At 34.5% G+C, this 57,671-nt stretch carries 44 protein-coding genes, 2 tRNA genes and 7 pseudogenes (2 of these 53 cut by a window edge); 24 read left to right on the top strand and 29 right to left on the bottom strand.

What is annotated here, in order from left to right:
- Positions 1-60 carry the 3' portion of an MlaD family protein gene (locus CHV_RS01835; protein WP_034576726.1) on the top strand. Its footprint begins 837 nt before the window's first position, so only the last 60 of its 897 coding nucleotides appear in the window; its start codon lies off the left edge, out of view; its stop codon occupies positions 58-60.
- A gap of 91 nt (positions 61-151) precedes the next feature.
- On the top strand, positions 152-760 hold the full coding sequence (locus CHV_RS01830; protein WP_051602152.1) for a phospholipase D-like domain-containing protein: 609 nt from the start codon (positions 152-154) through the stop codon (positions 758-760).
- Positions 761-799: 39 nt separating this feature from the next.
- On the opposite strand, the gene CHV_RS01825 is transcribed toward CHV_RS01830, so the two are convergent.
- The 4 genes and pseudogenes from CHV_RS01825 to CHV_RS05205 all read right to left on the bottom strand — a co-directional run bounded on the left by CHV_RS01825 (position 800) and on the right by CHV_RS05205 (position 4,778).
- Positions 800-2,566, bottom strand: coding sequence for a hypothetical protein (locus tag CHV_RS01825; RefSeq protein ID WP_034576723.1), 1,767 nt, complete (start codon positions 2,564-2,566; stop codon positions 800-802).
- A gap of 98 nt (positions 2,567-2,664) precedes the next feature.
- A tRNA-Ser gene (locus CHV_RS01820) sits at positions 2,665-2,751 on the bottom strand.
- A 101-nt stretch (positions 2,752-2,852) separates the two neighbouring features.
- Positions 2,853-3,464: a DUF502 domain-containing protein gene (locus CHV_RS01815; RefSeq protein ID WP_034576721.1), complete on the bottom strand. Its 612-nt coding sequence runs from the start codon at positions 3,462-3,464 to the stop codon at positions 2,853-2,855.
- A 437-nt stretch (positions 3,465-3,901) separates the two neighbouring features.
- A pseudogene (locus tag CHV_RS05205) lies at positions 3,902-4,778 on the bottom strand (IS982 family transposase).
- Positions 4,779-5,058: 280 nt separating this feature from the next.
- Between CHV_RS05205 and CHV_RS01805 the strand changes: the two are divergent.
- The 7 genes from CHV_RS01805 to lon all read left to right on the top strand — a co-directional run bounded on the left by CHV_RS01805 (position 5,059) and on the right by lon (position 14,175).
- Positions 5,059-5,718: a metal-dependent transcriptional regulator gene (locus CHV_RS01805; RefSeq protein ID WP_034576719.1), complete on the top strand. Its 660-nt coding sequence runs from the start codon at positions 5,059-5,061 to the stop codon at positions 5,716-5,718.
- Positions 5,719-5,781: 63 nt separating this feature from the next.
- Positions 5,782-6,669 (top strand): metal ABC transporter solute-binding protein, Zn/Mn family, encoded by an 888-nt coding sequence (locus CHV_RS01800; protein ID WP_223245663.1) that lies wholly within the window; start codon positions 5,782-5,784, stop codon positions 6,667-6,669.
- 172 nt (positions 6,670-6,841) lie between these two features.
- Entirely contained in the window at positions 6,842-7,798 is a 957-nt protein-coding gene (locus CHV_RS01795; protein WP_223245662.1) for a metal ABC transporter solute-binding protein, Zn/Mn family, read from the top strand.
- 2 nt (positions 7,799-7,800) lie between these two features.
- Positions 7,801-8,565, top strand: coding sequence for a metal ABC transporter ATP-binding protein (locus CHV_RS01790; protein WP_034576711.1), 765 nt, complete (start codon positions 7,801-7,803; stop codon positions 8,563-8,565).
- 193 nt (positions 8,566-8,758) lie between these two features.
- Positions 8,759-10,129, top strand: coding sequence for an ATP-dependent protease ATPase subunit HslU (gene hslU, locus CHV_RS01785; RefSeq protein ID WP_034576710.1), 1,371 nt, complete (start codon positions 8,759-8,761; stop codon positions 10,127-10,129).
- 138 nt (positions 10,130-10,267) lie between these two features.
- Complete coding sequence (rseP, locus tag CHV_RS01780; protein ID WP_034576707.1) at positions 10,268-11,572, top strand: RIP metalloprotease RseP; 1,305 nt, start codon at positions 10,268-10,270, stop codon at positions 11,570-11,572.
- A 110-nt stretch (positions 11,573-11,682) separates the two neighbouring features.
- Positions 11,683-14,175, top strand: a complete 2,493-nt coding sequence (gene lon, locus CHV_RS01775; RefSeq protein ID WP_034576705.1) for an endopeptidase La — start codon at positions 11,683-11,685, stop codon at positions 14,173-14,175.
- Between the two features lie 212 nt (positions 14,176-14,387).
- On the opposite strand, the gene CHV_RS01770 is transcribed toward lon, so the two are convergent.
- Positions 14,388-14,801, bottom strand: a complete 414-nt coding sequence (locus CHV_RS01770) for a hypothetical protein (RefSeq protein WP_034576704.1) — start codon at positions 14,799-14,801, stop codon at positions 14,388-14,390.
- Positions 14,802-14,897: 96 nt separating this feature from the next.
- Between CHV_RS01770 and CHV_RS05200 the strand changes: the two are divergent.
- Positions 14,898-16,305, top strand: a pseudogene (locus CHV_RS05200) (IS5 family transposase).
- Between the two features lie 252 nt (positions 16,306-16,557).
- Here the strand turns inward: CHV_RS05200 and CHV_RS05845 are convergent.
- The 9 genes and pseudogenes from CHV_RS05845 to CHV_RS05185 all read right to left on the bottom strand — a co-directional run.
- Complete coding sequence (locus CHV_RS05845) at positions 16,558-16,794, bottom strand: tetratricopeptide repeat protein (RefSeq protein ID WP_420888357.1); 237 nt, start codon at positions 16,792-16,794, stop codon at positions 16,558-16,560.
- Between the two features lie 30 nt (positions 16,795-16,824).
- Positions 16,825-17,043 (bottom strand): annotated as a pseudogene (locus CHV_RS05840) (tetratricopeptide repeat protein); the annotation flags it as partial.
- Between the two features lie 338 nt (positions 17,044-17,381).
- A complete protein-coding gene (locus CHV_RS01755; protein WP_034576701.1) occupies positions 17,382-19,019 on the bottom strand; it encodes an AAA family ATPase in 1,638 nt (545 codons plus the stop codon).
- A gap of 39 nt (positions 19,020-19,058) precedes the next feature.
- The gene (locus CHV_RS01750; RefSeq protein ID WP_130721317.1) at positions 19,059-19,835 is read right to left on the bottom strand and encodes a hypothetical protein; all 777 of its coding nucleotides are present in this window, start codon (positions 19,833-19,835) and stop codon (positions 19,059-19,061) included.
- Between the two features lie 83 nt (positions 19,836-19,918).
- Positions 19,919-20,684 (bottom strand): IS5 family transposase gene (locus CHV_RS05190; RefSeq protein ID WP_156933588.1). Its coding sequence is split into 2 segments (ribosomal slippage): positions 19,919-20,386 and positions 20,388-20,684, totalling 765 coding nucleotides; the frame shifts between segments, so codons are not numbered across the junction.
- Between the two features lie 62 nt (positions 20,685-20,746).
- The gene (locus tag CHV_RS01735) at positions 20,747-21,562 is read right to left on the bottom strand and encodes an IS982 family transposase (RefSeq protein WP_051602147.1); all 816 of its coding nucleotides are present in this window, start codon (positions 21,560-21,562) and stop codon (positions 20,747-20,749) included.
- A 215-nt stretch (positions 21,563-21,777) separates the two neighbouring features.
- Positions 21,778-22,032, bottom strand: a pseudogene (locus tag CHV_RS05550) (IS982 family transposase); the annotation flags it as partial.
- Positions 22,033-22,213: 181 nt separating this feature from the next.
- Positions 22,214-24,517, bottom strand: a complete 2,304-nt coding sequence (locus tag CHV_RS01730) for a transglycosylase domain-containing protein (protein ID WP_034576695.1) — start codon at positions 24,515-24,517, stop codon at positions 22,214-22,216.
- Between the two features lie 41 nt (positions 24,518-24,558).
- Positions 24,559-25,011 (bottom strand): annotated as a pseudogene (locus CHV_RS05185) (integrase core domain-containing protein); the annotation flags it as partial.
- A 415-nt stretch (positions 25,012-25,426) separates the two neighbouring features.
- On the opposite strand from CHV_RS05185, the gene CHV_RS01720 reads away from it, so the two are divergent.
- Together CHV_RS01720 and gap are read left to right on the top strand one after the other, a co-directional pair.
- Complete coding sequence (locus CHV_RS01720; RefSeq protein ID WP_130721315.1) at positions 25,427-26,395, top strand: hypothetical protein; 969 nt, start codon at positions 25,427-25,429, stop codon at positions 26,393-26,395.
- A 12-nt stretch (positions 26,396-26,407) separates the two neighbouring features.
- Positions 26,408-27,394 carry a type I glyceraldehyde-3-phosphate dehydrogenase gene (gene gap, locus CHV_RS01715; RefSeq protein ID WP_034576692.1) on the top strand — a complete coding sequence of 329 codons (987 nt, stop codon included), beginning with the start codon at positions 26,408-26,410 and terminating at the stop codon, positions 27,392-27,394.
- 323 nt (positions 27,395-27,717) lie between these two features.
- Here the strand turns inward: gap and CHV_RS01710 are convergent, their stop codons facing one another.
- The 4 genes from CHV_RS01710 to CHV_RS01695 form a co-directional block, all read right to left on the bottom strand.
- Positions 27,718-28,845, bottom strand: coding sequence for a DNA polymerase III subunit (locus CHV_RS01710; protein WP_034576691.1), 1,128 nt, complete (start codon positions 28,843-28,845; stop codon positions 27,718-27,720).
- A gap of 257 nt (positions 28,846-29,102) precedes the next feature.
- Positions 29,103-29,360 carry a type B 50S ribosomal protein L31 gene (locus CHV_RS01705; protein WP_034576690.1) on the bottom strand — a complete coding sequence of 86 codons (258 nt, stop codon included), beginning with the start codon at positions 29,358-29,360 and terminating at the stop codon, positions 29,103-29,105.
- A 162-nt stretch (positions 29,361-29,522) separates the two neighbouring features.
- Positions 29,523-30,263 carry a hypothetical protein gene (locus CHV_RS01700; protein WP_034576687.1) on the bottom strand — a complete coding sequence of 247 codons (741 nt, stop codon included), beginning with the start codon at positions 30,261-30,263 and terminating at the stop codon, positions 29,523-29,525.
- Complete coding sequence (locus tag CHV_RS01695; protein ID WP_034576685.1) at positions 30,250-34,020, bottom strand: baseplate J/gp47 family protein; 3,771 nt, start codon at positions 34,018-34,020, stop codon at positions 30,250-30,252. Before CHV_RS01695 ends, CHV_RS01700 begins: the two co-directional genes overlap by 14 nt.
- Before the next feature lie 141 nt (positions 34,021-34,161).
- Between CHV_RS01695 and CHV_RS01690 the strand changes: the two genes are divergently transcribed.
- Complete coding sequence (locus CHV_RS01690; protein WP_034576684.1) at positions 34,162-34,725, top strand: hypothetical protein; 564 nt, start codon at positions 34,162-34,164, stop codon at positions 34,723-34,725.
- A 93-nt stretch (positions 34,726-34,818) separates the two neighbouring features.
- Here CHV_RS01690 and truB read toward each other — a convergent pair whose 3' ends face one another.
- Together truB and CHV_RS01680 are read right to left on the bottom strand one after the other, a co-directional pair.
- Entirely contained in the window at positions 34,819-35,499 is a 681-nt protein-coding gene (gene truB, locus CHV_RS01685) for a tRNA pseudouridine(55) synthase TruB (RefSeq protein ID WP_034576683.1), read from the bottom strand.
- A 60-nt stretch (positions 35,500-35,559) separates the two neighbouring features.
- A complete protein-coding gene (locus CHV_RS01680; RefSeq protein WP_156933586.1) occupies positions 35,560-36,336 on the bottom strand; it encodes a biotin--[acetyl-CoA-carboxylase] ligase in 777 nt (258 codons plus the stop codon).
- A gap of 279 nt (positions 36,337-36,615) precedes the next feature.
- On the opposite strand from CHV_RS01680, the gene CHV_RS01675 reads away from it, so the two are divergent.
- A complete protein-coding gene (locus CHV_RS01675; protein ID WP_034576682.1) occupies positions 36,616-37,491 on the top strand; it encodes an IS982-like element ISCca1 family transposase in 876 nt (291 codons plus the stop codon).
- A 102-nt stretch (positions 37,492-37,593) separates the two neighbouring features.
- Here the strand turns inward: CHV_RS01675 and CHV_RS01670 are convergent, their stop codons facing one another.
- On the bottom strand, positions 37,594-38,541 hold the full coding sequence (locus CHV_RS01670; RefSeq protein WP_034576681.1) for an acetyl-CoA carboxylase carboxyltransferase subunit alpha: 948 nt from the start codon (positions 38,539-38,541) through the stop codon (positions 37,594-37,596).
- Positions 38,542-39,293: 752 nt separating this feature from the next.
- Here CHV_RS01670 and CHV_RS05180 point away from each other — a divergent pair.
- Positions 39,294-40,056 (top strand): annotated as a pseudogene (locus tag CHV_RS05180) (IS5 family transposase).
- Between the two features lie 396 nt (positions 40,057-40,452).
- Here the strand turns inward: CHV_RS05180 and CHV_RS01655 are convergent.
- Positions 40,453-41,352, bottom strand: coding sequence for a DUF3822 family protein (locus tag CHV_RS01655; protein ID WP_034576680.1), 900 nt, complete (start codon positions 41,350-41,352; stop codon positions 40,453-40,455).
- 310 nt (positions 41,353-41,662) lie between these two features.
- On the opposite strand from CHV_RS01655, the gene CHV_RS01645 reads away from it, so the two are divergent.
- The 4 genes from CHV_RS01645 to CHV_RS05540 all read left to right on the top strand — a co-directional run bounded on the left by CHV_RS01645 (position 41,663) and on the right by CHV_RS05540 (position 44,836).
- Positions 41,663-42,016 (top strand): DUF4296 domain-containing protein, encoded by a 354-nt coding sequence (locus CHV_RS01645; protein WP_034576676.1) that lies wholly within the window; start codon positions 41,663-41,665, stop codon positions 42,014-42,016.
- An 18-nt stretch (positions 42,017-42,034) separates the two neighbouring features.
- The gene (locus CHV_RS01640) at positions 42,035-42,490 is read left to right on the top strand and encodes a Smr/MutS family protein (protein ID WP_034576673.1); all 456 of its coding nucleotides are present in this window, start codon (positions 42,035-42,037) and stop codon (positions 42,488-42,490) included.
- Between the two features lie 72 nt (positions 42,491-42,562).
- Entirely contained in the window at positions 42,563-44,512 is a 1,950-nt protein-coding gene (gyrB, locus tag CHV_RS01635; protein WP_034576671.1) for a DNA topoisomerase (ATP-hydrolyzing) subunit B, read from the top strand.
- A 147-nt stretch (positions 44,513-44,659) separates the two neighbouring features.
- On the top strand, positions 44,660-44,836 hold the full coding sequence (locus tag CHV_RS05540; protein ID WP_156933585.1) for a hypothetical protein: 177 nt from the start codon (positions 44,660-44,662) through the stop codon (positions 44,834-44,836).
- Between the two features lie 86 nt (positions 44,837-44,922).
- Here CHV_RS05540 and CHV_RS01630 read toward each other — a convergent pair whose 3' ends face one another.
- From CHV_RS01630 to mgtE, 4 genes are all read right to left on the bottom strand, one after another.
- Complete coding sequence (locus CHV_RS01630; protein WP_034576669.1) at positions 44,923-45,798, bottom strand: IS982 family transposase; 876 nt, start codon at positions 45,796-45,798, stop codon at positions 44,923-44,925.
- A gap of 91 nt (positions 45,799-45,889) precedes the next feature.
- Positions 45,890-46,765, bottom strand: coding sequence for an IS982-like element ISCca4 family transposase (locus tag CHV_RS01625; protein WP_034576665.1), 876 nt, complete (start codon positions 46,763-46,765; stop codon positions 45,890-45,892).
- Positions 46,766-47,437: 672 nt separating this feature from the next.
- Positions 47,438-48,712, bottom strand: coding sequence for a dihydrolipoamide acetyltransferase family protein (locus tag CHV_RS01615; protein ID WP_034576661.1), 1,275 nt, complete (start codon positions 48,710-48,712; stop codon positions 47,438-47,440).
- Between the two features lie 146 nt (positions 48,713-48,858).
- Positions 48,859-50,271: a magnesium transporter gene (mgtE, locus tag CHV_RS01610; protein ID WP_223245661.1), complete on the bottom strand. Its 1,413-nt coding sequence runs from the start codon at positions 50,269-50,271 to the stop codon at positions 48,859-48,861.
- A 314-nt stretch (positions 50,272-50,585) separates the two neighbouring features.
- On the opposite strand from mgtE, the gene yidD reads away from it, so the two are divergent.
- Positions 50,586-50,837 (top strand): membrane protein insertion efficiency factor YidD, encoded by a 252-nt coding sequence (yidD, locus tag CHV_RS01605; RefSeq protein ID WP_034576658.1) that lies wholly within the window; start codon positions 50,586-50,588, stop codon positions 50,835-50,837.
- Here yidD and era read toward each other — a convergent pair.
- Complete coding sequence (era, locus tag CHV_RS01600) at positions 50,829-51,728, bottom strand: GTPase Era (protein ID WP_034576656.1); 900 nt, start codon at positions 51,726-51,728, stop codon at positions 50,829-50,831. The two genes, yidD and era, sit on opposite strands and share 9 nt — an antisense overlap.
- A gap of 109 nt (positions 51,729-51,837) precedes the next feature.
- On the opposite strand from era, the gene CHV_RS01595 reads away from it, so the two are divergent.
- From CHV_RS01595 to dnaG, 3 genes are all read left to right on the top strand, one after another.
- Positions 51,838-51,910 (top strand) — tRNA-Met (locus tag CHV_RS01595).
- 199 nt (positions 51,911-52,109) lie between these two features.
- The gene (rlmB, locus tag CHV_RS01590; protein WP_034576655.1) at positions 52,110-52,877 is read left to right on the top strand and encodes a 23S rRNA (guanosine(2251)-2'-O)-methyltransferase RlmB; all 768 of its coding nucleotides are present in this window, start codon (positions 52,110-52,112) and stop codon (positions 52,875-52,877) included.
- 217 nt (positions 52,878-53,094) lie between these two features.
- A complete protein-coding gene (gene dnaG / locus CHV_RS01585) occupies positions 53,095-55,026 on the top strand; it encodes a DNA primase (RefSeq protein WP_034576653.1) in 1,932 nt (643 codons plus the stop codon).
- Between the two features lie 485 nt (positions 55,027-55,511).
- Here the strand turns inward: dnaG and CHV_RS05785 are convergent.
- Together CHV_RS05785 and CHV_RS05780 are read right to left on the bottom strand one after the other, a co-directional pair.
- Positions 55,512-56,096 (bottom strand): annotated as a pseudogene (locus tag CHV_RS05785) (IS5 family transposase).
- A gap of 55 nt (positions 56,097-56,151) precedes the next feature.
- A complete protein-coding gene (locus CHV_RS05780; RefSeq protein WP_051602142.1) occupies positions 56,152-56,481 on the bottom strand; it encodes an IS5 family transposase in 330 nt (109 codons plus the stop codon).
- 735 nt (positions 56,482-57,216) lie between these two features.
- Between CHV_RS05780 and CHV_RS01570 the strand changes: the two genes are divergently transcribed.
- A protein-coding gene (locus CHV_RS01570; RefSeq protein ID WP_034576651.1) for a putative LPS assembly protein LptD crosses the window boundary here: on the top strand, positions 57,217-57,671 show its start. The gene runs 2,119 nt beyond the window's last position; 455 of the gene's 2,574 nt are visible here — the first part of the coding sequence; the start codon lies at positions 57,217-57,219; its stop codon lies off the right edge, out of view.

Raw genomic sequence — 57,671 nt, 5'->3', positions numbered from 1 at the left:
AGAAAACGGCCTTCGCGTTATGTACACTTTTCTTTGTTCGGTTTAAAAAAGCATAAATAAAAAGTATACTAGACTGCTTTATTAAGACAAATTTTTATCCATTTTATTTCCTTCTTTGTTCTATTTACTAGCCATCTGATTAGAACCCTTTATGAAGCAGTCTACCATTCGAAAGTTGCCACATATCCCCAATATTTGGATTAAATTTTTAGCCACTGCGCTCATTGCTTTTAGCAGTTTATTGGTTAATTATACCGCTTGTAACAGCTCCAATCGGTCTGATGAAGACCTAGCCATACAAGTTTGGTTTACACCACAAGACCCTTGTATGGATCTTATTGTAGCCAAGATCCTATCTGCCAAAGCATTAATCCTTGTGCAGGCCTATGTGATCACCTCTAAAAAGATTGCAAATGCACTGATACAAGCGCATCAACATGGGGTAACCGTTCAGTTATTAATAGATAAAGATGCACAAACTACAAAGGGGAGTAAAGTAAACAGTTTGTTACAACATGGTATTCCTATTATAATTGATAAAACAGTTGGTTATGCACATAATAAAGTAATGATTATTGATGATACATATGTCATTACAGGTTCTTTTAATTGGACAGATGGTGCGCAGGCTAGAAATGCAGAGAACTTAGTCATCATAGCAGGACAAGCCATCAATAAAAAATTTAAAAATAATTGGTATATAAGGGCAGCAAATGGAAAGCGATTAAGATCTATCTATACCTATTCATCTCTAAGATAAAGGAAGTTTGCGCCTGTTCATCCATTTAAAATCTTATTTTTATTTGATAGAGAAGCATAAAAATTTATCTTTTACAAATCGTAATACTGGAATATGCTGATTGGCATGATGCTTTCCATAGGATACACCCTGAAAAATAAGGCCACTGTACTGCATGTTTTCCCATTTTTTTTGAAAATAAGTACCATAATCACCTAGCATCCGACCAAAAAATAGCATCATTTCATAGCCAATGTAGCTTTTTTCATTGGGTTTTGTTGCATTTTTTTCAAAAAATTTTTTCCGAAAAATACTTAACGCAGGCCTACTATAGTCAATATAGTTCGGAGATAAGAATAAAATAGGCAATCTTTCTAGTTGGTAAATATTTAGTATTTCTTTTTTTATCCACTGCTCATGGCCTATAATTTGTGGCTTAATACCAAGTTTTAAACAAAGACTTATTACCTGAGAAACCACCAACTCATCTTGAGAAGGCACATAGATATGGGTTAAATTGGTTAAATCTAATTGCGTTTGCTCCCTATTTTCAAGATTTTTTTCTTCTTCTTGGTTTTCTTCCAAAAAATTTTTAGCAGTTTTATGAGAAAGTTGTACAAATAAATCTATTGACTTACCCAGCTGCTGCTCAATCCTATGTTTATATACGGTCGCTTGTAATATATCCTTGTGTTCCATACCATAAAATACCCCTATATAAGGTTGCACTGTTGGCTTGTCATATATATCATTTAGTGTAAGCGATGCTGCTTTTTGTGCAAAAGTTTCTAAATCGGGCTGAAAAAGAAAAGCGAATGGATTACTATGGGTTATCGTAGAGTTATCAGAAATAGGGTTTACAAGGTTAATTTTATGTTTTTTAGCAAATGCAGCAACCAACGGGATCGTATCGGGATAGAGTGGACCTATGATCAGATCCATATAGGCCATGGCTTCTTGTGCCAGCAATGCTTTGGTAACTTCTACGCTTCTTTTCGTATCAAACGTAAAAAGATTAATCACAATACCATCTTGAGCAAGTTTTTCTATGGCCAACTGTATACCTTGGTATAGCTCAATAACAAATTGGTCTGTACATGCTTCATAGTCCAACTCGTTGACAAACAAAGGAAGCAAAACCGCTACATCATAAGCGGTTTTATGCTTAGACTTTACATGTTTCAAGGGATCGTATGTATAGTCTGCAAAATTATATTTCTGTTTTAACTGATTGATTAATGAAAAGTCTTGCGTAAGATAGGCCGCTCGTGCGACTTTTTTATGTAAAATAGTCTTAATAATAGGGTCATTTGGAAATTTTTCAATCAGCTCTTGTAGATGGGCATGATCCTCTATTTTTTTTAAGAAAAATTTTTTTAGGTGTAGCACTGATCCAGCCATATGCTTATCTTTAATCAAAGCAAGCGCACCCAAAGCCGCTTCAAAAGATCCCTCTTCAAAGCTACATTGCGCACACCAATAATGGATTTCATCTTGCTTATTCCAAGCTGGAAATTTTTCCTGCATTTCTAAAAACATCTGATGAGCAATTGCTTTTTCTCCATTGTGATAGGCAGCTAATCCATAGTAGAAATGGATATAGGGAGAAAGAGAAGGAGGATGTTGTATTTTTATGAGTTCAGCAAATAATGACTTTGCCTCAGCATAAGCTTCTCTCTTGTAAACTTTTTTAGCTGCTTCGTATTGGGCCAATAAAAGTTTTGGATGGCAATCTGGCATACCTAAGCGTAGGCTTGGTTTGGCCACAGCAGTATGTTCTAAAGGGTATATAAGAAACCATAAGGCCAACTGCAGATAAATCTTCATAGTGGTGGTTACTTTGTATACAAAATCATATTATAGATAGGTCCAACCATTTGTATGTAAGCGTATCCTTTGTACTTATTACCAATAATATTAATATGAGGAGGGTGAGGGATTCGAACCCTCGGTACTTTTAACAGTACCACGGTTTTCAAGACCGTTGCATTAAACCACTCTGCCAACCCTCCCAACCTAGTACATTTATGATAGAGGCAATATTACAAAATAAAATGGAGCTTGTAAAAGTTTTTTTGAAAATAGCTTATTTCGCTTTATAGATCGCTTACTGCTACGCTGTTGCATCTACATCTGGCCTATTTGTTTTGGTGGCTGTATTTTTTAGTGGTGTAAGTCCTCCAGAAAAATTGAATTTCATTACTTCAGAGCCAGGTAGATCCAAAGGCTTAACCAATTCTGGAGGAACGATAACAAGCACGCCAGCTAAATCATAAGCATTCGGTAGGTAAACGGCTATATGGCCAGGCATAGAAAGCACTTCCAGCGCATCTTTTGTAATGAATCCTATTCTATAGACTTGGGTGGTTTTGTTGAGTAAAATAATAACAGGTTTATTGAATTTTTCTTTGCTGCTTACAAAAGCTGCAGTAAAATCTTTTAAGTAAGAATAAAGTGCACGAATGAATGGAACCTTTTTGATCAATGCTTCTGTAAAGCCAAATACTGACTTAACGAAAAGGGTAGTACCTATATATCCCAACAGGGTTATAGAGGCCACTACAATGCACATGCCCAAACCTGGAATACCTAGGCTAACAAATCCATCTATTTTCCGCAGCACTACTGAAATTAAATAGAGTGTTCCACCTAATGGAATGATCAATAATAGCCCTCTAAAAAAATAGCGCATCAGCCTATTAATAAGCGGTTGCTCGGTTCTCATGGTGTTAGCATTTGTAAATATAAAAGCAGTTTAATCCTCAACTATACCAGCCCCAATTTAAATAAAAAAGATGATAGAAAATAATAGTTGGTGTCCTTACTATCCCTAAAATATATATTAAAGTAAAGCATTTAAAATTAAATATATATAGCTAATAATGATTTAATAAAAATTTTTAACAATATTTTATTCGGCTAAATATCCAAATATATGATTTGTTATCCCCTTTATAGGTATATATTTGTTAAAGTTTATATGTAATAAACATATATTTTGTATTGATTATGAAATATATTTATATTTATACTGAATAATATTTATCTGTATTTTTGTTCTTTTTAGACCATTTATGCGGTCGTTTTGTTGACGGTCTATTCAATAGACTGATGGAGCCATTTTTATTGTGATTTCTTTATAACGTCAGTTTCGGATTAGACTTATTGTAAACCAGTTGTATATATATTAGCTATAGCCGGTTTTTTCTCTTTTAGTGAATAAGCTGTAATACCAGCTATTAAATTGACAATAAAATTAGGTATACTTCTATGCCTGGAGTGTTCTATCTGACTAATATTTTTAAGCTGATCGATAATGGTTTCAATGATAGATCTCTTTCGAAGCATTAGCTTATCCCAGATAGGCATGAAAGCATTTTTCATATTTTTTCTGATTTGAGTAATCAGTTCTATGCCTTTTCCCATAAGTTTTTCAAATAATTCTTTACTCAAGTAGCCTTTATCAGCAAATACTTTTCCGATCAAATTTTTACATAAGTTTTCTACTGGCCATCTATCATTGGACTTACCTGTAGTAAGAGAAAAATTCATAATTTCTCCTAAATCATTGACAATCAAGTTTTAATTTGATTACCGTAAAACCATCCAGTAGTAGTTTTACCTTTACTAGCAATTGTCTTAAATACTTTATGAGCATAAGCTCTTTTTATATTACAAACCTTTATAGCGGTTGAATCCATAAAATAACAGCCTGTTCTCGTTTTAGAAAGACTTTGAGAAAAAAGTAAAATGGAACTACTGTTCTTTGAACTAGGGATATAAATCTACTATAGCTTACTAACTTGCAAAAGTCATTAGAATGAAATTGTTGTAAATGAATATAATACAACTTAAAATTTCTAAAGCCAATTACATGAAAAGCAATTAATATTGTCATTATTTCGCTCAAAATCAGTGAACATGTTCTAGTAGGTTTTCTATCTGAAGTAGGTAACAAATGTGATTCCATATAAGGCATAAATTTTATAAGAAATTCATCAACAGCGTAATATATTTCAACTAATTTTGATACATTCATATCCGGCTCCTTTGGTTTTTATGATTATTTTTCAATCCCACAAATTTAAAACACAAAGGAGCTTTTTATACTCTTTTCTTAATTTCTAATCCAAAACTGACGTTTATAAGATTTGATTTAGTAGATTGGTTATACAATCATGTATACATACATTTTATAAATTTTTAAATTGATAATCAGTTTATAAAATAATATAATCCAGCATTTATCTTTATTTAAATTAATTTTTAGGTTTGTCTAAAAAATTATTTAAATTTGTCTAAATCTATCCAATAGAGGTATGAAACATACACATGCAGAAGAGAACTACTTAAAAGCGATTTATATGCTCTCGGAAGGGGAAGAAAGGTTGGTTTCAACTACTGCTATGGCTGAACTTTTACGTACCCGTGCTGCCTCGATTACCGATATGATGCAAAAACTACATCATAAAGGCTTGGTGGTTTACAGAAAATATCAGGGCGTAACCTTGACAGAAACAGGAAAACAATCGGCTATAAAAATTTTACGCAAACATTTACTTTGGGAAGTTTTCTTAGTAGAAAAATTAAAATTTGGATGGAATGAAATACATGAAATAGCAGAGCAACTAGAGCATATTGATTCTGATATACTCATAGATCGATTGGACCATTTTCTAGGTAACCCATATTGTAATCCCCATGGAATAGTAATTCCAAATGCAGATGGAAAGATTGTAACCAAGCCTAGACTATTGATGACAGATGTAGCTGAAGGCACAAGTGGTATAATAAGTGCCATTAAAGATGATTCCGTTGCCTTTTTACAATACCTTGGTAAAAGAAACATCTATTTAGGAGCTAAAATGACCGTTATTGAAAAGATTAAATTTGATGAATCTATGGATGTAACTATTGATAACCAATATAAAATTAATATATCTCGTAAAATAACAGATAATATTTTAATCACGCTATAATATTGTAATAAGATGGTTATTTCTATAACATATCTCTCCTTGAATAGATATAAGATTTTTTATTTGTTTTTTTGTTTAACCCTATTTTCCTGTACCAGTGATACGGATGAACCGTTTACCATTTTAACCACCACAGGTATGCTGGGAGATGCGGTTAAAAACATTGTTAAAGAGGACGCACGTGTAATAAGCTTAATGGGGCCTGGTATAGATCCCCATACCTATCAAACTACTCAGAAAGATGTACAACAGCTTAAACATGCCGATATAGTATTTTATAATGGTCTTGATTTAGAAGGTAAAATGACTAATTTATTAAAAGGAATGGCTCAACAAAGACAAGTTTATGCCGTTGGTGACGCGCTCAATCAAACACAGCTACTATATGATGGTACGCTTGGTGTAGACCCTCATATCTGGTTTGATGTAAGTATATGGAAGGAGGTAGTTCGTTTTATCAGTCAAAAACTCCAAGCAGCAAGGCCTGAGTCAGCAGCCTATTATCAAGACAATACAATAGCCTACTTAGGGATCTTAGAGGCATTACATCAATCAGTTACACGCCACATTCAATCCATTCCAAAGCAACAACGGGTATTGATTACCGCACATGATGCTTTTGGTTACTTTGGCAAGGCTTATGATATAGAAGTAGTTGGTTTACAAGGAATTTCTACTGCATCCGAGTGTGGATTAAAAGACATTAAACGTATTGTATCGCTTATTATAAAGCGAAATATTAAAGCAATTTTTTTTGAGACCTCTGTTTCAGATAAATCGATGCGAGCTGTATTAGAAGGTTGTGCCCATTATGGACATAAGGTAGCGATAGGAGGGTACCTCTATTCAGATGCACTTGGTGCACCTAATACGGTAGAAGGAAGCTATTGTGGAATGATTCGCACGAATACCATAACAATTATTAATGCACTTAAAAAAGATACAATCTAAAGGCAACCATAAAGTGAAAATAAATTACTGCTACAAATAGTAAAATTATAGGGAAAAAGTTAGCTTTGCATTGTCTCTCGTATAAAATTATAAACGAAGCAATATTGGGTCGGCTTATCTAAGCAGCAGGAAAGACTTAGTAATCTATAACGATCATGGCTCAATCAATAAAGTGTTAAATATACTATTCTCTATGCTGGCCAATCTCACTGGATTCATATCATCCAATATGTATACCACTGTTTGTCTATTTTTTTGTTTGATTTTATCCTCTTCCTGCACTACTTCAGATGAACCATTTGTTATTTTAACCACTACAAGTATATTGGAAGATGCCGTTAGAAATATTGTAAAAGGCGATGCGCAAGTAGTCAGCTTAATGGGCCCTGGTATAGATCCTCATATCTATCAAACTACTCAAAAAGATATTCAACAGCTTAGACATGCACATATAATTTTTTATCATGGCCTTGATTTAGAAGGTAAAATGACTGACTTATTGCAAAAAATGGCCAAAGAAAAAAAAACGTATGCCGTTAGTGATGCGCTTATCCCAAAACAACTATTGTTTGACGATATATGTTCTATTGGTATAGATCCTCATATCTGGTTTGATGTACAACTATGGCAACAGGTGGTTGGTTTTATTAGTCAAAAGTTACAAGAAGCAAGACCTGAATCAGCGGCTTACTATCAAAAAAATACATTGGTTTATATGGAAACATTAGAAGCATTACATCAAGCCGTCACTGCGCAAATTCAGTCTATTCCCTTTAAGCAACGGGTATTAATCACTGCACATGATGCTTTTGGTTATTTTGGGAAGGCCTATAATATAGAAGTAGTTGGCTTACAAGGAATTTCTACTATATCGGAATGTGGCTTAAAAGATATTAAACGTATTGTATCCCTTATTATAGCACGAAATATTAAAGCAGTTTTTTTTGAGACTTCTGTTTCAGATAGATCGATGCGAGCTGTATTAGAAGGTTGTGCCCATTATGGATATAAGGTAGAGATAGGAGGGTACCTTTACTCCGATGCACTTGGTGCGCCTGATACTTTAGCAGCCACTTATTGTGGCATGGTTGGCGCCAATACTACCACGATTGTAAATGCACTGAAATAAGGATGATACAAACAGACAAGCAAATTGTACAGATAAAAGATTTATCTGTTTCCTATGCAAATAGCAAGGTTGTGTTGGAAAAAGTTGGTTTTGATCTACCATCACATAAAATCATTGGAATAATAGGTCCCAATGGGGCAGGTAAATCTACTCTATTGAAGGCTGCTATGGGGCTTATTCCTTATCAACAGGGTGAGATAAAGCTATTGGGGTCATCTATCCACAAGGTAAGAAGACAGATCAGTTATGTGCCTCAAAAAGAATCAGTAGATTGGGATTTCCCTGCTTCTGTATTTGATATTGCCCTTTTGGGCAGGTATAGTAGATTAAGTTTTTTTGAACGGCCCAATAAAAAAGACAAAGCAATAGCTATGCAGTGCTTAGAAGAATTAGGTATCGCACATCTTGCCAAACGACAAATTGGCGAACTATCTGGAGGGCAACAACAAAGAGTGTTTTTAGCTAGGGCGCTGGCACAAGATGCAGTCTTATATTTTATGGATGAACCTTTTACAGGTATAGATATTACTACAGAAAAAATTGTTATTGCACTCTTAAAAAATATGGTGGCAGCAGGAAAAACCATTGTCGTTGTACACCATGATTTGGGGTCAGTAGATAGTTATTTTGACTGGCTAGTCTTGCTCAACCATAAACTTATAGCTGCCGGTGATACAAAAAAGGTCTTTACAGCTGGTTTGCTCGAAACAACCTATCATAGTAGATTCACCTGCTTCAAGGCCTCTTCCAATAAGTGCCGGTTATAGGTTTTGCGTATAGCACTCCACCGTTTGGGTTATATAGAGTAGAAGTAGAATCGGTTCTATGTAACCTGTAAGTTATTGTATGTTCACCGTTGCATCCCCATAGGGTGCGCTTAATAGTTTTTTAGGTAAAAAAAATAAAATATATTGCCATCAAACAAAATAATTTATATAGACCGAACCAATTATTATAACTATGTCAAATGATCCCGATACCCTTACACCTAGAGAAATTGTAAAAAAACTCGATAAATATATTATCGGCCAAGCAGCAGCCAAACGCAATGTGGCCGTTGCCTTGCGGAATAGATGGCGCAGAATGCAGGTTACAGGAGCCTTAAAGGAAGATATTGTGCCAAATAATATCTTAATGATTGGACCGACTGGGGTAGGCAAAACAGAAATAGCTAGGCGATTGGCCAAAATTGCAAAAGTTCCTTTTCTGAAAGTAGAAGCCTCCAAATTTACAGAAGTAGGCTATGTAGGGCGTGATGTAGAGAGTATGGTAAGGGATTTAGTGGAACGTGCTGTAGCCATGGTAAAGTCAGAAAAAGTCGAAATAATCCAGCATAAAGCCATTGAACAAGTAGAAGAGATTATTTTAGATATATTGCTTCCTCCCTTTCAACAAAAAAAAAGTGAAGAGACTTCTTTAGATACTACACAAAGCAGCCATACTACGCGGGAACGCTTTCGTGAAAAATTAAGAAGTGGTCTACTGGATCAACAACAAATAGAAATTAAAATAACCAAGACTATTCCAGCGGGTAATATAAATAGTCTAGGGGCTAGTCCTGCCATGGAAGAAGGATTTGTAATGAATTTTCAGGATATGCTGAGCAGTTTTTTACCCAAACAAACTAAAAAAAGGAAAGTGACTATTGCAGAGGCACGTGCCTTGCTATTGACAGAGGAAACAGCCAAGCTCATTGATATGAATGCGGTTAAAGAAGAAGCCTTAGCAAGGGCTAGCCATTCGGGCATTATTTTTATAGATGAAATAGATAAAATTGCCCAGGCTGGTCAAGGAAATGGTCCAGGCGTAAGTCGGGAAGGCGTTCAGCGTGATCTTTTACCCATTGTAGAAGGCAGTACAGTACAGACCAAACATGGCCCCATTCAGACAGATCATATTCTTTTTATTGGGGCAGGTGCTTTTCATATGGCTAAACCATCTGACCTTATTCCAGAATTACAAGGTCGGTTTCCCATTCGTGTGACTTTAGAAAATCTTTCACAAAAGGATTTTTATAAGATTCTAGATGAACCTAAAAGTGCATTACCCATCCAGTATCAAGCACTGTTAGCAGTAGAAAACGTTAGGCTAGATTTTAGCCCAGAAGCCAAACAAGAAATTGCCGCCACTGCCTATCTCCTCAATGAAGAGATAGAAAATATTGGTGCCAGGAGGTTGCAAACTGTAATGAGCCATCTATTAACGCCTATTTTATTTGATGTTCCAGATACCATTAGGCCCGATACGGCCATTACCATCACCAAAAAAATGGTCCAAGAAGTGCTGGCTGACTTAATAAAACAAAAAGACCTTAGTGCGTATATTTTATAATCCATGCTACTTTCAAACTGCTTTTTTTGTAGCCTCTATTGCGCAACATAGACCATCTATTCAAGGCCTATGTGCTATTTTTTGCTTATATTTAAGCACTACTTCCTAGTAAGATTAACATAATAATTGCTGCACTATATGGCCTTTTTTATTAAAGCAACTCAATTTTTAGCGGCTCTATTCATCATAGTTGGTATACATGAATTGGGCCATTTGCTTTTTGCTAAGCTATTTAAAATGCGGGTCAATAGCTATATGATTGGATTCCCTCCTAAACTATTTAAAGTTAGGTGGGGGGAAACAGAATATGCCTTAGGATCAATTCCTTTAGGTGGAGCTGTTCAGATTGCAGGTATGGTGGATGAATCATTGGCGATTGATCATTTGCAAAATAGTCCACAACCCTGGGAATTTCGTTCAAAGCCAGCCTGGCAACGGTGCCTCACTATATTGGGTGGTATTATCTTTAACCTACTCAGTGGCATATGCATATGGATTGGTTTAACCTATATAATGGGCAACACCTATTTACCTAAAGATGAAGTAAATAAATATGGGATCATACCAAGTGCACTAGCTAAAAAAATAGGTTTTAAAAGAGGGGATAAAATTATGAAAATAAATGGAAAAAATTTTGATGATTTTAATGATGTTTTATCACCCAGCTTTTTACTCCGTAGTAAAAGCTATTATACTATCAACAGAGATGGTCAGTCACTCACACTACCCATTCCAGAAAATGTCCTAGAAAACGTATCAGATATACAAAAAGATTTTTTTATAAGGCCCATTTTCCCTTGCGTGATTCACGCCGTTCGCCCAAACAGTAGTGCTACCCTAGCAGGCCTAATGATTGGAGACCAAATTATTAAACTAGCTGGCCAATCTACCCTTGATGTATATGACTTAATAAGGATAGTTGAAACTTGTTTGGATAAAACAGTTGAACTAGTCTACTTGCGGAATGGCATAAAAATGGTTACTCAGGTTCAGATAGATCAACAAAGATTAGGTATTGAATGGGCTCAGCCTAAATATAGGCAACTAGATTATTCATTTATAGCATCTATTCCCATTGGCCTAAAAAAAGCTTTAGAGTTGATGCAATGCCATTTTTTAACCATATGGAAATTAATGACAGGCAAACTTGCTTTAAAAAAATCCTTAGGTGGTCCGATTAGCATCGCCCAAAATTTTGGCAATGAATTTATTGGATATAAATTTTGGACCCTAGTTGCCTTATTATCCATCACGATTGGTTTAATGAACTTGCTGCCTATTCCAGCATTAGATGGAGGGCATGCTTTATGTATATTGTATGAAGTACTATCTGGCAGAAAACTTTCTGATAAATTTTTACAAAGCACTCAAAAACTCGGCATGATCCTTATGCTTTTACTTATGCTTTATGCATTGGGTAACGATATTCGTAAGCTATTATAAGTAGTTTTATACCCATATTATTTTTACTTTTTGGCATAGTATTTAAGTGTACAATCATATATCGTATAAGATCACACTAAAAAAATAAATTAGAAATCATTTATAACCATATGTACTTCAACAAATCACTAGTAATGGATGGAGGTCTTGCTTCTGGATGGGGTGAAGATGGCATAGGCGGTATGGTAGAACTCATTGTCTCTGATGAAAAAGAAGAGCTCTCTGGTGACCATACCCAAGGTAGAATACCCTTGTTGGCACTTCGTAATATGGTTCTTTTTCCTAACATTGTAGTCCCTATTGCCGTTAAAGAAAGGCAGGCGATGCATTTGATAGAAGTCATACATGAAAAAGATGGCCTATTAGGCATCATTGCACAGCGCAATCCAGAAAATTTTGAAGGTAAACAGACCGACGTATATCCAATAGGTACACTAGCCAAAATTATTAAAATTATTAATTTACCAAATGGTAAAACCATTGCTTTGGTACATGGCAAACAAAAATTTAAGACCATTCAAGTCTTTACAGAGTCGTTAGGACTAGAAGCTACTATTCAACTGCTAAAGGATCAACCTTATAAAAAAGACAAAAAAGTTCTTGCACTTATGCAATCCTTAAAAGATGTAGCGATTAAGATTCTTAAATTTCGACCTGATGGTTCTAGCGAAGCACAGGCCATGCTAACCAATATTAAAAGTATTGATTTTCTTACCTATTTTTTGGCTTCTAATTTAAATACAGATATCCATTACAAGCAAAAGTTACTAGAGTTAAGCAATAGTACCAAGCGCGCCAATTTGCTCTTAAAGCATCTTTTAAAAGAATTAGAAATCTCAGAACTTAAAAAAGAGATTCAAGATAAAGTACACTCTGATATTAGTCAGCAACAACGAGATTATTACTTAAGGCAACAGGTTAAAGTGCTACAGGATGAACTAGGCGAAAATGATGTTTCAGATGAAATTGATACATTACGTGAAAAAGGAAATAAAAAACAATGGCCTAAAGAAGTAGCCAATTATTTTAAAAAGGCATTGGAAAAAGCTGAACGGATGAGCCCACATAGTCCAGATTATTCCATTAGTATCAACCATGCAGAGCTGCTCGTAGATTTGCCTTGGGACCATTATACCAAAGACAATTTAGACCTGACCCGGGCAAAAAAAATTTTTGATGCAGACCACTATGGTATTGAAAAAGTCAAAGAGCGCCTTTTAGAATTTCTAGCAGTTGTACGGCTAAAAAAAAATATGAAAGGACCTATTTTATGTTTATGCGGTCCTCCTGGAGTAGGAAAAACTTCTTTAGGAAAGTCTATTGCCAAAGCAATGGGTAGGAAGTATGCACGTATTGCACTAGGTGGGCTAAATGATGAGGCGGAAATACGTGGACATAGAAAAACCTATATTGGTGCAATGGCTGGAAAAATTATCTATAACATTCAAAAGAGTGGTGTATCTAATCCAGTTATTGTGCTAGATGAAATTGATAAAATAGATAGCATGCGTGGAGATCCAGCATCTGCGCTACTAGAAGTGCTAGATTCAGAACAAAACAATGCTTTTGTCGACCATTTTTTGGAAGTCCCATATGATCTTTCTAAAATTCTATTTGTAGCCACTGCCAATTCAATGGATCGAATTCCATCTGCTTTACAGGACAGAATGGAAGTGATTGAAGTAAGTGGCTATCTTCTAGAAGAAAAGATAGAAATTGCAAAAAAATATCTCTTTCCCAAACAAAGAAAAGAACATGGCCTTAAATCTACTGATCTAGCCATACAAGATGATGCCTTGGCTACTATTATAGCAAGTTATACGCGCGAATCTGGCGTACGTGAACTATCTCGTCAAATAGCCAATATTTGCAGAAAGGCCGCAAAATCCATTGCTTTAGCGGAAGCTTATACTAAAAAAATCAAACCAACTGATGTTATTACTTTACTTGGCCCAGAGCCATTTGACCAAGCACCTTATCAAACCACATCCTTACCTGGTGTCTCAATTGGTTTAGCCTGGACAGCTGCTGGTGGTGAAATTCTCTTTATAGAATCTGTTTTGAGTAAAGGAAAAGGAAGGATTAATTTATCTGGTCATCTAGGAGAAGTTATGAAGGAATCTGCTATGACAGCCCTTTCTTACTTAAAAGCCAATGACCAGTACCTTGATGTATCACATGGTGTATTTGAAAATTATGATCTACACATTCATGTTCCTTCTGGGGCAGTTCCTAAAGATGGTCCTTCTGCAGGCATTACTCTTTTTACTTCATTGGCATCTCTATATACGCAGAAAAAGGTAAAAGACTGCTTGGCCATGACAGGGGAAATTACCTTACGTGGCGAAGTACTGCCAGTAGGTGGTATTAAAGAAAAAATTCTAGCAGCAAAACGTGTAGGTATGAAAGAAATTATACTCAGTAGCAAAAACAAAAAGGATGTACAAGAAATAAAAAAAATCTACCGTGAAAATCTAATATTTCACTATGTAGATTCTGTAGATCAGGTCTATCGGCTGGCACTTCAAGAACATAAAATAGCTAATCCCAAAGTTTGGGATGGCAATTTGATTGAACCGATAATGGAAAAAAATAAACCATAAACCATAAACCATTTTAGCTTTTTTTGCTTGATTAACCTGAAATATGATTGTAATCTTTCATATTTTCTGTGTAGGCATCTAGTGATATAATTTATATTATGTTAAATAGAAAATAAGAAATTATAAGGATAAATAGAAACTATCGCCAAATAACTTGTCAAGAACTGGAAAAGTAGATTCCCTTGATCCTTCTCATCAACCGGGCCTACATGCTAGCTAGCAGGGCGACTTGGATATTGGTTGCTATGGTCCCCACTTGGGGAAACTATATTTTGTATGTGATCTGGATTATTTATAAATGAAGTGTTAGCCGAAAAATCACCTTGTATTGACATACTGGACATTGATTGGGTTAAGACTTGAATAGAATCAGTAGGTGAACTGGTTGCATGTCCAAGATCTTGTTCTGAATCGCTTAACAATGCTACTACTTCCTTTGGCGCTTTCTCTTTTTCAAGGAACTCTTGTATAACTTTCTGTACTTTATCTTTATTATCGGCCATTGAAAATGCAGTTTCCCCATGTTGGCTGGTGGTCGACTGAACAAAATCTTTTTTGTATTGGTCTTGAAGAGACAGGATAGAAGCAATAGAGTTCTGAGTAGTTAGTCGGCCCTGAAATACCATATAATTATTTGTTAATCAGCAAATAAATGGTTTAATTTATATATGGTTAATAACCAGTTTTTAGGTTGTTTTGTATAAAAAGCTTGCAAAATAAGGATGAAATCTAAGAAAATAAATAATAGCCTTGAGCGTTTGTTTGAGCAACGCTTATCTAGTTTTCTCAACCCGAAACATCCATTATTCCAGTTATCTGATTCGATTCCTTTTCACTCCTTAGCATCAGATTTAGACCGCGGTTTTAGCTATGGACCTGGTCAACCTCCTTTGCCTATTCGTTTAATTATAGGTCTTCTCATTATCAGTCATATGTATAATATTTCTGATGAACAAGTAGTGGTTAGATGGGTAGAAAACCCTTATTGGCAATACTTTTGTGGATATGATTATTTTCAGTTTAAGATGCCTTGTAACCCCAGTTCATTGACCCGTTGGCGCCATAGATTAGGTCAAGAAGGTCTCAGATTTTATCTATGACTATAGACTTAGACGACTAAAAAAAAAGTAACTAGACCCGAAAAGAACTTGAAAAAGTTATAGCTGATACTACTGTAATGGAGAAAAATATCCGTTACCCAACTGACTCTTCTTTGCTTAATAAATCCAGAGAAAAATTGGTCAGTATAGCCAAGAAAACAGGTATTAAACTGCGTCAAACTTATCAGCGTTTAGGTCTATCTATCAAACGTAAAGTTGATTGCTATGCTCATGCTAAACAGTATAAACGTTTATCTAAAGGCATTAAAACATTAAAAACCTATCTTGGTAGAGTAGTCAGAGATGTAGAACGTTCTATACAATCCTCTGATGATCTAATACGGAATCAATTTACCAATCTACTATCTATAAGTAAAAAACTTATAAACCAATACAAAAAAAGTAAAGATAAAATTTATAGCATCCATGAACCATCCGTCTACTGTGTAAGTAAAGGTAAGTCTAAACATCCTTATGAGTTTGGTTGCAAGGTACAATTTACAGTAACGCATAAAAAAGGTTTAATTGTTTCAACAGAAGCAATACATCCTAATGCTTACGATGGCCATACTTTGCAGAAGAGTTTATTACAAGCCGAGCAATTATCTGGTACCAAAGTAAAGTATGCTTTTGTAGATAAAGCCTACCGGGGTAATAATATACCTGTTAGTGAATGTAATATATTTATAAGTGGTTACTAAAAGGGGAATAACGCCTGCTACTAAAAAAAGCTAATAAAAAGAAGATCTTCTATTGAACCGCATATTGGTCATATGAAATCCGATGGTAAATTATCTGTTAACTATTTGAAAGGTATTCTAGGAGATAAACTTAACGTTATTTTATGTGCTATTGCTCATAACCTACGACTGATTACAAGAAAGTTATTCTTAACACACTCACAATCACATAAATTAAAACCTATATAATTAAAATTCTTAATCCAAAACCAGTTATACCTATATCTTGGGTAGGAAAAATAGAGCGCCTGCTAAACCATAAATATTGTAAAAAAAGATCCATTCAATAAATTTATTCAAAAATAATATTTCAGGGCCGACTAGTTAGAGTAGATGGATGCTTGGTCCTAAAATTTCTTCTCTTTTCTTATGTACCTCATTAAGTATATTTAAACGTCAGTTTTGGATTAGAAATTAAGAAAAGAGTATAAAAAGCTCCTTTGTGTTTTAAATTTGTGGGATTGAAAAATAATCATAAAAACCAAAGGAGCCGGATATGATAGCTGGTATTACAGCTTATTCACTAAAAGAGAAAAAACCGGCTATAGATAATATATATACAACTGGTTTACAATAAGTCTAATCCGAAACTCACGTTTTAAAGCTTCTTCACGTTTGCCTTGACGAGATAGTATAGAACCAATCTCATGCAGAGTAGTTAGAGTAGATGGATGCTTAGGTCCTAAAATTTCTTTTCTTTTTTCATATACGTCTTTAAAGATATTTAAAGCTTCTTCACGTTTGCCTTGACGAGAAAGTATAAAAGCAATATTATGCAGAGTAGTTAAAGCTTCAGAAGAATTAGTCCCTAAAACTTTTTCTCTTTTTGCATATACCTCCCAATATATCTTTAAAGCTTCTTTGAATTCACTTTGACGAGACAGTACGAAAGCAATATTAAATTTAGTATTTAAAGTATCAGGATGATCAGCCCCTAAAACCTTTTCTCTTTTTGCATATACCTCCCAATATATTTTTAAAGCTTCTTTGAATTCACTTTGACGAGATAGTACAAAAGCAATATCATGCTGAGTATTTAGTCTTTAAAGGGAGGGAAAAATACTAGAAAATTAAACTGATTTAATTAGTAATTTTTTACGGTATGCTTAATACTACAAAATTTAAATATTAAAGTCAACAAATTTTATAATTTTATCTTTGTATAATATTTTTATGCAGAAATAAAATTATTATTATTTGTCCTAATTTTTCAGGCCACTATAATTCTTTCCCTCTTGCTTGGGTTGTATGTCATTGACAGACGAATATATAATACACTTTACGTAGTAAAGTATAGTGTGCTATATTATACCCCTACTCTTTAAGTTAGAATTAATATTTTTTCTGTTTAATGGCTAAATCCATTTTACTTCTCTAAATGTGCTTCTTGCATTTCATATTCCCAGTTATCTACCATTCTGGTTGATTCATTGAAGTTGAGGCCTAACAGTATAATGGCTTTTTGTCTGAGTAAGTAAGGACTATAGTATTGATTTGCTTTGATTTGTTCTAAGGCTATTTTACCACTGGATTTATACTTAATTTCTATAATGTATATGACCGTTTCTAATTCTAGAACGATATCTGCCCTCCCTTGACTAGATAGTGCTTCACTATGCATCTGCATTTTTCTTCCACCTAAAAATCCCAATCCTTGCAATAGCATGTGTAGGTTACTATGGAATTGCTTTTCCTGTTTGGTATCGATATAATAAGGAAGTGTGGCAAAGGCGGTATTGATACTAGCTATAAAGGTCTTGATTTTTTTATTGGCTAGTGCATGCCTGATTTTTTCTCTCTCTTGTATAAAATAATCCTTTACGCTCTTCTCTAGGCTATATCTTATACTCCTTTGAAAGGACTCTTCTATTTCTTTATTAGGGAATTTTAGGGTGTATAAACTACTAGATTCATCATAATCATCAATCGTTAGATACCCCGTTTGAAACATAAGCGACTTTAAACTAATCTCATTTCTACTGCCAGTATACATTAGTTCGTCTCTAGTGGCCTTGATTTGAAGGTGGTCCATGTTAAGGTCAAATCTACCAGGATCTGCCAACATCTGGTTAATAAGTATAGTGGGGCTACCTGATTCATACCAGTAGTTTGCTAGTTTGCCAGAATCTAAAAATCTTAGAGTAGACCAGGGATTATATACACTTGCTCCATCCTCATAAAACTTATAACCATTATAATAAGTTGCGATGCGCCCCATCACTGATGATTCAGTTATTTTTTTATTTTCTTTTTCACTCCATTTTTTAGCAATCGATGCTAAGTTTTCTGAGAATATGGTTTCTATTTCTTGTTGCGTATAACCAAACATAGCATCAGCAGATGCATCAATGGTGATGTCTTTTAAATGATTAGCCCCTGAAAATACATCTGATAGACTAAATTTGCTTACACCAGTGATAAACGTAAATTGAAAGTAGCTATTGAGTGACTTTAAGGCCATAAAAAAATCTTTCATGACTTTTATATTAGCTTTTTCTAGGTCCGAACCTTTTGTTAGGTTAACAATTGGTGCATCATATTCGTCTATAAGGACTACTATTTTTGGTTCATAATGGTCATCTAATGTAGACATATCTTCAACCAAATTAGTAAACCTTGTTTTAAGAACCTGTCCGGTAATGCACAAATTGTATGATGAAGCAATACGTGTAAGGAGGTCTTCTAAAGATATTTGTAATAGTTCTGGAGAATCATTGGTTAACCTTGAAAAATCTAATTTAATCACCGGATATTTCTTCCATTGATAACCATTTTCTGGGCTACCTATATAACAATCTTTAAAAACTTCTTGTGCTCCACTGCATATAGTAGCCAGTGTGTCAATAAATAGTGATTTCCCAAATCTTCTAGGCCGGGCTATGAAGATAGGATTTCTCTTTTCAATCAACTCTTGTGCATATCTTGTTTTATCTACATAATACCCTGTTTCAATTACTGATTTAACATCTGAATAACCAATAGGTAGTGCATTTATCTTACGCATAGCTTATACTTTTTCTATTTCGTTTCTTTGGGGAGCCTTTTAACTCAATTTTACAGCTTTTTCTTTAAGTTTAGTCGATCTAATGATATTTTGTTGTAATAAGTTATAAGCTGCTAGCCGTTCATTCACTTTAAGATGGGCTGCATCTTCGTCTAATAAATGCTGAATCTCTTTATTATTGGATAGCAATTCATCTGCTTCTCTTTCATATGCATCTGCTAGCAATAGTTGTTTGGTATGGGCATATTCCCCGACCGTACGATCATAGTGAATCGACTTTTCGACCGCCTTGTTAAGTTTTTGCAAATCGGTATATTTCCCATTTGTAGCTTTAATCCCCACTAATTTACCAGTATTTTTTAGGAATCTATTCACACCACGAATGGTTTGCTTTTCTCTTGCACAGCTATACTGCATATTTCTTGTAAGTTTGGCCGTATATTGCGTATCTGGGATATAACTAGCGGGATTTAAGCTGATGCCCAAGACATCTTCCGTTTGACCTACAATCATTTTTTTAAAATCTATATTTTTGAGGCGGCTACCTAGTTTGATGGCATCTCTTACCTTCCTATTGGCTTTTTCTATCGCCCTTTTCGTTTCCATAGCCGTTTTAGCTGTATCCTTAATTTTCTCAAAAGTGCTTTTTTCTGTTTTTGCAATGGTTTTAAGCAGGTCTACCTGTTTATCCTGCTTGCCAAATAGTTTTTTTACAGTGCTACCAAAGGGTACATAATCTAAGGCACTTTCACCAAAATCTTTGATTTTATCCCATGTTTGTCCTGCATAGGCTACTGTGGTCGTAGATAGGAACAATATAGATACATACCTTTTAAAGCTCATTTATTTTTTCTTTTTAAACAACAGATATATACCTCTTCTTGTCTTATATAGTGTCGTCATAAGAAGTTAGCCCATAGATGGATACATCTAATTTGGACAGCTGCCAAGAATGATGCTGTGTTTTTTGCATACCTAGTGGAGATTCCTCTCCATTGCTTAATTTTGAGAAACATATTTTCAACAAGATGTCGGAATTTATATAGATTTTTGTCAAAATCACGCTTTATTTTTCTGTTTTTTTTGGGAGGGATAACAGGAACAATACCTTTTTCTCTAGCATATTTAATGATTTTATCGGTATCATAGGCGCGGTCTGCTAACAAATGCTTTGGAGTTATCCCTTCAATAAGATATGTAGATTGGCTACAATCAGCTCTGGTACCTTCTGTGATAATAGCTCTGACCGGCATACCAGACGCATCCACGGCCAAATGTAGCTTCGTATTAAGCCCCCTTTTGTTCGACTCATAAAATTGGTTTCCTCCTTTCGCACCCGTTCCATGCATATGTACTTTTATATAAGTTTAATTCAATCATAAGCCATTTAAAATCAGGATTATTAATTAGTCTCTCTAAGATCCTTTCCCATATACCATTATCTCTCCAGCGAGAAAATCTACGATGGGTGTTTTTCCAATCCCCATAGCTAGATGGAAGATCACGCCAAGGAGATCCTGTACGTAAAATCCAAAATACTGCATTAATAAACAGCCTATTATCTTTGGCAACAGCTCCCCAACCTCCTTGTTGACCTGGAAGTAGAGGTGATAAAATAGACCATACTTTGTCTGAAATATCATGACGGTGAATCCATTTAGACATCTTAGGAATATAATTGATCTTATTAATCTAAAAATATAATAAACGTGAGTTTCGGATTAGACTTATTGTAAACCAGTTGTATATATATTATCTATAGCCGGTTTTTTCTCTTTTAGTGAATAAGCTGTAATACCAGCTATTAAATTGACAATAAAATTAGGTATACTTCTATGCCTGGAGTGTTCTATCTGACTAATATTTTTAAGCTGATCGATAATGGTTTCAATGATAGATCTCTTTCGAAGCATTAGCCTATCCCAGATAGGCATGAAAGCATTTTTCATATTTTTTCTGATTTGAGTAATCAGTTCTATGCCTTTTCCCATAAGTTTTTCAAATAATTCTTTACTCAAGTAGCCTTTATCAGCAAATACTTTTCCGATCAAATTTTTACATAAGTTTTCTACTGGCCATCTATCATTGGACTTACCTGTAGTAAGAGAAAAATTCATAATTTCTCCTAAATCATTGACAATCAAGTTTAATTTGATTCCGTAAAACCATCCAGTAGTAGTTTTACCTTTACTAGCAATTGTCTTAAATACTTTATGAGCATAAGCTCTTTTTATATTACAAACCTTTATAGCGGTTGAATCCATAAAATAACAGCCTGTTCTCGTTTTAGAAAGACTTTGAGAAAAAAAGTAAAATGGAACTACTGTTCTTTGAACTAGGGATATAAATCTACTATAGCTTACTAACTTGCAAAAGTCATTAGAATGAAATTGTTGTAAATGAATATAATACAACTTAAAATTTCTAAAGCCAATTACATGAAAAGCAATTAATATTGTCATTATTTCGCTCAAAGTCAGTGAACATGTTCTAGTAGGTTTTCTATCTGAAGTAGGTAACAAATGTGATTCCATATAAGGCATAAATTTTATAAGAAATTCATCAACAGCGTAATATATTTCAACTAATTTTGATACATTTCATATCCGGCTCCTTTGGTTTTTATGATTATTTTTCAATCCCACAAATTTTAAAAACACAAAGGAGCTTTTTTATACTCTTTTCTTAATTTCTAATCCAAAACTGACGTTAATACGAACTACAAACCTAATATACAAAATATTTCATGACGACACTATCTAGAAAGACTATGCGTAAAGAAATACATAGGAACTAACGTTCTTTTTACTAGTGATATGAATCTATTATAGCTCACTAATGTTCTAAACTCACTTGAGTGAAATTGCTCTAAATGAATATAATACATCTTAAAATTTCTAAAACCTATTAGATGAAAAGCAATTAGTATAGTCATTATTTCGCTTAAGTTAAGAGAACAAGTTCTAGTGGGTTTTCTTGTGGGCTCTGTTAACAGCTTTTTCTCCATATAAGGCTATTATTTATTTTCTTAGATTTCATCCTTATTTTGCAAGCTTTTTATACAAAACAACCTAAAAACTGGTTATTAACCATATATAAATTTAACCATTTATTTGCTGATTAACAAATAATTATATGGTATTTCAGGGCCGACTAATTATTTTTTATAGCTTTTTTCCCGATCTATATAATTTTTAAAGTATTTTATCTACGTCTAGTACTATAGCTGTTTTCTGTTTATTAGCTAGATTAGTCGACGGATCATTAGATCTATAGCCAGATATACCCAAGTGATTCTTAGACTTACCTTGAATAATATTTTTTACCTTTTCAGAAAAAATTCTGTTTGTAATCAAAGGTCCCTTTCTATAAGTTAGATTTAGATAAGGATCGTTATATAATTTCATAATGAACTTTTCCCATATAGGGCGAGCGGTTGCACTGCCATTTCCTAGCTTAAAATCTCTAAAGTGAATACAGCGGTCTTCTCCGCCTACCCAAACCCCCGTACAAAGATTTTGGGTTAACCCTATAAACCAACCATCAGAATGATTAGAGGTGGTACCTGATTTCCCTGCGATATCGTTCTCTTCTCTTAGGGCAATAGATACACTATTTAAAGCGCCTTCATCCAGCGCGCCTTGCAGCATATAAGTCATAAGATCAGCGGTATCTTTATGAATCGCTTCGCGATGTTGTGGAGTAAAGGTTTGTAATATATTACCATGCTTATCTTCAATATGAGTAATAAAGAAAGGTTCTGTCCAAACCCCTTCATTCAAAAAAGTACTATATGCACCTACCATTTCATAAATCGAGGCATCACTACAACCCAGACAAATAGCAGGAACCGGATCTAAAGGCCCTTTGATACCCATCCGGTTGGCACAGTCTACAACTCGTTGGGGGCCAAGTTGTTTAATCAAATAAGCTGTGATAGAATTGTAGGATTTAGCCATAGCATAACGCAAAGTGTAGGGCTTACCAGAATAGCTTTTCCAGGCATTTTGTGGTGTCCACATTTCACCGTTGGGTTGTAAGAACGTAACGGGTAGATCTGTTACCAGATCTGTAGGCAAGAAACCATTATCTAATGCTACTGTATAGACAATAGGCTTAAAAGTTGAACCAGTTTGTCGTTTGCTCTGTTTTACATGATCGTACTGAAAATATTTGTAATCAATGCCACCTACCCAGGCTTTAATATGGCCTGTATAAGGATCCATGGCCATACATCCAGCCTGTAATATTCTTCGATGATGTTTAAAGGCTTCTATAGGGGTGATCATTTTTTGAATAGGCCCATTCCAGGAAAATAATAGAGTGGGTACAGGTGTATGCAACACCCTATGAATTGATTCGGTATCTGTTCCATACTCTTTATGTAACCTTTGGCAAAAAGGTGTTTTTTGTATTTCTTTTTCAATATAGTCTGCTATTTCATTCCCATTTTCATGAATCCATGGATTTTGATCTTTCCAGTGGTCATCAAATTTAGCTTGTAACAGCGCCATATGTTCTTTTACAGCAGTTTCTGCGTGCACTTGCATCCGACTATGAATGGTTGTATAGATGCGCAGTCCATCTGAAAAAAGATCATATCCATTTTCTTGCGTCCATTTTAATAGGAAATCACGTACTACTGCCCTAAAATAGGGTGCTATGCCTTTTTCATAATTTTCTTCTTGATAGTGTAACTCGGTAGGTATTTCTGAAATAAGGTCATAATCAGATTTTTTTAAAAATCCATACTTGACCATTTGACCTAATACTACGTTTCTAATATGGTTGGCTTTTTCAGGATTTTTGATAGGACTGTATCGAGTAGGTGCACGTAATAGTCCTACCAATAGCGCAGCCTCTTCTATACGTAATTCGGCCGGTGTTTTGTTAAAGAATGTGCGTGCGGCTACTTTAATACCATATGTATTACTCCCAAAAGTAACTGTATTCAGATACATGGCTATAAGTTCTTGCTTGGTATAGGCACGTTCTAGTTGAACCGCTAAGATCCATTCCTTTGTTTTAAGGATCAGTTTACTAAGGAAAGGAATATGCGAACATTTGCCTCGATAGTTTGTTTCTTTTCTAATATTAAAGAGGTTTTTAGCCAACTGTTGGGTAAGCGTGCTTCCCCCTCCTTTATTTCGTTGTAATAAAATCGAAAGAAAAAAGGCACGTAATAAGCCCCTTAAATCTATACCAGCATGTTTTTCAAAACGGTAGTCCTCTGAGGCGATAAGCGCATGAATCATATTGGGAGAAATTGCTTCATAATTTACAGAGCTCCTGTTGTTTCTAAAATACTTTCCGAGTAAAACGCCATCTGCAGCATAGAGTTCAGAAGCCAATTCGCTTTGTGGGTTTTCTAATAATTCTGTTGAGGGCATGCTACCATATAAATGGTAAAAATCAACTTGAACAGAAAAAAGATAAGTAGGAATACCTATAATTGCTGCTGCAAAACATTTCCAGAGTATGCGTATTATTTTTTCCATATGTTATAATCTATAGTGGACCGAAAAAAACGGGGAAGAAATTATAGACTTTGTTTCCGTATTATTCCGCCTTTAGGGTATTGATTTTTTAAATCTGTAGGATATACATTCATAGGTTTCTGATATTTAATGCTGGAATGAAATCTGTTGTAATTGTATTTATGCATGTAATCTTTAATGCCCTGTTTAATTTCTTTAATATTTTTAAAATCGTTTATAAACAAGCAATTATATTTTATTGTTCTAAAAAAACGTTCTATCAGTACATTATCAATACTTCTACCTTTTCCATTCATTGATATTTTAACACCATAATTTTTTAACAATTGTATGTGATTATGAATGGTATATTGACTTCTTTGATCGCTAAACTGATGTTTCCAATTTTGAAGTGTTTTGGTTGTTACTCCATACTTGGATGATAACTCTATTAACGTTAATTCCTCTTTCAATAAATCTAAGACTATTTTAGTCTTCTCTACTGAACTAAATTTTCTGACCTTTTTTCTTCCCATTTGATAAAATCCATTATGAAAAAATAAAGCTACTAAAATAGGAAACATTTTAACTCATTTCTTGTCCAGTTTTTTCTGTCCACTCTATGCAAGAAATCCATCCTAGATTGAGGTCAATAGTTCCAACTTATATATTTTTTTCGTAAGATTGAAGGGTGGTTGCAACTATTAGAGCTATACTTTATCTACTATTGTAGATATGTTCTTTATGACACTAGATCATTTTTAAAATTACTACATTATTCACAGCGGTCATATGTTAAATAGAAGCGCCCGAAAAATCAACCCATTTTTCTTACATTATTTTTTATTTTATGCTATATTTGCGGCCTGTTTTGGCTTCTTCAGTTGTAATCGTGTGCGAATGGATCTTATACCTAAACGAAACACAATTTTGGGTACGTTGTCTGAAGATGGGAAAACAAAGTACCTAAAACTAGTTAGCATAAATGATGATACGGGAAAGAAAAAAATAGAAGAAGCCATTCGTAACATTAAAACGCCAGATGCTTTAGAAAAATTTATAGATATAAGTATTGAAAATCAAACAATCTATAATAGATTACTAAAACTTTTACCCAAATCTGAAAGACCTTCATTTCAAGCATATTTTCATCAAGCTGACCTAGATGCACAAACAAAGCTTATCAAGCAAAACAAAAAGCTGTTGGATCAGATTAATCGTAGCTCTGGTGAACAACACTATATTGACTTGCTTGAGATCGTATCAAACGAAGAAGCTATTGCGTTAAAAAATAAAATTCTCAATGCTACTAAACCAGAAGAGATCAACCAACTGATTACATCCACCCTGCCTAATCCATTTCAGCAATTAAGTGATGATAACAAAGCAATATTATCCAAAATAAAAGATGATGCCCGACAAGAGATTCTAAAATCTATTCACTGCAATAGTCAAAAAGACGGTATAGTGAACCATGATCTGGATGCGTTAATTAAACAAAAGGAGCAAGCACAATCCAAAAAAGATAAAGAGGCGGTACCAGCAGATGGTTGGGGCCCTAAACTATCATTAGAAGGTGAAGAAAGAAGGCAATTTTTATTCTCAATTATCGAATTTCCTCAGTCAGATCAAAATTCATTAAAAGATCTTTTCGATAAAGTAGACCCGGATAGTATTAGTAACTTTTTATCTGTGTACTATAGCGGATTTAATAAAAAAGAACGGATTGAACTCTTAAGTACCATCATTTACCTCTACAAAGGTTGGCCAGAGCTCACCATTAAGTTGTGTAATACACCCTCTTCATTGTCTCTTTTCGATAAATTTGGCTTATTTCGAAAAACCCAAAAGCATCAATTGGAACTATTGACTAAACTTGATGAACTGTTACAAGAATAATATATTTTAATAATGAAAAAAATTGCGATTAATGGATTCGGCCGTATTGGTCGATTGGCTTTACGTACGATTTTAGGTTGTAGTGATTTAGCGGTAGTAGGAATTAATGATCTAGCCAATAGTACAATTTTAGCCCATTTATTTAAATATGATTCCCACTATGGCCCCTTCAAAGGTGAGGTTATATGTGATGCTTCCAGCATCACCATATGCAACAAATACATTCAGGTCTATTCCTGCCCCGATCCATCTGTATTGCCTTGGGCTAAACTCGATGTAGATGTAGTCATAGAAGCTACTGGTCATTTTTTAGATAAAAAAGGGGCGACCAGCCATTTGACAGCAGGTGCTAAACAGGTAGTGCTCTCAGCACCTGCTAAGGATCAATCCATTCCTACTATTGTACTGGGTATAAATAATGATATTTTAAAAACAAAACCAGTTATTTTATCTAATGCTTCCTGTACCACCAATTGTTTGGCACCAGTTGCCAAAGTATTAGATGATCATTTTAGTATAGAACAAGGGGTCATTAACACCATTCATGCTTATACAGCTGATCAGTCGCTACAAGATGCACCGCATAATGATTTAAGAAGAGCAAGAGCAGCTCCACTATCTATCATCCCTACCTCTACAGGAGCTGCCAAAGCAATAGGGCTGGTAATGCCTCATTTAGCAGGCAAATTAGATGGAATTGCCATGAGGGTTCCTGTTTCAAATGGTTCAGTAGTAGACTTTACTGCACTATTAAAAAAAGAGACTACTAAGGAAGCTTTAAATCAGACCATGTATGAAGCAGCCCAAGGTCCACTTAAAAATATACTGGCCTATACGGAAGATCCGATTGTTTCTGTAGATGTAATAGGGAATACCCACTCTTCTGTTTTTGATGGAAAGTTAACCTACGTTAATAGAAAATTGGTAAAAGTAATTAGTTGGTATGATAACGAAGGAAGCTATGTCCATCGGTTGATAGACATTATACGATTGCTCTAATGGTCTAAGTTATAAAAACAAGAATTTGAAGCCACGGCATTTCATATATACAAATACCAAAATTAACTCTAAGGTTTTATTGCGTCTATTTAAAAAAAGCATTAAATTGGGACTTAGGTTTAAAACTTTAATAAAGATCTCTGGTATTACTTCTAGCTTATTCCCCTATTTTAAAGAATTTTGTTCATTATCGCAGCTAAAAAATAAGTATCTACTTTTGACAACTTTGCTAAATTAATGGCCGCATAATATCCAAAATTTAAGACGAGGTAAAGCCTATACACAATCAACTATAGACGTGCGACAGAGCTCAGAGCCAATAGCTAAACGGAGGCAAAAACATTTGTGATTTGAATGGACATATGGAGATAAACCATTTTTGCATTGCCATTTCGTTCTACATAATAATAAGCCTGCATCAATTGTGTTATAATCTCTTTTAATTGGTTTATGGTCACATTAAGACCAAATTTCTTGATAAATGTTGTTTCAGCAGGTAACCCCATTTGAAAAAGTGGATCATTGAATTTACCCAATAAGGTAGCTCTACTCATCTGTAATGCGTAGGTAAAAAAATTCTTTTGTGCTTCAATAGATAGTTTATAAAATATTTCAGATTGGGCAACTAATTTAATCAAATTACCACTATAGCAACAACGTATCCACTGACTAAAATAGTCAAAGTTTTCCTCAAGATTTTGCTCGAACAATTGAAACGCTTTAGACAGATTCCCTTGAGCCAGAAATGCTATTTCTTTACATCGATGGCCATCTAAATCGCTATAGATATTGCGGAATATTTGCTCAATAGCTTCTTCTGAAAAAGGAGGAATAACATGGTGTTGAGCACGTGATCTAATGGTTGGTAATATTTTTTCACTATTGCAACCAATCAATAAAAAAACAGTATATGGAGGTGGCTCCTCTAAAGTTTTTAATAGTGCATTAGCTGCCGTATGATGGAGATATTCTGGTAGCCATATGCAGACAACTTTATATGGCCCCATAAAAGGTTTTAAGCTAAGTTGTTGGATAATTTTACCAACCTCTTTTTTACTAATTTGACATTGTTTACGATCGAAGTGCATAGCAGTAGCCCACTCTTCCAACGTCAAAAAAGGATTTTTTTTAACCAGATTACGAAATATTTCTAGATAATTTCCATCTGATTTCGGTTCTAAAATTGCACTGCTAGTTTTTTTGGGGAAAACCAGTTGCAAATCTGGATGGGTCAATTTTCCCATGCTGGCACATGAAAAACAGTTGCCACAACTATCTGTTTCCTTGGAAGAACTACAATTTAAATAAGTAGCAAAGGCTAATGCTAAAGCAAGATTTGCAGAACCAGTAGGACCTATAAAAAGCTGCGCATGTGCCACCTTATCTGTAGCAACCATTCTTATTAAAGCATTTTTAAAAGCATAGTGGTCAGGTATCTTGGCAAATTGCATATCAAATAATAGATTTAAATCCCTTGCTACTTGAACACCTAATCTATTCGCTTTTTTAGGAACAGCATATACCTATAATAAGATGATGCATATAAGAGGTATAGTGTATTTCTTTTTTATTGAAAATCAGATATAAAAAAGATGATGCGAAAAATTGATTTAACAGATATGGCTAAAACTGGAAACATCAAAAAAAACTTTGACACAACCACTAATGAGGCCCTTTAATTGCGACCATTAAATAAGCTTAATACCTATTAAATAGTAGCATTTTTCTTTTTGTACTTTTGATTGAAACGCTCAATCCTACCTGCTGTATCTACAAAAATTTTCTTACCTGTATAAAAGGGATGAGAAACATAACTAACTTCTACTTTAAACAAAGGATATGTTTTTTTATCTTCCCACTCAATAGTTTCTGATGTATGTATAGTAGAACGCGTCATAAACTTAGCACCACTAGAAGTGTCTAAAAAGACAACTGGCCTATACTCCGGATGAATGTCTTTTTTCATAAGTATATTAAATAGTATGATTGATTGGATAAAACTATGCCCCAAATTTAGGAAAATTTATTCATTATCTCTACGTTTCTTCGATTAAAAAATAATACTTTATTCTTTCAACCCTTTGAGGCATCAAAAAAGTTCTTGCATAAAAGGGCTAGTGATCCAATATTATTGGTGCACAGCTTCGTATTCTTCTTCCTCCCACCACAAATTGGTCACATAATACTTAATCATACTATCTTCTCCATAATCACGTTGGGTTTTCATTTGTAAAGTATAGTTAAAAGTATCTCCAGCCCAGCGAAACTTAATTTTATTTCTAAAACTTCCATAATAGGCCTTTACGGTACTAACTTTATTGCTAGAATCTCCAAATGTACTGAGTGCTATAGCATGACTCATAGCATATAAACCACGACCTTTTTTACCAATTTTAGCAATGACTTCAAATGCATGGCATGCATTTAATGGAGGTGTAATATTATACCAAGTGCCATCTCCAGGGACTTCACCAGAAGCATATGCTCCCCTACGCCCATGCATACTGACGTTACCATTTACAGTTAATTTTTCTAATGGATTGGTGGTGCCTATACCAACATGGCCATTAGACTGGACAAGGAATCTACTCTCTCCTTCTTTATCAACAAGATTAAACCCAAAAGCTGGCGTATTTTTAGGATATTGTTCAATGCTCCAAGTAGGCTTAAAATCATTTAAGTTATTAAAAAAGGTTATCAACTTAGCGGAACTACCTTTAGGAGATAAACTTAAGCCATAATCTTGAGAAAGAATTTTATCATCTTGTTTATGGAACATGGAATCTATCAAGTCTTCAAAATCACGTTGGGTAGGAATAGATCCCTTTTCAAAGCTTTTCTTTAGTTCTTCTCTACTAGTGATGGCCATGATCGATTTTAATGTATTTTTTAGTGATTAAAGAGTATTCTTCTAAGCTTGGTATAGGGCTATCTTGATTTATACATAGCAATGGTTCTTCTTCTTTAGGCACTTGCCATGGACCTACTATAAAGTCTTCAGCAATAGCCATATCACCTATGCTACCGTGACGCAATTTCAGAGCAGTATCAAATGTATCCACAACAGCTATTTTATGCTTTTTTGAAGAAACCATGACAGACCATGGATGGCTGGCAAATAAATGGCTATCATAGGTTGTTATCTTATCTAACTTTAAGTCTGGAGGTTTACCAGCATACTTTAATATAGAAAAATTTCCTATGCCTTCTACATAATAACGGTTATTAATGAAGTCTATAATTTTAGAAGTAGGTATACTGCCACCCAATTGGACATCTTCCGATGGGTTCAATACCCATGGAGAAAAAAAGTTATATAAATCTTGATGTAGTAAGTTTAAAAACAATCCTTTTTCATAATCAGGTTTAAATTTAACCGTAACATTAACCTTTACATCCTCATAAGTAGGGTTTACTACTTCACACTTTATAAATGGAGCACTTACACTTTGAATATATGTCTTAATCTCAGCTAATAGCTGCCTACTTATCATAGGCATACCCACACTAAGATCTGTTTTAGCCATCACTACAATAGTTATATGACCAGGATTTACCATATTATTCCTGCTTTTTGAGGTATGGTTGATACACTTTACTCTGAAAATTTCTGGAAATTTTTCAAGGATAATGCGTTCATAATCCCAGACCGATATGGCTCTATTTTTATGCCTTAACCGCTCACTGACCCGTCTATATAAAGCTTGATGATTTTCAAACTGTCTTCCTCCAAAGGTTTGACAAGGTTGTAGGACCAATTCAATACCCTCTATAGGGTTTTGGAGCTGTTGTATCGCTTTTTCGGGTAGCACTGGAGCAGAAAAAACGCCATTTTTATCCATAACCCTTGATACAGCAGCGGCTTGTATATAAACGCCTACTATAGTGGGTAAGGCGCCGATGTCATTAATAAATTGTGCTTTAAACCAAGTTAATCCTGGATTCATGCAGGTATTATTTTTATTAAGATCGCTGGGCAACTTAGATAAATCAAAGATCATAATGCCAGATTTGGATAGCCCATTGGTGCCGTCTACAACAATCGCTTCCTCAAATGGCTCCCAAATGTTATCATATAAGTAGAACCATTTGGGTTTTGGGGTTTCTTGATCTGAACTATTTTCACGAATGGCTATATGCATGGATAAATTTGTACCATTTAGATCTTCTATGCCAAAAGCTATAAATTGCTCTGGTATCAATGGCAATAATGTAACTGGTGCGACTAACTTGCTAGGAAATAGTTTTAAATAGCCAAAAGAAGCAATACGAAAAAAACTGTTTAGATACTTTTCTTCCTCTTCTCCAGGAGGAGAAGTCAATACAATAGACTCCTCTGCTTCATAATCTACGGTAATGGCCTTGATACGGGGTGTATAAGGTGCATTCAAAATAATGGCATCTTCTTCCTGCTTTTTCTGAACGTTTTTAACGAGCACACTACTCATTAAATTAGGATAAATGGCATGACCAAAAGATTGCTCAGGTGTACATAATTGTAATTTTAAAAATCCAGCTGCTGTTTTAGGACCATAAACGGAAACATCTAACGGCGTATTTGCTTTAGTGATCCGTAATGCAGCTACATCAATTTCACTAATGGTTGTAAGATCATCTAACCGCTCACTACCTTTATTGGGTTTAACAATTTGAAAAAGAGATACGCGTTGCCTATTTTGAACATAAGATGGATTCCAATGCTGGTGGTTTAAGTAGGCTATACTGACCTTAAAGTCATCGTTGTTCACCTTAATAGGATAAGCATCATAATAGCTCTTAAACCCTCCTTCTATAGTAGGAAGACTATCCCATTTGATATGTATTTTCAAATCAGTCAAATTTTTAGAAAAAATTTCGCCACTTCCTATATAAAAACTACTGTCTAGTTTGGCCAACGGGCCAAAAGGTTCAAAAATTTGACTATTATCAATAATACCTAATTGATTCTGAAGAATTAATCCACGATATCCTTGTACACTAACCTTTAGATCTATTCTTTCCAGTACCAATCCACTTAAAAGATACAAACCAGTAAGTGATGCCCCATCACGTATGCGAATAGATAAAGTAGGGGTACCAGGATTAACTATACTCCCTTCATATCCGGTAGGCAACGCTTCTACTGATGGTACTTCTGTATTTAGGGATAGCGTCATATCTAGGCAACAGGTATCATGGATAAACTGTATTGCTACCAATTCTTTTGGTATATCTAACCATCCATTTTTAGTGGTAATTTGTACCCTTAACATGCTGTGAAAGATATCTGACAATTGTTTTAAAAATGCCTTATTATCAATTTCTTTATTTGGATTTCGCGTGATTAATAGCTGAAAAGACTCAAAGTTAAACTTCCATTTTACATAAATGGTACGGGTGCCTTCAGCAAGGTACAATAAAGGGGAACCAACCAATAAAGCTAAGTGTTGGTTGGTTTGCTTTCTGGCTACTTTATTATCTTTTAACGTAGGGAATAATTGAAAAGGAAGGGTTTGCAATAATTCGTTATTGTAAGTAGCAGCAGATAATTCAATGGTTTGATATCCTTCTTTATCCATTTTTTTAGTAGTAAATAGGGTATTAATCTCAGAGATTTTGGCTTTATTTACGGTTAGATTCCTTTTTGTTTCAAACAAAATATCTTCACTATTAACTGGATTTTTTGCAACCAACAGGCTTCCTTTTGGTACAAAAGCAAAAGAATAGTTGGGACTAAGCACAAAATGGACATAAGCTTGGTCCGGAATGGAAGGATTATTATTAAATTTTAATACGTGCCTATAGTAGTGGTCTAAGGTCCTTTGTGGGATATAATTAAGGTGCGCATCTGCATACTCTAGCAGCTGTAAAAAAGCTATCAAAAGTGCCATATGCGGTTCTTTGTTTTTAGAAGAAAGGGTGTCAAAATAATCGCTAGCAGATAGCTCCTTTAAAGTATAAATAGTATTAAAAATTGCATCAAAAAAATCATCAAAAATATCAATAACTTGATCATCATTAAGCTGTCTACCCTTTACTTCATCATAAAGCAAATCAGATTTTAATTGCCATAAAGAAGTATTATCGCACTTCTGATAAAGAAAAGTAGAAAAGTTTATAAAAGATTGAATAGAACTGCTTTTATGATGCTGCTGGAGCAACCCATATATTTTAGTGATATGGGTATTGATTTCTTCATCTATAATAGTAGCTAATTTTACGCGAACAACATCTTCATTGGATAGGTTTTTATACCAATAATCCAATAATATAATCAGCTCTTGCGCCACGGACAATATCGTCTCCATAGACTTTGCATCTGAAATGCCTCTATGCATGCGCCGTAGTGTTAAAAAATCTTCATGAATACGTTTTTTTAACGTATCAATATTGGTATGTAAAATTAGAGAACGTACAACAGTATCATCCTGCTCTAGAAATTTTCGCCAGATATTTTGATCTATTCGTTGATTGTTGTTGTCGTAGTAGGCTAATAAATCTGTATACAGATAAAGAAAGCGAAGGTGATCACTAAGTTGTCTATCACTAATCAATAGATCGTTTTCTACTAATTGAGGAAGTAATCGTTCAGCATGGCAGGTGCCTCTTCTGGCAAATAAAATATTAAGCTTCTTTTGAATATTCATACATTTAAACTATGATCTTTTTCCAAAAATTAAGATATTGGGTTCAAAGCAAGGGAAATGTGGTTAAGTAGACAATCGTCCTGCCTTCACATTAATCTAATCTAAAAACCACTTATAAAAAAGTAATTAAGCTGAAAATTTATGCACTTCTTATCTTATGTACTGAGCATAGTTGTTTGTATAGCAACAAATCTTGAATGGAATCATGGTATTATCTCTTGCGACAAAGGAGAGGTGGTTGTACAAACCTTGTGTGATATGGAATCGGATACTACCAATGAGCAAGATATGCCTGCTGATTCTTTAGATGAAATACTCAAAAAAGAGACCCATTCTGAAGGTGCAATTCAAAACATATTAGGTGGTTTGGCACTTTGTTACAATGTATTAACCAACCTTCTTTTATACCCAATTTTTTCTTTTTTACTATTACTATTATCGGTAGGAGCTATTGTACTAGGTGCACTTTGGATAAAGAAAATAAAAAATGAAAAATCAATTTCTACAAGATGGATCCTATGTACCTGTTTGTATTTACTTCTGTATTTAGATCTATTTTTAGTCGTCTACCAGAAAAAGAAAATTCTTTTTTTAATGCTAGAATTAGAAAAAGATCTTTTTTTAATAATCGCTGCTGCATCTATAGGTTATATAGTAGGTAAGTTCTTTTCTAGCAAGTTTTTCGAAGAAAAAGAATTACCCTAGCTGCAAAAGATGTAGCCTTACAGCTATTGTTTTTTATCCACGTTAGGGATAGCGCCCTGTATCAGCTACTGGGTAAATAGATGAACCCATCGCCTAAACAGAAAGCGAATGGGCGTGCAGCAATGCTTCCAGACTATAGGCTTGATCTAAACAATAATTACCTATTTGGGTTCGACATAACGTATGGAGGTAGCCTCCAACGCCTAATTTTTGTCCTAAATCATGGACAAGACTTCGTACATAGGTCCCTTTACTACAAACCAATTTGAAATTAACAAATGGTAAATTAAACCCTGTCAGCAAGAAAGAATAGATCGTAATAGGGCGGGGAGACAATATAGTTTCTTCTCCTTTTCTAGCCATTTTATAGGCTCTTTTTCCACCTATTTTAATGGCTGAATAGATAGGAGGTATTTGTGTTATAGCCCCAACAAAAGTAGCAGCAGCAGCGCTTACCATCTCTTCAGTGATATGATCATAGCTAGACAGACTATTAAACGGTGTCTCTAAATCCATAGATGGTGTAGTCTTACCAAGCACCATTTGGCCAGTATAAACCTTATCTAGCCCTTGAAGGGTGCTAATTTTTTTAGTTTGCCTCCCACTACACAATAAAAGTAATCCTGTCGCTAGGGGATCTAAGGTACCCGCGTGACCTATTTTTTTTATTTTTAATGCGCAACGAAGTTTCTTTATCACATCAAAGGAAGTCCACCCCAAAGGTTTATGAACCATAAAAATAGCCTCAGAAAAGTCATTTTGCAGTTTATGCATACTATTATAGAATATATTATGGGCTAATGGGCTAAACTTGGAAGATACAGCTTCTACAAGCTAAATAAAAACTATTTCTTTAGATTTATAACAAGATTGGGTACCATTTCGTCCTGCTACAACCAACTCTCCTGCCCTATTCACAGATAATATAGATCCTTCTAACCATCCATTGGTGGTTGCAAAGGTATGAAATCCTGTTTTACGGTAAAGTTTATTGATATACCTTTCCCAAAGTAAATTATCCATTCCATTTTGTAAATGAGCATAATAACCACCAAAGGCATCCATAATATGGGTTAACAATAGCGATCTATCAAAGCTGTTTCCGCTATCTATGGCCAAGGAAGTGAAGTTAGCAGACTCAAAATGCAGTTGGTTAACATTTAATCCAATACCAATGACCGCTGCCTTTATTTTATAGCCCTCTCCTATATTGGTTTCAATTAATATACCACCTAATTTTTTATCTAAGTAATAGAGATCATTGGGCCATTTTATAGCTATCCCCTTTGGAAAGTAGTCTACTAGTGCATCATAAATTGCTAAACTAGTAACAACATTCAAGGAAAACACCCTGTCTATTGTTAACCATTCCGGATATAAAATAAAAGAAAAAAGAAGATTTTTACCTGATTCTGAAGTCCATTTACTACCACGTTGCCCTCTGCCTTTATATTGATGATCTGCAATAAAAACCGTTCCTTCTGCTGCATGCAGTAGATAGGTTTGGGCTAAGTCGTTGGTAGAAGCACAGCTTTTATAATAAAATGAAGCCCTATCAAATGGCGCATCAGCCTGAACAGCGTCGTTCAATGGGTCAAATAGATCATGCATGGGAATATAATTTATATCCACTACTTTTTTATAACTTGTATAAAGCAAGATATTAAGAGAGTTGCAATAGAAAATTGCAACGGGTTTATGATAAAAACCCAATCCTTTATTGAGACGTAAATATTAAATTTTTAGTACTAAAAATTTAATATTTACGTCTCAATAAAGATATATAACCTGAACTCTGGATTAGATTTTCATATTTGCGTATAAAGAAGCTCCTTTGAGTTTTAAATTTAGGTGATTGAAAATTACCTCTAAAAACTAAAGGAGCCAATTATGAATGTAGACAAATTAGTAGAAATATATTATATGGTAGATGAGTTTTTAATAAAATTTATGCCTTATATGGAGAAAAAGCTGTTAACAGAGCCCACAAGAAAACCCACTAGAACTTGTTCTCTTAACTTAAGCGAAATAATGACTATACTAATTGCTTTTCATCTAATAGGTTTTAGAAATTTTAAGATGTATTATATTCATTTAGAGCAATTTCACTCAAGTGAGTTTAGAACATTAGTGAGCTATAATAGATTCATATCACTAGTAAAAAGAACGTTAGTTCCTATGTATTTCTTTACGCATAGTCTTTCTAAGACAAGAACAGGTTGTTATTTTATGGATTCAACAGCCATTAAAGTTTGTAAGGTACAAAGGGCTTGTTCTAACAAAGTATTTAAATCAATAGCTACTAAAGGTAAAACAACGACTGGCTGGTTTTTTGGGTTCAAGTTACATTTGATTGTAAATGATTTAGGTGAAATTATGAATTTTACACTTACCCCAGGTAGGGTCAAGGATAGATTCCCTGCAAAAAGTTTATGCAAAAATTTAATCGGTAAAGTATTCTCGGATAAAGGCTATATCAGCAAAGAATTATTTGAAAAACTTATGGAAAAAGGAATAGAGCTCATTACCCATATCAAGAAAAATATGAAAAATGCTTTTATGACATTATGGGATAAATTAATGCTTCGAAAGAGATCCATCATTGAAACCATTATCGATCAGCTTAAAAATATTAGCCAAATAGAACACTCTAGACACAGAAGCATACCTAATTTTATTGTCAATTTAATAGCTGGTATTACTGCTTATGGGCTAAAAGAGAAAAAACCGGCTATAGCTAATATATATACAACTGGTTTACAATAATTCTAATCCAGAGTTCAGGTATATAGATAAAGTTTAGATCAGTATTTGCTGTTTTTAACAAATTTCAATTTTCTACTACAACGGTCTGGGAATAAAGATTGCTTAGCCTATTTTTCCCATTGCACAAAACTTATCTATTCGAGCTTGAACTAATTTTTCAATAGGCTTGTTGGAGAGTTTTTCTAAATGAGCTAGAATACTTTCTTTAATCAGCGCTGCTGCAGTTGGTAAATCTCTATGGGCACCTCCTATTGGTTCCTTAATCAGCCCATCTATCAAACGAAAATTAGACATATCGTTGGCAGTTACTTGTAACATTTCTGCAGCTTGTTCTTTATAATCCCAACTTTTCCAAAGAATAGAAGAACAAGATTCAGGTGTAATCACAGAGTACCAGGCATTTTCTAACATAAGTACATGGTCACCTATTGCAATTCCTAAGGCACCACCTGATGCACCTTCTCCAATGACAATCGATATAATAGGCACACGTAATCCAAACATAGCTTGAATATTGTTAGCAATGGCTTCTGCTTGCCCACGCTCTTCTGCTTCCACGCCTGGGTAGGCACCTGGTGTATCTATAAAGGTAATAATAGGTTTATTAAATTTTTCTGCCAAACGCATCAAACGAAGTGCTTTGCGGTATCCTTCTGGATTAGCCATGCCAAAGTTTCGGAATTGTCGTTCCTTGGTAGTTCTTCCCTTTTGATGGCCAATTAACATCATAGTTTGTCCATTTATGGTACCAAAGCCACCAACGATTGCCTTATCATCCCCTACAAAACGATCCCCATGTAGTTCAAAAAAATTTTCTGTAATCTGCTGGATGTAATCAAGTGTATAAGGTCTATCTCGATGACGGGCTAACTGAACCCGTTGCCATCTGGTTAAATTTTGAAAAGTTTTCTTTTGTAATGTCTTGATATCATTGGCCAACTTAGCAATTGAGGCCATAAGCGCTGGTGCATTTTGCGCTTTAGCTGCTTCTTGCATCTTGAAAAGCTTTTCTTCAAGTTTAACAATTGGTTTTTCAAAATCTAATAGCATAATGCAAATTTTTTAACCTTATAAAGGAATCTGTTGTCGGATACTAAAAATAAAGGAAACGTTCGGATTTTATATCTGAATGCAATAATTTCATAAAAATATGAACTAGAAGACAAATTAGAAGATATTCATACTCTGTTATAACGCATACTTTTACAGGCTAAGGATATGTTACCTAACGTTTTGGCTAACTCCAACAATCCTAATTTTGGTTCTATTATTTTTTGATGCAAGTTCATAGTAGTGCTTATTTTATATCTATTACAATTTTAACAATTGTAAGATTAAATATCAACTACTACAACTATCTTACTTCTTGAAAATAACCAATGGGGATTAACAGCAAAATTTTTACGTGGCATTACTTGAAATTCATTGTTATCATTTTTTTGATGCACTTCAATAGCTGCTTATATAATATTGATTCTTACAGGATCACATTTTAACCCTATAAGTACTTTCTTATAATATGAATCATATTGGATATATAGTTGACTGAAAAAATAGGACAAGTTTTTATAAATTTTGTTTCCCATTTTGTCCCTTCATTCCGCTACATTTTTAAATATCTAAGATAGACGACCTGCATAGATTTTTGATAATTAATACTAGCATGAAAGCTTTGATAATTATACTTAGTAATGTAACCATTAATACCCTCTTTTAGATAGTGTCGTCATGAAATATTTTGTATATTAGGTTTGTAGTTCGTATTATATTTTTAGATTAATAAGATCAATTATATTCCTAAGATGTCTAAATGGATTCACCGTCATGATATTTCAGACAAAGTATGGTCTATTTTATCACCTCTACTTCCAGGTCAACAAGGAGGTTGGGGAGCTGTTGCCAAAGATAATAGGCTGTTTATTAATGCAGTATTTTGGATTTTACGTACAGGATCTCCTTGGCGTGATCTTCCATCTAGCTATGGGGATTGGAAAAACACCCATCGTAGATTTTCTCGCTGGAGAGATAATGGTATATGGGAAAGGATCTTAGAGAGACTAATTAATAATCCTGATTTTAAATGGCTTATGATTGATTCTACTTATATAAAAGTACATATGCATGGAACGGGTGCGAAAGGAGGAAACCAATCTATGAGTCGAACAAAAGGGGGCTTAATACGAAGCTACATTTGGCCGTGGATGCGTCTGGTATGCCGGTCAGAGCTATTATCACAGAAGGTACCAGAGCTGATTGTAGCCAATCTACATATCTTATTGAAGGGATAACTCCAAAGCATTTGTTAGCAGACCGCGCCTATGATACCGATAAAATCATTAAATATGCTAGAGAAAAAGGTATTGTTCCTGTTATCCCTCCCAAAAAAACAGAAAAATAAAGCGTGATTTTGACAAAAATCTATATAAATTCCGACATCTTGTTGAAAATATGTTTCTCAAAATTAAGCAATGGAGAGGAATCTCCACTAGGTATGCAAAAAACACAGCATCATTCTTGGCAGCTGTCCAATTTAGATGTATCCATCTATGGACTAACTTCTTATGACGAGACTATATAGGTCTTTAATGGTTTTGAAATCATTCATAAAGATAAAATCATATTTTATGCGTTCTAAAAAATCTTTCCATCTAATCTTATTTCTCACATTCCGCACCAAATTTTCCATTGGTTATGAGAATAATATAAAATTGCTTAATTTATAATTAATTTCTAGATAGCTGATTTTCAATGCAAAATTTTTACTCTATAACTAAAAATAAGAAAACATACCATTTTTTTTAAAAATCATAATTCTTATAAAACATTATTAATCAATAGAAAATAATTAAATAAGTAAATATTTTCTGGTGCGGAATGTGAGTTATTTCTTCCCATTTGATTTATTTTAATTTAACGAAATCAATACCTGCAAGAAAAAAACTACTTTTTTGTCCTATTTTTTCAGTCGACTATACTATGGGTATGACACAGTAAACCACTCATTAGATCAAAATACAACATAGGGGAGGTATTACTTGCTTTAAAAACATATGGATTTGATTTAAAAAAATCAATTTTTGTTTTTAAGATAGTTTTTGGAATATATGTCTTCAACTGACGATAAGCCAATGACTTTTTTTCAATCAACCCACCTACCAGTAACGTACACGAAGTACGCTCTAACTGCATAACTTGGACTACAGCTGATAGGTATCCTAACAAGTCATCAGATGTTTTATAAGAAAACAGATTACAATAGAGCAGTTTTCTTTTATTATGGACCACTATGTAGAAATAGTCCTCTGCCAACCAGACAAATAATTCTGCTTTATGTAAGCATTCTATTTGGAATCCCTCTATAATAGCATTAGCTTGGTGGATAATATGAAAATTGCTACCGGTATAACGTTTTCTAAACCAATCTAATACAGAAGCATTTTCTGAAAACACAACTGATATTTTTGCAAATGCATGGGTAAAAGAGATCACTTCATCATGCGGATCGACACCACAAGCAACGTGCATATAGGTAAACAAATCTTTCTTGCTTAGCAACAAATGAGGTATAAGGGTAAACTTTTGATTTGAAATGGATAAAGTAACAGAAACCCAATTTTTTTTAATTAGAAAAAAATCTTGATTATAAAATTGCTCTAAACTTTTGATATAACTCGGGTGGTTTTTATCCAGAGGGAGTGCATATACACCTAGCAATAGGCATGCTTGAGTAGTCTTTTCTATACAACATACCTTAATCAAACCATAACCTATATTAATAGATAAATGGTAGTTGATACTTTTATCGAAATTGAATTTGCTTGGATGAACAACAGAAAGAATTTTTCTTGGGAAAACTTCCATAATCAATCTTTATATGAGCTATTGTTACCTACATAAAAATAGGCCATAAAGTTCCTTGCAAAACCCATTTACCTCCTACCGAGTGGCTTTATATTTGACTTGTGATTTTAGTATATATTATCTGGCTATTAGAGAATAGACAGATTGCAGGATTGCTCCCCTATAGTACCCTAACTTTAGTTGCTATAATAGTTACTTTTTTCAAATGGCCACCTAAACGTAATGTATTTAATTTTTACTTTACACTTACCCAATATAGGAGTTTTTACTTAACTTTACATAAAGTGAATCACTTAAACGCGCTTATAGCATGAAAAAAATAACTTCTATTCTTTTCGCATTATTGCTATTGTACTGGATCCGTAATGCACCGTTCACAAGAGCTTCTACCATCCATCCATCTACGTCTATAGTCAATGAACTAGTTTTTGTAAATATGATAAGAGATCTCGAGTTGCTCAATAGTTGGTTACTAAATAGCTATTATCCTCAAGGAACCATATCCATATTACGTCTTGAAAACCAAGAAAAAATATTAGCACTATATAGGGTAGATGCACAATCTTTCAATCAAAGTATAAAATATTACCTAGAAGATTCTTCAGAAAGGGCACTTGAAGTTTATAGAAAAGTTTACCAGGCTTTAAAAGAACTTTCTATTTAGTTTTTAAATTCTTTATATATGTGCTCCAACATTGCAATTGGTAGCTATGTACGCATTAGAAATCAAGCTGCTATAGGTAAAGTAATAAGTATCAATCTACATAAGGTACTAATTGCTTTTGGGAAATTGCACTTTTATCTACCACTTCAATCTCTTGAAACAGTAACGTTTCCATCATCTATTCGAAAAAATAGACCTTTATCAAATGGTACGATACCTACATCATCTATGCGAGCTGATCCAATACTTGATCTACACGGCTTCAACAAAGCTCAAGCGCTATATACATTAGAAAAATTTCTAAATGATGCACTGCTATTAGGCCATTGTAGATTAAAAATCATCCATGGGCAAGGAAAGGGAATTTTGCGTAGTGCCGTACGGGATTACTTAAACGACCATCCTTTGGTAAAAGGAATAACCCTGCAAAGTCCTGTACACTGTATGGCCGGTATGACTATAGTTGAAATATAGTGTGTCTTTCGTTTAAACCTATTATCTTCGCATATAAATTTTTTATTTAAAATATTAAAACAGCTTTTAAAAATGACCCCTACGATTAATGACTATTCAGCAGACAATATCCAAGTGTTAGAAGGGCTAGAAGCTGTTCGCAAACGTCCTGCCATGTATATTGGGGATGTAGGCATAAAGGGATTACATCATCTTGTCTGGGAAGTAGTAGACAACTCTATTGACGAATCTTTAGCAGGTCATTGTACTAAAATTGGAATTATTATACACGAAAATAATGCCATTACTGTATGGGATGATGGTCGTGGCATTCCGACTGGCATGCATCTCAAAGAACAGAAATCAGCTTTGGAGGTGGTCATGACCATATTGCATGCAGGTGGTAAATTTGATAAAGGTACCTATAAAATTTCTGGAGGGTTGCATGGTGTAGGGGTGTCCTGTGTAAATGCACTATCTGCTCACTTAGAGGTTACCGTATACCGAAACGGAAAGATTTATAAACAAGAATATGCACAAGGCGTTCCATGTTACCCTGTTAAAGAAATAGGTACTACAGAACTACGGGGCACCACTGTTCATTTTAGGCCAGACAGTTCTATTTTTACCACTACGGTCTATAACCTACATACCATTATCAATAGACTGCAAGAATTGGTCTATTTAAATGTAGGGCTAAAGATGCAACTAGAGGATCGTCGTGAACAAGACGAACAAGGCAATCCTTTCCAACAAACTTTTTACTCTCAAGGAGGCCTTCTAGAATTTGTTTCCCATCTAGAGCGTACCAAAACTTCTATTATGCCCACGCCTATTCTCGTAGAAGGAGAAAAAAATAATATAGGCGTACAGGTTGCAATGACGTACAATACAGGCTATTCTGAAACGGTAGTTTCTTATGTAAATAACATTCATACGATTGAAGGAGGCATGCATGTAACTGGATTTAAAAGAGCCTTAACCCGCACTTTAAAGAACTATGCAGATAAATCTGGCTTATTGGAAAAAGCAAAAATAGAGATCATTGGAGATGACTTTCGGGAAGGACTGACTGCTGTAATTTCTGTAAAGGTAGCTGAACCTCAATTTGAAGGACAAACAAAAACCAAACTAGGAAATGCAGAAGTACAAAGTGCTGTAGAAAGCTGTGTAGCTGAAGTATTACATTACTACTTAGAAGAACATCCCAAGGAAGCAAAACTGATTGTTAACAAAGTCATTGTAGCCGCTCAAGCCCGCCAAGCTGCCCGCAAAGCACGTGAAATGGTACAACGCAAAAATGTATTAATGAGCAATAGCTTACCTGGTAAATTAGCAGATTGTTCTGAACGGGACCCTACGCTCTGTGAACTCTTTCTGGTAGAGGGTGACTCTGCTGGTGGTACTGCTAAAATGGGTAGAAACAGAAGATTCCAAGCCATTCTTCCTTTAAAAGGTAAAATTTTGAATGTGGAAAAAGCACAAGCATATAAAATATATGATAATGAGCAGGTCAGAAATATGATCACTGCACTGGGTGTAGCGATAGGTACAGATGGTAGTGAGCAAGCTATTAATCTAGATAAATTACGTTACCACAAAATTGTGATTATGACTGATGCAGATGTAGATGGTAGCCACATTCGTACCCTTATTTTAACTTTTTTTTTCCGCTACATGCGGGATATTATAGAACAAGGGCATCTCTATATTGCCTCTCCCCCACTCTATTTAGTGAAACGAGATAAAGAAGAGCACTATTGCTGGACAGAATCAGAAAAAGAAGAATGGGTCACACAATTTAGCCTTAAAGATGGAAAAGTTGATGCTGTATTTGTCCAACGTTATAAAGGTTTGGGCGAGATGAATGAAATCCAACTTTGGGATACTACTATGGATCCAACACGTCGAAACCTAAGACAGGTAACTATAGCCTCTGCATTGGCAGCAGAACATCTTTTCTCTATGTTAATGGGGGATGAAGTGCCCCCTCGTAGAGAATTTATAGAACGTTATGCCAAATATGCTAAATTGGATATTTAGATTTTGTTTTTGATCTTTATTATATGGATTATGTTTTTAGGGTATAATATTTTACCTTTTATAGGTTTATTAACTTAAAGTGTGTAAATTTAGTCTGGTGATTCAATTTTATTTAGTGTTTTAAACGTTTTAAATTTAAAGTAAATTATGATTAAAAATGTGTATTACCTATCATTAGGTGTCGTATTAGGTGCTATATTGGGTAGTTTAGTCTGCGATGATACAAAGAAAAAAATTACAAAAGCGATCCAAAGCAAGGCAAAAAAGTTATCCGGTTGCATTAAATCGTTGTCTGAAGAAACGGTTCATGCTATTAATGGATAAGCTTACATAAGTTTATAGTATATCATAGAAGCAACTAAAAAGTTACCCTTCTTTGCTTCTCTATTAACCTGAACTCTGGATTAGAATTATTGTAAACCAGTTGTATATATATTAGCTATAGCCGGTTTTTTCTCTTTTAGCCCATAAGCAGTAATACCAGCTATTAAATTGACAATAAAATTAGGTATGCTTCTGTGTCTAGAGTGTTCTATTTGGCTAATATTTTTAAGCTGATCGATGATGATTTCAATGATGGATCTCTTTCGAAGCATTAATTTATCCCATAATGGCATAAAAGCATTTTTCATATTTTTCTTGATATGGGTAATGAGCTCTATTCCTTTTTCCATAAGTTTTTCAAATAATTCTTTGCTGATATAGCCTTTATCCGAGAGTACTTTACCGATTAAATTTTTGCATAAACTTTTTGCAGGGAATCTATCCTTGACCCTACCTGGGGTAAGTGTAAAATTCATAATTTCACCTAAATCATTTACAATCAAATGTAACTTGAACCCAAAAAACCAGCCAGTCGTTGTTTTACCTTTAGTAGCTATTGATTTAAATACTTTGTTAGAACAAGCCCTTTGTACCTTACAAACTTTAATGGCTGTTGAATCCATAAAATAACAACCTGTTATTGTCTTAGAAAGACTATGCGTAAAGAAATACATAGGAACTAACGTTCTTTTTACTAGTGATATGAATCTATTATAGCTCACTAATGTTCTAAACTCACTTGAGTGAAATTGCTCTAAATGAAGATAATACAACTTAAAATTTCTAAAACCTATTAGATGAAAAGCAATTAGTATAGTCATTATTTCGCTTAAGTTAAGAGAACAAGTTCTAGTGGGTTTTCTTGTGGGCTCTGTTAACAGCTTTTTCTCCATATAAGGCATAAATTTTATTAAAAACTCATCTACCATATAATATATTTCTACTAATTTGTCTACATTCATAAGCGGCTCCTTTAGTTTTTAGAGGTAATTTTCAATTACCTAAATTTAAAACTCAAAGGAGCTTCTTTATAACGTGAGTTTCGGATTAGACTTATTGTAAACCAGTTGTATATATATTATCTATAGCCGGTTTTTTCTCTTTTAGTGAATAAGCTGTAATACCAGCTATTAAATTGACAATAAAATTAGGTATACTTCTATGCCTGGAGTGTTCTATCTGACTAATATTTTTAAGCTGATCGATAATGGTTTCAATGATAGATCTCTTTCGAAGCATTAGCCTATCCCAGATAGGCATGAAAGCATTTTTCATATTTTTTCTGATTTGAGTAATCAGTTCTATGCCTTTTCCCATAAGTTTTTCAAATAATTCTTTACTCAAGTAGCCTTTATCAGCAAATACTTTTCCGATCAAATTTTTACATAAGTTTTCTACTGGCCATCTATCATTGGACTTACCTGTAGTAAGAGAAAAATTCATAATTTCTCCTAAATCATTGACAATCAAGTTTAATTTGATTCCGTAAAACCATCCAGTAGTAGTTTTACCTTTACTAGCAATTGTCTTAAATACTTTATGAGCATAAGCTCTTTTTATATTACAAACCTTTATAGCGGTTGAATCCATAAAATAACAGCCTGTTCTCGTTTTAGAAAGACTTTGAAGAAAAAAGTAAAATGGAACTACTGTTCTTTGAACTAGGGATATAAATCTACTATAGCTTACTAACTTGCAAAAGTCATTAGAATGAAATTGTTGTAAATGAATATAATACAACTTAAAATTTCTAAAGCCAATTACATGAAAAGCAATTAATATTGTCATTATTTCGCTCAAAGTCAGTGAACATGTTCTAGTAGGTTTTCTATCTGAAGTAGGTAACAAATGTGATTCCATATAAGGCATAAATTTTATAAGAAATTCATCAACAGCGTAATATATTTCAACTAATTTTGATACATTCATATCCGGCTCCTTTGGTTTTTATGATTATTTTTCAATCCCACAAATTTAAAACACAAAGGAGCTTTTTATACTCTTTTCTTAATTTCTAATCCAAAACTGACGTTTATACGCAAATATGAAAATCTAATCCAGAGTTCAGGTTATTAGTTTACGATTCTTTTAATTTCTATACCTTATGTCTAAAAAGTTATCGTTATATTTGGGAACCATCTTAGGGGGACTTTTAGTATGGTGGGTTATCTCTAACAGACAAAAAACAAAACTTAAGGGAAACAGATATGACGGAACAAAAGGGGCTACTCTATCTATTGTAGCCAAACTATTACTGAAGCGTTGTGTAAAAAAAATAGCTCATATGGTATTACAATAGCTAAAAAACGATAAACAAACAAATTTTAAGAAAGCGTTCCATTATTGAAACCATTATCGATCAGCTTAAAAATATTCTAGAGTAAAGAAATGGTTCGACAACTTAAAATTAAGCATACCTGATGCTGTTGATTACTCATAATACCGCAACTGGTTAACTTTATTCTTCATTGTTTGTCCCTTCCCTTCTCATCCCACCGTACGTTCAGTTTTCCCGAATACGGGGCGGCCCGACAGTCTTCTTCATAAACCTTTTTAAGTTTTCTGCTGCATTGGACCTATTGTTGGACCTATTGTACCAAACTATATAAATGGATAGGTGTCTATCTGGGCTACAAAAGAGGCCAATGCTTTCGCCAAATATTTTAAAAACCCCCCTCCTATCGCGCCATCTATAATGCGATGATCATAAGTATGGGATAGAAACAATTCGTGGCGAATCGCTATGGTCTCTTTTCCCTTAACATGGACCACAGCAGGGCGTTTTTCAATAAGACCTAATGCAAGAATGGCTACCTGTGGTTGCAAAATAATAGGGGTTCCCATCAGATTATCAAAAGAACCAATATTAGAAATAGTGTAACTGGCACCTGTTAATGCATCTGGCATAATGGTACCGTTGCGTGCTTTATCAATCAAAGCATCGATTTGTTGCGCCAATGCAACCAAACCAAGCTGTTCTACTTGCTTCACTACAGGGACCAATAGATTTCCATCTGAGCGGGCTACGGCAAAACCTATATTAATATGTTTCCGTTTAATAATCTGATCGTTTACCACTACCGCATTCAGGAGTGGAAATAGTCGGAGCGCACGTGCAATTACTGCTATAAAAATAGGATTATAAGTCAATCTAACACCATATTTTGCTTCAAAAGAAGTTTTATGCTGTTGCCTCCAGGCAACAAGTTCTGTTACATCGGCACGTATAAAGGAGGTGACATGGGGGGCAATTTTCTTAGATTCCACCATACGATCTGCAATTAGCTTTCTAACGCGATCCATTTGTACCACTTCATCACCTGCTAAAGGGGTAAGCGTTTCACAAAATAGAGGGCCCTCCAAACTACTAGTATGAATGGGTAGACGTTTGTTTATATAGTTTAGAATGGCTTTTTTGGTAACCCGATGATCGCGAGCATATCCGGCTAATCTCTCTAGTTCATCTGCTTGCATGCCATTTGATTGAGCAATATGGCTGGCCAAAGGACTTAATTTGACCTTTTTAAAAGGGTGGATAGGCAGAACACTAGGCTCTAAATGGTGGAAGGCAGCTACTAACGAAGGCTTGGTATTTTCAAAAGATGGTTCATGCAAAACAAGTGGTATAGTTAAAGCATCTACTTCTAATAAAGCGATTGGTGTTCCAATAGCAACTACATCACCTTTTTTTACCAAAAATTTTTTAATTTTACCTGTATAAGTAGCAGGAATCTCTGCATCCACTTTATCTGTAGAAACCCCTAAAAGGGGTGCTCCTTCTATAACAGCTTCTCCCTCTTGTATACACCAATCCAATACCACAACTTCTATGACACTTTCCCCCATCTTAGGTAAGTAAAGCGTTATTAAAGACATATAAACCGTTCTTAAAAAGTTTAAACTTAACTCTCGTTTACTTTTAAGGCTATGATCGATAGTAGATCTTTATTACAGACTTTTTGTAGCCATTCAAACTATATGGTAACCTTAAAAACTACTAAACAACTGTTTTTTACATAAGGCTAAACATAACCAACTGGATTAATCACCCAATAGATTATAACATAATAAATCATAATACCCAATATTTCCACTGTGATATTAATCATAGGATTAGCTGCTACAGAAGGATCTCCATTAAAGTACTTAGCAGCCAATGGAAAAGCTGCTCCTATAAAAGCAGAACAAATAATTTGTACAACAATGCTTAAGGCCACTACAAACATTACCTGGAAAGACCTATTCGTATCGGAGTCTAGACTAGAAGTTAAAAATAACTTAATATAGGTAAGAAAAAATAACAAAGAAGCCAATGTGATGGCAATCCTTAATTCTTTTAAAATAATCCTAACCCAATCAGATAGTGACACCTGGCCACGATTTAAGGCTTGTAGTACTACGGAAGCAACTTGACTTCCTACATTTCCTCCAGTATCTGTAATCATACTCAAATAGAAAATCAAATTAAACTGGGTAAAGAAGGCACTTTTAGTATGCATAAAAGTATGGCCAACGATACTAGCCATAAATACCAATACAATCCATTTGATTCTTTTTTTAAGATGTTGTAAGGTGGAGACTTTTAGATAATTGGGTGCATCTTCTTCTGAAGTAATACCCATAAATCGATCCATATCCTCAACTTGCTCTGCTCTGATAATATCTATGGCATCATCATAACTTACAATACCTACAATTTGTCCTTCTTGATTTAGAATAGGAATGGCAACTAAATCATACTGTTCAATTTTTTTAGCCACTACTTCTTTATCTTCATCAACCGTGGCATATACAAAATTTACCTTAAGAATTGTCTCTATCTTTTCTTTTGGAACATGCATCACCAAATCTTTCAAGGAAACAAAACCCACTAGCCGCATTTTCTCATCTACTACATAGATGTAATAAAGCATTTTTTTAGAAGGTGCATCTTCACGAATTTTATCAATAGCTTCTTCTACAGTCATTGAATTTAAGACTGTAGCAAAATCCGTATTCATTATACCTCCTGCCGTATCTGGTAAATAGGCATTTAGCATAATCACATCTTCTCTAATCTTTCTATTTAGATAGGGAAGTAAATGGGCATGCTCTTTACTGCTCAGTCGTTGGTAAAAATCAACGCGCAAGTCAGAAGGCATACAAGAAAAAATTTTTGCAAAAGTGCTTTTAGGAATACTATAGTAGAGTTGCATTTGCAAGGCATTGTCGTTAAATAACGCAAATACTTCTCCTTGTCTTGTAATAGACAAATTGCTAAAAATTGTCCGTACCAAATCAAAAGCTTGTTTTTCTAAGAACTCAGCTACCTCTATAGGCGATGCATGTTCCAAACAATAGATCAGACGCTTCTCTTGCTGCTGTTTGAGTAACCGCATCCACTTAAAAAACTTATTTTCTCCTTTTAGTTTCATAATCTGAGTTTTTGGTTCCATATGGCACAACCATGTTTAACAATCCTAGATGAGAAAATAGATTGCTAAAAACCTTAAAAGCAGGAGAACAGCCAAAGCGTTTATACCATAAACAAAAAGATATAAACCTTAAACTAAAACATTAGGCTCCAGATATTTTAACCACAAGTAGCATCAAGAAGTAGATTTTAACGAAAGGTAAAGTTAGAGAATCTGAAGTAAATTGCCAATAAGTAGATTATAAATCTATAAAGGTCTTTTGAAAAGATTGTGTAAGTAATATTACTGATTTATTTTTTGGGATTCAAAGGTATTTTTATTTATATTTATTGATTATGAAAAATTTTACTAAATGGCTAGAGCCGTTTTCTAGATTTTCTAGATGGCTTTGTTGCTTTTTTATTGGTATATATCAGTATTGCATTGCCCCTTTGTTGCCTCCTATGTGCCGCTTTTACCCTAGTTGTTCTTGTTATGCAAAAGCGGCATTTGCTAAATATGGTCTTCGAAAAGGGGCCTTGCTTACCCTACGTAGGCTCCTCTCTTGTCATCCCTGGGGGAATAGTGGCTACGATCCATTAGATTGATTTTTTAGTTGAATAACCAAATTTTTTTAGCAACCATCGACTTTTACGCCAGTTTGGGGTAACTTTGATATGCAGTGCTAGAAATATCTGCTTCTGAAAAAACTTTTCTAATGCTTCTCTGGCTGCTGTGCCTAGCATTTTTAATGCATCTCCCTTTTGGCCTATTATAATCCCCTTTTGAGTAGGGCGTTCTACATGTATAATAGATTGAATTTTAATCAAGTTATCGGTTTCTTTAAAATGGTCTATTCCTACTTCTACACTGTAGGGTATTTCTTGGCGGTATTGGTCTAGAATTTTTTCACGTATGATTTCTTGTACAAAAAAACGCTCAGGCTTATCTGTGAGGGTTGCTTCTGGATAATAAGGAGGATGGTTGGGTAATTGTTCAATGATTTGTTGCACAAGCGGGTCTATGTTTTCTTTTTTTAGCGCTGATATAGGTAGAATGGGTACGCCTGGTTTATGGTTGCGCCAATAGGCCATTGCCACATTCAGCTGGTTGGCTGTAATTAAATCAACTTTATTGAGTACCAATATAATTGGTTTTCTAGTATAGTTTTCATCAACCGACGGAAGAAGGACTAGATCTTTTACATCTACCACCCAGATGATCAAGTCGGCATCTGCACGAGCAACTTTTACAGCCTCCATCATGGCAGTTTGTAGAGGATAGGCAGGTGTAATAACACCTGGCGTATCTATATAAATAATTTGAAGGTTTTTTTCAGAAACGATCCCATGGAGTTTATGACGGGTCGTTTGTGCTTTCGAATGGGTAACGGCCAAACGTTCACCTACTAGTAGGTTCATTAAAGTAGATTTTCCAGCATTAGGTTTCCCCATAATGGCTACAAAACCAGATTTATAATCGCTTTTGTCTGCATGCATAAGAATAATATATTTGCAATGTTACAAAAAAATATATAAACTTGTACTAGTTCAAGCAACTTAAGCTAGATTAGATCATTTTTATTGCTTAAATGCATAAAAATTTTATCGCGGGGTGGAGCAGTTGGTAGCTCGTCGGGCTCATAACCCGAAGGTCATAGGTTCGAGTCCTATCCCCGCTACTTTCCCTTCTTTACTTGTTTTTCTTTATTGTATAGATGCTGATTGGCAACCATTTCTAATCCAGTTGAATACTTATTGTCATAGTAGGCGTTATTGATAGACTGCTAAGGTCATAAAGACAAAGTTCAATCTAAATTAAAGTGTTGTATGGCTTCCTATGCGTAAGGTTATTAACTGCTCTTTAAAACCACAGTTATTATGCTTTCCTTTGCTAAAAATAAAAAAGCATCTACGACTCTATCAAGCTTTATTTTTGGCTGTAAAGCCGTTGTAGAGACCATACGTGCGGGCCGAACCATTGAAAAAGTTTTTTTCCAAAAAAATAAAATCAGATCCTCAAAGGAGGTATACAACCTTGTATGCAAATATGAAATTCCTTTTAGCTATGTGCCTATTCAAAAGTTAGACCGGATGGCGCGTGGCAACCATCAAGGTGTTGTAGCAGTTTTATCACCTGTTGGGTTCACCCCTTTAGATCAAGTGGTTCAGGCTACTTTTGAAAAAGGTAAAGCACCTTTAATCGTTGTACTCGATGGGGTAACAGATGTCCATAATATAGGTGCAATTGCCCGTACTGCGCTTTGTATGGGAGCGGATGCTTTGGTTTTACCTACGAAAGGTAGTGCCATGCTAGCAGGTGCCGCTATGAAAACCTCAGCAGGTGCATTGGCCACATTGGCCATCTGTCGGGTAACTGATTTGGGAAAGGCGCTGCGTTATTTACAAGAAAGTGGCTTAAATATATTGGCTTGTGATGCCCAAGCCAAGAAAGTACTTCATACAGTGGACTGTAAACTGCCTATTGCACTTATTTTAGGTGGAGAAGAGGTAGGTATAGGTAGAAAACATTTAAGTGAAGCTACCCATCATATTTGTATTCCCATGCAAGGCCCTATTGCTTCTTTTAATGTCTCGGTAGCAGCTGGTATAATTCTTTATGAAGTATTTCGGCAACGATTTTTATAATATATTGTGGGCAAATATAAGTTAATTACATTAATTTAAAAAATTTTTCGTTTAACCAGCTCATGGCGTTACCACTTAAAAAGAACAAAAAGACTCCTTTGAAAAGCTTCCGGGCAAGAAAGCCCTTCTGAATCTTTTAAGTAGACTACTATCAGTTGAAAGAGCTATTCTAAATGGCTTTAGTTTGTATTGTATATGCATTCATTCCAAATCTACTATGATGATTAGTCCATCAACCATTCAACTCGTCCAGCGTACCGCTTGTATTGAAGAAATAATTGCTGATTTTGTACCCCTTAAAAAAAAAGGACAAAATTTCTGGGCTTGTTGTCCTTTTCATCACGAACAGACTCCTTCTTTTTCAGTATCACCCATAAAAGGATTTTACAAATGTTTCGGATGTGATGCTGCAGGAGATGTTATAACGTTTATACAGCAGATAGAAGGAGTCTCCTTTATAGAAGCGCTTACTTATCTTGCCCAAAGGTATGGGATACCGATTACACCAAATTCAGATGATACAATTGGTATTCAGAATTATAAATCCAAAGAAAGTCTCTATATTTTATTGAATTTGGCTAGAGATTATTACACAGCATTGCTGTGGAACCATACAGAAGCTGCTAAAGTAGCCTTGCCCTATTTGGAACAACGGGCCATTTCATCTGTAATAGCAAAAAAATTTGCATTAGGCTACAGCCTTGATCGGTGGAACGGATTCTATACCTTTGCTATAGCGAAAGGAATCAGCCTAGAGTTATTGATTGGAGCAGGATTGGTAATCAAAAATGGAGACAAAATTTATGACCGTTTTCGGGGGAGATTGATGTTCCCAATTCACAATGGTGTTGGGCAAGTAGTGGCATTTGGTGCACGGCATATGGCTACTGCTGTAGATGGTCCTAAATATATCAATTCATCTGAAACCTGCGTATACCAAAAGAGTAGTTTATTATATGGTCTTTCTTTCGCCAAGCGCTCCATTAAACAAACCAACCACTGTTACCTAGTAGAAGGGTATACCGATGTATTAGCCTTTCATAAAGCAGGTGTAGAACAAGTAGTCGCTTCTGCTGGTACGGCCCTTACTGAAGGTCAGATAGAGGCTTTACGTCGGTTGACTACTAAGGTTACACTAATTTTTGATGGCGATCAAGCGGGTATTCAAGCTACTTTTCGTGGGATAGACAAATTATTAGCGCAGGGGTTAGACGTAAAAGTCATCTTGTTACCTGCAGGAGAAGATCCAGATAGTTACCTCCGAAAAGTAGGCACAGATGGCTTTAAGCATTATATCCATTGCACCGCTCAAGACTTTGTGACCTTTAAAGCTAATATCCTACTGAACCAGTCTACTGAACAAAATCCAGTGGAACAAGCAAAGGCTATACGCGCAGTAGTGCAAAGCATTGTAGCTATTCCAGATGAAATAACACGCACCCTATTTCTTAAAAAATGTAGCCAACTCTTTTCTATAGAAGAAGCAGTGCTTTTTAGCACGTATCATACATTACAGCATCAAAGTACTGAAGTACAGCCACAAAAAAACAAGCTTCCCAAACATCATAGTACCGCAAAAAATAAGCCATACGTAGACCGGAAAAACATTCCTTTTATCAGCAAACTCACAGCAAGTATTGAAGCATATGAGCGGGAAATTATACGTATTCTGCTGACCTATGGTAGCACTACTCTAGCGGAAGGGAAACCATTGTATGCATATATACTATTAGAATTAGAAGATGTAGTTTTTAGATCTAGCGATTGCAAAATTCTTTTTGATTATTGTCAAACTGTATTTAAGCAGGGCGGATGCGTGGATATGCAGTGTTGTTTGGATAGTACAGAATCATCCATTAGAAAAATAGCCATTGATGTAGCCGCTCCTCTCCATGACATTAGTGAAGCATGGATCAAAAAATATAGTATTTATACTACAGAAGAGGCTCAAAATGTATATCAAATGAGTTTAGAAGTTATCCTTAGGCTAAAAATTCGTTTGGTACAAGAACTTATTGAGCAAAATAGAGAAGCACTTAAAAAAGAATTATCGGCAGATGAAGAAACCCATCTATTACAAGTCCACCAATCACTTAAGGATACAGAGTGCCATATCGCCAAACAGTTGGGTACAGTGGTCGCACAATAAAAACGGACGCTTAAGACTATTATTTATTTTCTTAGATTTCATCCTTATTTTGCAAGCTTTTTATACAAAACAACCTAAAAACTGGTTATTAACCATATATAAATTTAACCATTTATTTGCTGATTAACAAATAATTATATGGTATTTCAGGGCCGACTAATTATATGGTATTTCAGGGCCGACTAATTACAGTTGTTAAGTCATTATACAGCTTAACCAAATACAATAAAACATTCCAAAAATTACAAAAAAAAGAAAATAAATAAACTCAACATTTTTCATGCGAAGAAAATTTTTATCTGGTGCGGAATGTGAGTTATATGAAGCTTTTATTATCAATCCGAGACCGTTGTTATAGATAGTTATTATAATTTTTGATAAGGTTGTAGTTGTATTTTTTGTAGTTTTTATGGTTAAGGATGCATAAATTTCATTATTTATTGATTTTCAAGTTAATATTTGTATATTTTAGATATACCATCCCCCTAAAAACCCTTTAAAATGATATTTGGAGCTCTATATAAATTATAGGCTATAGATTCCATAACATGTTGCTTATGGGTTTTATCAAGGCCTATATACCTAGCTCCTGAACTACGGAACCACCTCTTAATACTTCCAAATACTCTTTCTACTTTATAGCGCGTCTTAGATACAAATTTATTAAACCGTTTAGCAGCAGGTGATAAGGGATGATTTCTATTACCTTTCTTTTGAATAGCTGATTTTAATTTCTTGTTTTTTTAGTTAAAGTTTCGTTGGGCAAACCGCTATAGTCCTTTATCTCCATAGAGCCTGCTTCCTGCTTTTAGAGATACTTTATCCAATAATATAGGTAAATGGGCACCATCATGACTAGATGCTTTTGTAGTCGTGACTGCCAGAACTAAACCTTCTTTACTTTCTATAAGGACATGTCGTTTATACCCATAGTAAAGATTATGACCTTTTTTGGTCCAACTAGCTTCTGGATCTACCCCTTTTTGATAACTATGAGATATCGATATAGTACCATCCTCACGCAAATCATAGCTCTTTTTACCTTTGGGACGTCTAGGAGTAGGGGTGATAGAGGCGTCAATAACTGCACCATGCTGAACCAGAACACCATGGTTAGATAGTTGATCATTTATGTATTTTTAACAATCTATCTAAAGCTTTCTTTTCTGTAAGAGCAGTCCTAAATCTGCTTAATACACTATGATCTGGTACGGAATTATCCATCGATATACCACAAAACCTGCTAAAAGTAATACGATCATTTACTTCCTCTTCGACTTGGTAATCGCTCAACCCATACCACTGCTCAAGCAATAGCATTTTAAACAAAAGAAGGGGACTATAAGCAGGCTTGCCTGATAAACGTAAACCTTTAGGATAATAAATACGCAGTTCTTTTTCTACTAATGACCAGTTAATCAGATTATTGATTTGATCAAAAAAGTATGCTTGCATTTACGACGACTAGCTGATATATCTGATAAACTTAACTGACCGCTCACTTTGATTGACGTAATAATATCATAAAATTTTTATTACAAAACCTAAACAATAATTACAAGTTAAACTTTTAATAAAATTAACAATTACTTTTTTATACTAAAATCTAAAAACCTATTGCAACGGTCTCATTATGGTGAACTGAAAGAGTAGGACAAAAAAACTAGATTTGTTTTTTGATGGTATGATTTTATCAAATTAATATAAATAGATCTAATCCGAAGAAATAAGATTAGCAAGTTCAGTTCATTAGAAGGGTAGTGGACTGATTTTTAAGACAAATTTTTAGGAGTTTTTTGTCCTATTCTTTCAGTCCATTATACTTTTACGATAGCAAAACGTATTGCATAGATAGAATAGTTGGCCTTTACTATATGAAAAACAAATACATAGATTTATATTTGGAATTGTTTCTCTTGATGCCAAAAGGTAAAAGTAAAATTTGTTTGTGTGGCCAGGTCTTATTTCCTACGTATAGTTGTTTTGGTACCATTTATAATTAGTGGTTCATCTATTGTATCAAAAGCAACTGAATATTTCAATGCTGGACTCTATTTTAGTAATGCTTACAACAGTGGGTATAGCAGCTGGATGGTACCAAATAACTTGTTTTATACAAACAAACCATACACCATTTATAAAAAATGGAGCACCCCGCTTTTTTTGGACAAAAGCTATCCGTGGCTTTTCATGCCATCTTCTGTCCATATAGAAAAAGATAAGTCTTTGGGTATTGTCCATTATCAAGCGGAAGATTCAATTGTTTTCGATGCAAACAAGCGTATACTTTCTTTAATTGGCCCCAGTACGCTTACCTATGATTGTATGAAATTACAAGCAAGTTTAGTCGCTTTGCACTTACATAGCAACACGATTCATGCACAAGGGACCAATCTATATAATATATTAACAGGCAATCCTATTTTTACCTATAATGACGTAAAAAAAGATAAGTATGGCAAAGAGGGTTCTACCCAAACGCGGACTTTTTTTATGGATAAAATGCGCTATAATATAGATACCAAAAGGGCTTTAGTCACTACACTACTTACCAAACAAGATTCCTCTATTATAAAAAGCAATCAGATAAAAAAAGAGGATGAATCAACCTTTTATGCTGAAGATATAGTTTATACAACTTGTGG

The organism is Cardinium endosymbiont cBtQ1 of Bemisia tabaci (genome assembly GCF_000689375.1).
GTDB lineage: Bacteria > Bacteroidota > Bacteroidia > Cytophagales > Amoebophilaceae > Cardinium.
This window is presented reverse-complemented; position numbering and strand designations above follow the sequence as displayed.

What these genes read in the sequence shown, in the direction of transcription:
- CHV_RS01830 (WP_051602152.1), top strand. Translation starts at nt 152, where the DNA reads ATGAAGCAGTCTACCATTCGAAAGTTGCCACATATCCCCAATATTTGG.
- CHV_RS01825 (WP_034576723.1), bottom strand. Translation starts at nt 2,566, where the DNA reads ATGAAGATTTATCTGCAGTTGGCCTTATGGTTTCTTATATACCCTTTA.
- CHV_RS01815 (WP_034576721.1), bottom strand. Translation starts at nt 3,464, where the DNA reads ATGAGAACCGAGCAACCGCTTATTAATAGGCTGATGCGCTATTTTTTT.
- CHV_RS01805 (WP_034576719.1), top strand. Translation starts at nt 5,059, where the DNA reads ATGAAACATACACATGCAGAAGAGAACTACTTAAAAGCGATTTATATG.
- CHV_RS01790 (WP_034576711.1), top strand. Translation starts at nt 7,801, where the DNA reads ATGATACAAACAGACAAGCAAATTGTACAGATAAAAGATTTATCTGTT.
- hslU (WP_034576710.1), top strand. Translation starts at nt 8,759, where the DNA reads ATGTCAAATGATCCCGATACCCTTACACCTAGAGAAATTGTAAAAAAA.
- rseP (WP_034576707.1), top strand. Translation starts at nt 10,268, where the DNA reads ATGGCCTTTTTTATTAAAGCAACTCAATTTTTAGCGGCTCTATTCATC.
- lon (WP_034576705.1), top strand. Translation starts at nt 11,683, where the DNA reads ATGTACTTCAACAAATCACTAGTAATGGATGGAGGTCTTGCTTCTGGA.
- CHV_RS01770 (WP_034576704.1), bottom strand. Translation starts at nt 14,801, where the DNA reads ATGGTATTTCAGGGCCGACTAACTACTCAGAACTCTATTGCTTCTATC.
- CHV_RS01755 (WP_034576701.1), bottom strand. Translation starts at nt 19,019, where the DNA reads ATGCGTAAGATAAATGCACTACCTATTGGTTATTCAGATGTTAAATCA.
- CHV_RS01735 (WP_051602147.1), bottom strand. Translation starts at nt 21,562, where the DNA reads ATGCCTTATATGGAATCACATTTGTTACCTACTTCAGATAGAAAACCT.
- CHV_RS01730 (WP_034576695.1), bottom strand. Translation starts at nt 24,517, where the DNA reads ATGGAAAAAATAATACGCATACTCTGGAAATGTTTTGCAGCAGCAATT.
- gap (WP_034576692.1), top strand. Translation starts at nt 26,408, where the DNA reads ATGAAAAAAATTGCGATTAATGGATTCGGCCGTATTGGTCGATTGGCT.
- CHV_RS01710 (WP_034576691.1), bottom strand. Translation starts at nt 28,845, where the DNA reads ATGCAATTTGCCAAGATACCTGACCACTATGCTTTTAAAAATGCTTTA.
- CHV_RS01705 (WP_034576690.1), bottom strand. Translation starts at nt 29,360, where the DNA reads ATGAAAAAAGACATTCATCCGGAGTATAGGCCAGTTGTCTTTTTAGAC.
- CHV_RS01700 (WP_034576687.1), bottom strand. Translation starts at nt 30,263, where the DNA reads ATGGCCATCACTAGTAGAGAAGAACTAAAGAAAAGCTTTGAAAAGGGA.
- CHV_RS01695 (WP_034576685.1), bottom strand. Translation starts at nt 34,020, where the DNA reads ATGAATATTCAAAAGAAGCTTAATATTTTATTTGCCAGAAGAGGCACC.
- CHV_RS01690 (WP_034576684.1), top strand. Translation starts at nt 34,162, where the DNA reads ATGCACTTCTTATCTTATGTACTGAGCATAGTTGTTTGTATAGCAACA.
- truB (WP_034576683.1), bottom strand. Translation starts at nt 35,499, where the DNA reads ATGCATAAACTGCAAAATGACTTTTCTGAGGCTATTTTTATGGTTCAT.
- CHV_RS01680 (WP_156933586.1), bottom strand. Translation starts at nt 36,336, where the DNA reads ATGCATGATCTATTTGACCCATTGAACGACGCTGTTCAGGCTGATGCG.
- CHV_RS01675 (WP_034576682.1), top strand. Translation starts at nt 36,616, where the DNA reads ATGAATGTAGACAAATTAGTAGAAATATATTATATGGTAGATGAGTTT.
- CHV_RS01670 (WP_034576681.1), bottom strand. Translation starts at nt 38,541, where the DNA reads ATGCTATTAGATTTTGAAAAACCAATTGTTAAACTTGAAGAAAAGCTT.
- CHV_RS01655 (WP_034576680.1), bottom strand. Translation starts at nt 41,352, where the DNA reads ATGGAAGTTTTCCCAAGAAAAATTCTTTCTGTTGTTCATCCAAGCAAA.
- CHV_RS01645 (WP_034576676.1), top strand. Translation starts at nt 41,663, where the DNA reads ATGAAAAAAATAACTTCTATTCTTTTCGCATTATTGCTATTGTACTGG.
- CHV_RS01640 (WP_034576673.1), top strand. Translation starts at nt 42,035, where the DNA reads ATGTGCTCCAACATTGCAATTGGTAGCTATGTACGCATTAGAAATCAA.
- gyrB (WP_034576671.1), top strand. Translation starts at nt 42,563, where the DNA reads ATGACCCCTACGATTAATGACTATTCAGCAGACAATATCCAAGTGTTA.
- CHV_RS05540 (WP_156933585.1), top strand. Translation starts at nt 44,660, where the DNA reads ATGATTAAAAATGTGTATTACCTATCATTAGGTGTCGTATTAGGTGCT.
- CHV_RS01630 (WP_034576669.1), bottom strand. Translation starts at nt 45,798, where the DNA reads ATGAATGTAGACAAATTAGTAGAAATATATTATATGGTAGATGAGTTT.
- CHV_RS01625 (WP_034576665.1), bottom strand. Translation starts at nt 46,765, where the DNA reads ATGAATGTATCAAAATTAGTTGAAATATATTACGCTGTTGATGAATTT.
- CHV_RS01615 (WP_034576661.1), bottom strand. Translation starts at nt 48,712, where the DNA reads ATGTCTTTAATAACGCTTTACTTACCTAAGATGGGGGAAAGTGTCATA.
- mgtE (WP_223245661.1), bottom strand. Translation starts at nt 50,271, where the DNA reads ATGGAACCAAAAACTCAGATTATGAAACTAAAAGGAGAAAATAAGTTT.
- yidD (WP_034576658.1), top strand. Translation starts at nt 50,586, where the DNA reads ATGAAAAATTTTACTAAATGGCTAGAGCCGTTTTCTAGATTTTCTAGA.
- era (WP_034576656.1), bottom strand. Translation starts at nt 51,728, where the DNA reads ATGCATGCAGACAAAAGCGATTATAAATCTGGTTTTGTAGCCATTATG.
- rlmB (WP_034576655.1), top strand. Translation starts at nt 52,110, where the DNA reads ATGCTTTCCTTTGCTAAAAATAAAAAAGCATCTACGACTCTATCAAGC.
- dnaG (WP_034576653.1), top strand. Translation starts at nt 53,095, where the DNA reads ATGATGATTAGTCCATCAACCATTCAACTCGTCCAGCGTACCGCTTGT.
- CHV_RS05780 (WP_051602142.1), bottom strand. Translation starts at nt 56,481, where the DNA reads ATGCAAGCATACTTTTTTGATCAAATCAATAATCTGATTAACTGGTCA.